The 54181-nt window shown below is 61.5% G+C and carries 50 protein-coding genes; 25 read left to right on the top strand and 25 right to left on the bottom strand.

What is annotated here, in order from left to right; translation table 11 throughout:
* Together BM438_RS21155 and BM438_RS21150 are read left to right on the top strand one after the other, a co-directional pair.
* Nucleotides 1–522 (top strand): porin (locus tag BM438_RS21155; RefSeq protein ID WP_143131733.1); only part of this gene is annotated, 522 nt, incomplete at its 5' end.
* Nucleotides 523–771: 249 nt separating this feature from the next.
* Nucleotides 772–1806 carry an L-idonate 5-dehydrogenase gene (locus tag BM438_RS21150; RefSeq protein WP_093637159.1) on the top strand — a complete coding sequence of 345 codons (1035 nt, stop codon included), beginning with the start codon at nucleotides 772–774 and terminating at the stop codon, nucleotides 1804–1806.
* 125 nt (nucleotides 1807–1931) lie between these two features.
* On the opposite strand, the gene BM438_RS21145 is transcribed toward BM438_RS21150, so the two are convergent.
* Nucleotides 1932–2600 carry an RraA family protein gene (locus BM438_RS21145; protein ID WP_093637156.1) on the bottom strand — a complete coding sequence of 223 codons (669 nt, stop codon included), beginning with the start codon at nucleotides 2598–2600 and terminating at the stop codon, nucleotides 1932–1934.
* A gap of 273 nt (nucleotides 2601–2873) precedes the next feature.
* Here BM438_RS21145 and BM438_RS21140 point away from each other — a divergent pair, with 273 nt between their 5' ends.
* Complete coding sequence (locus BM438_RS21140; protein ID WP_054033567.1) at nucleotides 2874–3257, top strand: hypothetical protein; 384 nt, start codon at nucleotides 2874–2876, stop codon at nucleotides 3255–3257.
* A gap of 45 nt (nucleotides 3258–3302) precedes the next feature.
* On the opposite strand, the gene BM438_RS21135 is transcribed toward BM438_RS21140, so the two are convergent.
* Nucleotides 3303–4238 carry a LysR family transcriptional regulator gene (locus BM438_RS21135; protein WP_093637153.1) on the bottom strand — a complete coding sequence of 312 codons (936 nt, stop codon included), beginning with the start codon at nucleotides 4236–4238 and terminating at the stop codon, nucleotides 3303–3305.
* A gap of 116 nt (nucleotides 4239–4354) precedes the next feature.
* Between BM438_RS21135 and BM438_RS21130 the strand changes: the two genes are divergently transcribed.
* Both BM438_RS21130 and BM438_RS21125 read left to right on the top strand, forming a co-directional pair.
* On the top strand, nucleotides 4355–5212 hold the full coding sequence (locus BM438_RS21130) for an oxidoreductase (protein ID WP_093637150.1): 858 nt from the start codon (nucleotides 4355–4357) through the stop codon (nucleotides 5210–5212).
* A 181-nt stretch (nucleotides 5213–5393) separates the two neighbouring features.
* Entirely contained in the window at nucleotides 5394–7082 is a 1689-nt protein-coding gene (locus BM438_RS21125) for a hypothetical protein (protein ID WP_093637147.1), read from the top strand.
* Between the two features lie 80 nt (nucleotides 7083–7162).
* Here the strand turns inward: BM438_RS21125 and BM438_RS21120 are convergent, their stop codons facing one another.
* Complete coding sequence (locus tag BM438_RS21120) at nucleotides 7163–8185, bottom strand: aldo/keto reductase (protein WP_093637144.1); 1023 nt, start codon at nucleotides 8183–8185, stop codon at nucleotides 7163–7165.
* Between the two features lie 111 nt (nucleotides 8186–8296).
* On the opposite strand from BM438_RS21120, the gene BM438_RS21115 reads away from it, so the two are divergent.
* Nucleotides 8297–9208 carry a LysR family transcriptional regulator gene (locus BM438_RS21115; protein ID WP_093637141.1) on the top strand — a complete coding sequence of 304 codons (912 nt, stop codon included), beginning with the start codon at nucleotides 8297–8299 and terminating at the stop codon, nucleotides 9206–9208.
* An 84-nt stretch (nucleotides 9209–9292) separates the two neighbouring features.
* On the opposite strand, the gene BM438_RS21110 is transcribed toward BM438_RS21115, so the two are convergent.
* Nucleotides 9293–9625: a DUF2322 family protein gene (locus tag BM438_RS21110; RefSeq protein WP_093637138.1), complete on the bottom strand. Its 333-nt coding sequence runs from the start codon at nucleotides 9623–9625 to the stop codon at nucleotides 9293–9295.
* A 219-nt stretch (nucleotides 9626–9844) separates the two neighbouring features.
* Between BM438_RS21110 and BM438_RS21105 the strand changes: the two genes are divergently transcribed.
* Nucleotides 9845–10306, top strand: coding sequence for a TerB family tellurite resistance protein (locus tag BM438_RS21105; RefSeq protein ID WP_093637135.1), 462 nt, complete (start codon nucleotides 9845–9847; stop codon nucleotides 10304–10306).
* Here the strand turns inward: BM438_RS21105 and BM438_RS21100 are convergent.
* Nucleotides 10279–11160 carry a LysR family transcriptional regulator gene (locus tag BM438_RS21100; protein WP_093637132.1) on the bottom strand — a complete coding sequence of 294 codons (882 nt, stop codon included), beginning with the start codon at nucleotides 11158–11160 and terminating at the stop codon, nucleotides 10279–10281. The two genes, BM438_RS21105 and BM438_RS21100, sit on opposite strands and share 28 nt — an antisense overlap.
* Nucleotides 11161–11281: 121 nt before the next feature.
* On the opposite strand from BM438_RS21100, the gene BM438_RS21095 reads away from it, so the two are divergent.
* From BM438_RS21095 to BM438_RS21080, 4 genes are all read left to right on the top strand, one after another.
* The gene (locus tag BM438_RS21095) at nucleotides 11282–12031 is read left to right on the top strand and encodes a TerC family protein (RefSeq protein ID WP_093637129.1); all 750 of its coding nucleotides are present in this window, start codon (nucleotides 11282–11284) and stop codon (nucleotides 12029–12031) included.
* Nucleotides 12032–12072: 41 nt separating this feature from the next.
* Entirely contained in the window at nucleotides 12073–12396 is a 324-nt protein-coding gene (locus BM438_RS21090; protein WP_093637126.1) for a TFIIB-type zinc ribbon-containing protein, read from the top strand.
* 358 nt (nucleotides 12397–12754) lie between these two features.
* Complete coding sequence (locus BM438_RS21085) at nucleotides 12755–13696, top strand: YVTN family beta-propeller repeat protein (RefSeq protein WP_244179415.1); 942 nt, start codon at nucleotides 12755–12757, stop codon at nucleotides 13694–13696.
* 48 nt (nucleotides 13697–13744) lie between these two features.
* Nucleotides 13745–14749, top strand: a complete 1005-nt coding sequence (locus tag BM438_RS21080; protein WP_093637119.1) for a sterol desaturase family protein — start codon at nucleotides 13745–13747, stop codon at nucleotides 14747–14749.
* A 25-nt stretch (nucleotides 14750–14774) separates the two neighbouring features.
* On the opposite strand, the gene BM438_RS21075 is transcribed toward BM438_RS21080, so the two are convergent.
* Nucleotides 14775–15620 (bottom strand): DUF2182 domain-containing protein, encoded by an 846-nt coding sequence (locus tag BM438_RS21075; RefSeq protein ID WP_093637116.1) that lies wholly within the window; start codon nucleotides 15618–15620, stop codon nucleotides 14775–14777.
* A gap of 8 nt (nucleotides 15621–15628) precedes the next feature.
* Nucleotides 15629–16402: a DUF899 domain-containing protein gene (locus BM438_RS21070; RefSeq protein WP_093637113.1), complete on the bottom strand. Its 774-nt coding sequence runs from the start codon at nucleotides 16400–16402 to the stop codon at nucleotides 15629–15631.
* A 130-nt stretch (nucleotides 16403–16532) separates the two neighbouring features.
* Between BM438_RS21070 and BM438_RS21065 the strand changes: the two genes are divergently transcribed.
* Both BM438_RS21065 and BM438_RS21060 read left to right on the top strand, forming a co-directional pair.
* A complete protein-coding gene (locus BM438_RS21065; protein WP_093637110.1) occupies nucleotides 16533–17750 on the top strand; it encodes a helix-turn-helix domain-containing protein in 1218 nt (405 codons plus the stop codon).
* A 13-nt stretch (nucleotides 17751–17763) separates the two neighbouring features.
* Nucleotides 17764–18432: a Vgb family protein gene (locus BM438_RS21060; protein ID WP_093637107.1), complete on the top strand. Its 669-nt coding sequence runs from the start codon at nucleotides 17764–17766 to the stop codon at nucleotides 18430–18432.
* Between the two features lies 1 nt (nucleotide 18433).
* Here the strand turns inward: BM438_RS21060 and BM438_RS21055 are convergent, their stop codons facing one another.
* Nucleotides 18434–19333, bottom strand: a complete 900-nt coding sequence (locus BM438_RS21055; protein ID WP_093637104.1) for a LysR family transcriptional regulator — start codon at nucleotides 19331–19333, stop codon at nucleotides 18434–18436.
* A gap of 108 nt (nucleotides 19334–19441) precedes the next feature.
* On the opposite strand from BM438_RS21055, the gene BM438_RS21050 reads away from it, so the two are divergent.
* Together BM438_RS21050 and BM438_RS21045 are read left to right on the top strand one after the other, a co-directional pair.
* Nucleotides 19442–20425, top strand: a complete 984-nt coding sequence (locus tag BM438_RS21050) for an aldo/keto reductase (RefSeq protein WP_093637102.1) — start codon at nucleotides 19442–19444, stop codon at nucleotides 20423–20425.
* A gap of 264 nt (nucleotides 20426–20689) precedes the next feature.
* Nucleotides 20690–22036 (top strand): 2-hydroxycarboxylate transporter family protein, encoded by a 1347-nt coding sequence (locus BM438_RS21045; RefSeq protein ID WP_093637099.1) that lies wholly within the window; start codon nucleotides 20690–20692, stop codon nucleotides 22034–22036.
* A gap of 78 nt (nucleotides 22037–22114) precedes the next feature.
* On the opposite strand, the gene BM438_RS21040 is transcribed toward BM438_RS21045, so the two are convergent.
* Entirely contained in the window at nucleotides 22115–22504 is a 390-nt protein-coding gene (locus BM438_RS21040; protein ID WP_093637096.1) for a hypothetical protein, read from the bottom strand.
* A 495-nt stretch (nucleotides 22505–22999) separates the two neighbouring features.
* On the opposite strand from BM438_RS21040, the gene oxlT reads away from it, so the two are divergent.
* From oxlT to BM438_RS21020, 4 genes are all read left to right on the top strand, one after another.
* Nucleotides 23000–24331 (top strand): oxalate/formate MFS antiporter, encoded by a 1332-nt coding sequence (oxlT, locus tag BM438_RS21035; RefSeq protein ID WP_093637093.1) that lies wholly within the window; start codon nucleotides 23000–23002, stop codon nucleotides 24329–24331.
* A 63-nt stretch (nucleotides 24332–24394) separates the two neighbouring features.
* Nucleotides 24395–26137, top strand: coding sequence for an oxalyl-CoA decarboxylase (oxc, locus tag BM438_RS21030; RefSeq protein WP_093637090.1), 1743 nt, complete (start codon nucleotides 24395–24397; stop codon nucleotides 26135–26137).
* Between the two features lie 25 nt (nucleotides 26138–26162).
* On the top strand, nucleotides 26163–27413 hold the full coding sequence (gene frc / locus BM438_RS21025) for a formyl-CoA transferase (RefSeq protein ID WP_093637087.1): 1251 nt from the start codon (nucleotides 26163–26165) through the stop codon (nucleotides 27411–27413).
* Between the two features lie 113 nt (nucleotides 27414–27526).
* On the top strand, nucleotides 27527–27958 hold the full coding sequence (locus BM438_RS21020; protein ID WP_093637084.1) for a PAS domain-containing protein: 432 nt from the start codon (nucleotides 27527–27529) through the stop codon (nucleotides 27956–27958).
* 3 nt (nucleotides 27959–27961) lie between these two features.
* Here the strand turns inward: BM438_RS21020 and BM438_RS21015 are convergent, their stop codons facing one another.
* Nucleotides 27962–28576, bottom strand: a complete 615-nt coding sequence (locus tag BM438_RS21015; protein ID WP_093637204.1) for a TetR/AcrR family transcriptional regulator — start codon at nucleotides 28574–28576, stop codon at nucleotides 27962–27964.
* Between the two features lie 83 nt (nucleotides 28577–28659).
* Here BM438_RS21015 and BM438_RS21010 point away from each other — a divergent pair, with 83 nt between their 5' ends.
* Nucleotides 28660–29793 (top strand): MBL fold metallo-hydrolase, encoded by a 1134-nt coding sequence (locus BM438_RS21010; protein ID WP_093637081.1) that lies wholly within the window; start codon nucleotides 28660–28662, stop codon nucleotides 29791–29793.
* Nucleotides 29794–29832: 39 nt separating this feature from the next.
* Here the strand turns inward: BM438_RS21010 and metE are convergent, their stop codons facing one another.
* The gene (metE, locus tag BM438_RS21005) at nucleotides 29833–32112 is read right to left on the bottom strand and encodes a 5-methyltetrahydropteroyltriglutamate--homocysteine S-methyltransferase (protein ID WP_093637078.1); all 2280 of its coding nucleotides are present in this window, start codon (nucleotides 32110–32112) and stop codon (nucleotides 29833–29835) included.
* Between the two features lie 106 nt (nucleotides 32113–32218).
* On the opposite strand from metE, the gene BM438_RS21000 reads away from it, so the two are divergent.
* Nucleotides 32219–33127, top strand: a complete 909-nt coding sequence (locus BM438_RS21000; protein ID WP_093637075.1) for a LysR family transcriptional regulator — start codon at nucleotides 32219–32221, stop codon at nucleotides 33125–33127.
* A gap of 107 nt (nucleotides 33128–33234) precedes the next feature.
* Here BM438_RS21000 and bfr read toward each other — a convergent pair whose 3' ends face one another.
* From bfr to gcvA (BM438_RS20985), 3 genes are all read right to left on the bottom strand, one after another.
* The gene (bfr, locus tag BM438_RS20995) at nucleotides 33235–33711 is read right to left on the bottom strand and encodes a bacterioferritin (protein ID WP_054033607.1); all 477 of its coding nucleotides are present in this window, start codon (nucleotides 33709–33711) and stop codon (nucleotides 33235–33237) included.
* Nucleotides 33712–33895: 184 nt separating this feature from the next.
* Nucleotides 33896–35095, bottom strand: coding sequence for an aminotransferase class V-fold PLP-dependent enzyme (locus tag BM438_RS20990; RefSeq protein ID WP_093637072.1), 1200 nt, complete (start codon nucleotides 35093–35095; stop codon nucleotides 33896–33898).
* A gap of 182 nt (nucleotides 35096–35277) precedes the next feature.
* The gene (gcvA, locus tag BM438_RS20985) at nucleotides 35278–36198 is read right to left on the bottom strand and encodes a transcriptional regulator GcvA (RefSeq protein ID WP_093637069.1); all 921 of its coding nucleotides are present in this window, start codon (nucleotides 36196–36198) and stop codon (nucleotides 35278–35280) included.
* Nucleotides 36199–36481: 283 nt separating this feature from the next.
* Between gcvA (BM438_RS20985) and BM438_RS20980 the strand changes: the two genes are divergently transcribed.
* Complete coding sequence (locus tag BM438_RS20980) at nucleotides 36482–37204, top strand: response regulator (protein ID WP_093637067.1); 723 nt, start codon at nucleotides 36482–36484, stop codon at nucleotides 37202–37204.
* Nucleotides 37205–37362: 158 nt separating this feature from the next.
* Nucleotides 37363–38670 (top strand): TAXI family TRAP transporter solute-binding subunit, encoded by a 1308-nt coding sequence (locus BM438_RS20975; protein ID WP_244179413.1) that lies wholly within the window; start codon nucleotides 37363–37365, stop codon nucleotides 38668–38670.
* On the opposite strand, the gene BM438_RS20970 is transcribed toward BM438_RS20975, so the two are convergent.
* Complete coding sequence (locus BM438_RS20970) at nucleotides 38651–39802, bottom strand: peptidyl-alpha-hydroxyglycine alpha-amidating lyase family protein (RefSeq protein WP_093637061.1); 1152 nt, start codon at nucleotides 39800–39802, stop codon at nucleotides 38651–38653. The genes BM438_RS20975 and BM438_RS20970 overlap by 20 nt on opposite strands.
* Nucleotides 39803–40057: 255 nt before the next feature.
* Here BM438_RS20970 and BM438_RS20965 point away from each other — a divergent pair, with 255 nt between their 5' ends.
* A complete protein-coding gene (locus BM438_RS20965; RefSeq protein ID WP_093637058.1) occupies nucleotides 40058–40570 on the top strand; it encodes a DUF3455 domain-containing protein in 513 nt (170 codons plus the stop codon).
* A 24-nt stretch (nucleotides 40571–40594) separates the two neighbouring features.
* Here the strand turns inward: BM438_RS20965 and BM438_RS20960 are convergent, their stop codons facing one another.
* The 8 genes from BM438_RS20960 to BM438_RS20925 form a co-directional block, all read right to left on the bottom strand.
* Nucleotides 40595–41011: a hypothetical protein gene (locus tag BM438_RS20960; protein WP_143131732.1), complete on the bottom strand. Its 417-nt coding sequence runs from the start codon at nucleotides 41009–41011 to the stop codon at nucleotides 40595–40597.
* Between the two features lie 672 nt (nucleotides 41012–41683).
* Complete coding sequence (locus BM438_RS20955) at nucleotides 41684–42649, bottom strand: D-2-hydroxyacid dehydrogenase (RefSeq protein ID WP_093637052.1); 966 nt, start codon at nucleotides 42647–42649, stop codon at nucleotides 41684–41686.
* An 18-nt stretch (nucleotides 42650–42667) separates the two neighbouring features.
* Nucleotides 42668–44623 (bottom strand): transketolase, encoded by a 1956-nt coding sequence (gene tkt / locus BM438_RS20950; protein ID WP_244179414.1) that lies wholly within the window; start codon nucleotides 44621–44623, stop codon nucleotides 42668–42670.
* A gap of 235 nt (nucleotides 44624–44858) precedes the next feature.
* The gene (locus BM438_RS20945; RefSeq protein ID WP_093637047.1) at nucleotides 44859–46718 is read right to left on the bottom strand and encodes a TRAP transporter large permease; all 1860 of its coding nucleotides are present in this window, start codon (nucleotides 46716–46718) and stop codon (nucleotides 44859–44861) included.
* A gap of 4 nt (nucleotides 46719–46722) precedes the next feature.
* The gene (locus BM438_RS20940; protein ID WP_054034227.1) at nucleotides 46723–47766 is read right to left on the bottom strand and encodes a TRAP transporter substrate-binding protein; all 1044 of its coding nucleotides are present in this window, start codon (nucleotides 47764–47766) and stop codon (nucleotides 46723–46725) included.
* 155 nt (nucleotides 47767–47921) lie between these two features.
* The gene (locus BM438_RS20935; RefSeq protein ID WP_054033623.1) at nucleotides 47922–48686 is read right to left on the bottom strand and encodes an SDR family NAD(P)-dependent oxidoreductase; all 765 of its coding nucleotides are present in this window, start codon (nucleotides 48684–48686) and stop codon (nucleotides 47922–47924) included.
* A gap of 96 nt (nucleotides 48687–48782) precedes the next feature.
* Entirely contained in the window at nucleotides 48783–49781 is a 999-nt protein-coding gene (locus BM438_RS20930) for a transketolase family protein (RefSeq protein WP_200620653.1), read from the bottom strand.
* The gene (locus BM438_RS20925; protein WP_093637042.1) at nucleotides 49778–50623 is read right to left on the bottom strand and encodes a transketolase; all 846 of its coding nucleotides are present in this window, start codon (nucleotides 50621–50623) and stop codon (nucleotides 49778–49780) included. The genes BM438_RS20930 and BM438_RS20925 overlap by 4 nt, the downstream gene beginning before the upstream one ends.
* Before the next feature lie 111 nt (nucleotides 50624–50734).
* Here BM438_RS20925 and gcvA (BM438_RS20920) point away from each other — a divergent pair, with 111 nt between their 5' ends.
* Nucleotides 50735–51652 carry a transcriptional regulator GcvA gene (gene gcvA / locus BM438_RS20920; RefSeq protein ID WP_234487546.1) on the top strand — a complete coding sequence of 306 codons (918 nt, stop codon included), beginning with the start codon at nucleotides 50735–50737 and terminating at the stop codon, nucleotides 51650–51652.
* Between the two features lie 65 nt (nucleotides 51653–51717).
* On the opposite strand, the gene BM438_RS20915 is transcribed toward gcvA (BM438_RS20920), so the two are convergent.
* Nucleotides 51718–52029, bottom strand: a complete 312-nt coding sequence (locus tag BM438_RS20915; RefSeq protein ID WP_054033629.1) for a hypothetical protein — start codon at nucleotides 52027–52029, stop codon at nucleotides 51718–51720.
* A 144-nt stretch (nucleotides 52030–52173) separates the two neighbouring features.
* Nucleotides 52174–53865 carry a purple acid phosphatase family protein gene (locus BM438_RS20910; RefSeq protein WP_093637040.1) on the bottom strand — a complete coding sequence of 564 codons (1692 nt, stop codon included), beginning with the start codon at nucleotides 53863–53865 and terminating at the stop codon, nucleotides 52174–52176.
* Nucleotides 53866–54181: the final 316 nt, after the last annotated feature.

Genomic DNA, 54181 nt, shown 5'->3' with positions numbered 1-54181 from the left:
GTCAGCCTTTCTTACGACCACGGCCCCTTGAGCGTTGGCGCGGCCTATCAGATCGTCAACGATATTGGCGGCCTGACGCCTGCGACCAGCACCTATGGCAGCACGTACTTCGGCGTGACGATTCCAGACAGCTCGCAAAAGATCTTCACCGCGGGCGCAACGTATAAGTTCGGCGCGGCGAAGGTGTTCGGCTCGTACATCTACAGCCACGTCTATCCGGCTGACTATCGCAACGATTCCTTCTCCACCGCGGTCCAGTACTTCATCACGCCGTCGCTCGTGCTCGATCTGCCGTTCTACATCGACTTCGTCCATCACGCAGGCCAGAGCGGCACGCGTATCACGACCGGTCCGACGTTCGACTATTTCCTCAGCAAGCGCACCGACGTCTATGTCGGCGTGGACTACAACCACCTGACCGGCGCATGGACGACCCTCGCCGCCGCCTCCGGTTCGAATCAGCCGTTCTACGGCTTCAACTCGCTGTTCGAAGCCACGATCGGTCTGCGTCACAAGTTCTAAGGTTTGCAGCATGGCACGTCTGTTCGGTGTCGCCCGACGCCGGCAGACTTCTCCAACGGCCGAACGACATCGGGACGCGAAGTCTTGTCCCGATCGTCGACAATGTGATCGAGAACATGCCCAAGGCGCTCGAATAAGCATCCATAAGCGTCGACTATCGGCCCAGACAACTTTGATCTTTGTCGACTGGGCCTCGAGGCGGTACCGTATAGCGTGCTGATCCCGCATTCACCGTTATAGGCCCTCACCATGCATGCACTTGTCATTCACGCCCCGCTCGATCTGCGCATCGAGGACGTTCCCACGCCTGAACCGGAAGCCAACCAGTTGCTCGTACGGGTTCGGGCCGGCGGTATCTGCGGTTCGGATCTTCACTACTTCAACCATGGTGGTTTCGGCACGATTCGCATCAAGGAGCCCATGGTGCTCGGTCATGAAGTCTCGGGTGCCGTCGCGCGCGTGGGATCTGGTGTGACGGATATGCCGGTCGGCACCCGGATCTCCATCAGCCCGAGCCGGCCGTGTGGCCTGTGTCAATACTGTCAGCAAGGGCTGCAGAACCACTGCCTGGATATGCGCTACTACGGCAGCGCGATGCGCACGCCGCACGTGCAGGGCGCATTCCGCCAGGAGATCGTGATCGACCGCTCGCAGGCGCACGTTGTGGCTGACTCGTTGAGCGATGCGGAAGCCGCGATGGCCGAACCGCTTTCGGTCGCCCTTCACGCCGTTCGGCGCGCGGGTCCGTTGCTCGGTAAGCGTGTGCTTGTCACAGGATGTGGGCCGATCGGCGCGTTGATCGTGGCGGCCGCACGCAGAGCCGGTGCGGCGACGATCGTGGCAACTGACGTGAATACGCTGCCGCTCGACAGCGCGAAAAAGGTCGGTGCCGACCTCGCGTTCAACATCGCGGAGACGCCGGACGCGCTCCAGCCGTTCGCCGTCGACAAGGGTAGCTTCGACGTTCTGTTCGAAGCAAGCGGCAACGCAGCGGCATTGCGCGGTGCGTTCGACGTGCTCAAACCGCGTGGCGTGATCGTGCAGGTCGGCCTCGGTGGCGACATCTCGTTGCCGATCAATGTGATCGTCGCCAAGGAATTCGATCTGCGCGGCGCGTTCCGCTTTCACGAAGAGTTCGCCGTTGCCGTCGAACTGCTGAACAAGGGGTTGATCGACGTGAAGCCTTTGATCTCGGGTATTTTCCCGTATCAGGATTCGGTCAAGGCGTTCCAGACAGCGGGTGATCGCTCAAAATCGATGAAGGTGCTGGTGAGCTTCGATTGATTGATCTCGCATGTATGGCGACGATGGCGCGGCAAGCCGCGTTCTCGTCGCCATACATAAAGCGCCCACAAAAAAGCCGACGTCGCAATACAGACGTCGGCTTTTTCCTTCCCGTTGCGCGATGCTCAGTTATTGCATCGTGCTTCGAGCGCATCGATAAACGCGCGGTTCCAGCGGCCTTCCTTCATTGCTCGCATCGTCTCAGCTTCTGCTTCCAGAACGGCCAGCGCTTTTTCGATGACAAGCTCGGCATCCTCCTGTGGAATGGCCAGCAAGCCATCCTGATCGCCGACAACGATATCGCCCGGATTGACCACCATTCCGCCGGCCGATACCGGCACATTGATTTCACCCGGACCGTCTTTATACGGCCCCCGGTGCGTGACCCCACGGGCGTAAACCGGAAAATCGCGATCGCGGATCTCCGCGACATCGCGGATCGCGCCGTCGATGACCAAGCCGACAACGCCTATGTTTGCTGCGTAGAACGACAAAATGCCGCCGACCACGGCGTTGTTGAGATCGCCACCCGCGTCCACGACCAGGACATCACCTGGACGGCAAAACTCCAGGGCGCGCAGGTAAGTCAGGTTATCCCCGCCACGCGAGCGCACGGTGACCGCGGTGCCGGCCATCGTCTTCTTGCCAGGCCGCTGATACGGGTGCAGACCCACGCTACCGATGTTGCGATGCATGTTGTCGCTGAGCGCTGAGACGGGAATATCGCGCAATGCGCTAAGGATGGTATCGGCAGCCTGAGCCGCCGACGGGTTCTTCCTGATGGCTTTGTACATGGTCGATCTTCGCTTCCGGATGTAAGGGGGAGCGGCTCATGCAGATCAGGAACGAGTAGGCACGACACCGCTGCAACACGGATATAACGGTATATCGCCCCCACAAATCGCGCCAAGACGGGTTCGTTCTTGCGCGATAGGAAACGCTTATGAACCGCAATTGCCGGGCGGCGTGGCGCTGAGATACGTGGAGGTCGGCTCTCGACGATCAGCTATAGGCAGCGAAAGCAGACATTGGTTAACATCGCTCATCGCCCCCTGGATTTCACACCGATGCCCTCTTCCATCCGCAACTCGCTCGTCTGGATCTTCGACGCATTCGAGCGCGACGCCACCTATATTCGCAAACGGATGTTCGGCAGCGATGCTGCCTATATCGACGGCCTGCTGTGCCTGATTGCCGCCGATCGCGACAAGCCGTGGAATGGCTTGCTGGTGTGCACCTCGCAGGACCGCCACGCCGCGCTCATTGAAGAAGTACCCGCTTTGCGGCCGCATCCGGTGCTTGGAAAATGGCTTTATGTGCCGCAAGACGATCCGGCATTTGAAACCACGGTCGAGACGATGACCGCGCTCGTGCTCGCACGCGACCCGCGCATAGGTGTCGAACCGAAGCCGCGCAAACGGAGCGGCAAATCCACGTTGCCGAAGACGTAAAGCATCGCTGTCAGCCGCCTCGCCGACTCATCGACCCCGACACGCTCAACGCGCCGCACGAAGCTCAGACGGCTCGAGATAGAAATTCCGGTTCCCCGCGAGGCGCTCGACCATAAAGTCGATGAACGCCCTCACGCGCAGCGGTTGCTCGGTTCGATGGCGATAGTAGACGTAGATGGCCTCACGCTGCGTGACATGCCTGACGAGCAGCGGAACAAGTTCGCCACGTTTGATAGGCAAGGTCGCCGAAAAGCCGCCGAGTTGACCGATTGCGAGTCCCGCCAGCACGGCTTGGGTCTCCGCCTCCGTGTCATTGACGCATAAGCTGGCTGCGACGTCGCGATAGACGATCTCGTCATCGATCAGAAATTCCCACGGAGACTGCTTGCCGGTATTCGCCCGCCGATAGCCGGTGCAACGGTGCCCATCGAGCTCGTCGATGGTCCGCGGCGCGCCATAACGCTCGATATAGGCAGGCGACGCACAGACAATCAGTTGGATCGGCAGCAACCGTCTCGCGATCGTGCCGCCCGACGGCGGCGAACCGCCGCGAAAGCCCACGTCGGCGCGATCGCTGATGAGGTCGGTGAAATGATCGTCGAACTGCACATCCAGTTGCACATTCGGGTGCAATTCGGCGAATTCGAGGAAATACGGCCATAGCACGGTGCGCGAGAACGCGCTTGGCGCGCTCACCCGCAGCGGCCCGGCGATCGCGTCTTTCGATCGCCGAGCGTCGTCGAGCGCCGAGGACAGTATGGCCAACGCAGGTCTCACGCTGTCGAGGAGCCCCTGCCCCTCCTCGGTCAGGCTCAACTTGCGTGTGGTTCGGTGGAAAAGCCGGACCCCCAGCTCCTTTTCCAGCTGCATGACCGCGTGGCTCGCGGCCTGCGGCGAGATGCCCTGATCCACGGCGGCCTTGCGCAGGCTTCCCAGCGCCGCGGCCCGGACGAATATCGTGATCGCGCGTACTTCGTTCATGGCCGCCCGGATTAGCAAATAAAAGTTGATTATCAGTCTACCAACCACCGTCTAGTTTGTGCCAATCGACACGCCTACTATTCGTTCACTCTCACCCGAATCGTAGGAGAAACATCATGGCTAACAACACGAACAACGGCTTCAAGCGCGTCTGGTTCATCACCGGCGCGACGCGCGGCCTGGGCGCCCTGATCGCCGAGGCCGCTCTCGCTGACGGCAATGCGGTCGTTGCTACTGGCCGCAATATCGCAGCGATCACCGAGCGCTTCGGTCACTCGGCGGCCCTCCTTCCCGTCGCGCTGGACGTGACCGACGAAGCCCAGGCGAAGGCCGCGGTTCAAGCCGCAGTTGAACGGTTCGGCCGGATCGACGTTCTGGTCAACAACGCGGGCTTCGGCTTGCTTGGCGCCATCGAGGAATCGAGCGATGCCGATGTGCGCCGCATGTACGACACGAACGTATTCGGCTTGCTGAATATCACACGCGCCGTTCTGCCGGTGATGCGCGCGCAGCGGGCCGGTCACGTCATCAATATGTCGTCGATCGGCGGTTATCGGGCAGCCGCCGGCTTCGGCGCCTATTCTTCGACCAAGTTCGCCGTTGAAGGCTTGACTGAAGCATTGCGCGCCGAACTGAAGCCGCTCGGTATTCACGCAACGGTCGTGGAGCCTGGTTACTTCCGTACGGACTTCCTCGACGCGACATCGCTTGTGGTTGCCGGGAACGTGATTGCCGACTATGACGAGACGTCAGGAGAGGTTCGCCGGCGTGCTACCCACATGAATCACAACCAGCCGGGCAACCCGGAGAAGCTCGCAGCCGCCATGGTCGAATTGGTCGACGCACAAACACCGCCGCTGCGCCTGCCGCTTGGCACCGACACGCTGAAGGCAATCGCTGAGAAGAATGCGTATGTTACGCAGGAAACCGAAACATGGAAGGCATTGTCGGCATCGACTGACTTTTCTGAATAAATGCTGACACCATCCGCTTCCCGTTTGCATTGTGTAATGGGAAGCGGATAGGCCGATACGCAATGGGGGTTTGCACCGAAGTCGCCGCCACTAATCCTTCATCATGCGTTGATACGGTAACCGGGTTGTACGTGCTAGTCCGTCTGAAAAGAACTTCTACTTCCCCACCCGGAACCAACAGATGAAAACGACTCCCGTCTGCAACGCGACACGCCGCCTGTCATTTCCCCGACCGGCTTCCACGGTAGCACTCGTGCTATGCGCCGCCGCCCTCAACGCCCATGCCGAACAGTCCGATTTCCGCGGCGAAAGTCGCTTCGAGCCAGGCTTACTGGTTGTAAGTCGAAGCGTGTACGACAACCTGTCGAGCAACGTTCAGGTTGGCGCGATCCTACCGCCGAATTGCGGAGCCACTCAGGGCGGTTGTAGCGCGGCAACTGGCGCGCCGAACGACGGTACCTATCCGTTTGTTTGGAACAACGATGGTTACGACGCCAGCTTCGGCATCACGTCGCGGATCTTTCTCGATCAGCTCACGCCGTCAGGCGAGTGGGTCAGCTCGCTCGAAGTGCCCAACAGTTTGCAGAAAACGCCGCGACGCGACCAACTCGTCACCAGCTTCAGTTCCAAATCGGAACTCGGCCTGCACCTTTCGCTCGACGGCCAGTACCTGACCTTTATGGGGTATGTCGCGCCGGTGAATACGGTGGATGTCTCCAATTCGAAGACGCCAGGTGTAGTCGATCCCACTAATCCGGTGGGGCAGAATTACTATCGGGCAGTCGCTCGCGTCGACCGTGATGGGCACTTCCGCATCACCGAGACGAATGCATATAGCGGCAACAACGGCCGTTCGGCGATTCTGAATAACCGCGATGGCGAGGATTTCTTCTACACAGCCGGCAACGCGGGTAACGGTGCGAACCCTCAACCGGCCGGAGTGGTCATCGGCGCCGGCGCACAATTCATCGACGCCACGAAAAAGCATGAGGCGCAGCAGGACCCGGGCGCGCCGACACCGCTCGCCAGCTTTTCGGTCACTGAACTTGGCGGCTCGGCAGACAAGATCGGCAAGGACGATAACTTCCGTGGCATGACCGTATTCAACAACGTCCTCTACTTTACGAAGGGTAGCGGCAGCAACGGCGTGAACACAGTGTATTTTGTGGACACCACGGGGAAAGCCTGCCCGTCTGGCACAGGTGTGCCGGCTACGAATGCGGCACTGCCCAGCAAGGCGCTTGCTTACGATTCCGCAACGGTCCAAACCAACGGACTGCCAAACAATATGTGCGTGCTGGCCGGTTTCCCTTCGACGCCCAACAAGACCGCGACTACGCTCTCCTTTCCGTTCGGCCTCTGGTTCGCCAACGCGACGACGCTCTATGTCGCGGACGAGGGCGATGGCTACACGGGCGGCCCCGATCTGTACACGCACGCGGCCGCGCAGACTGGCGCGGGTTTGCAGAAGTGGGTGTATAACGCTGGCGCGAAAAAGTGGACGCTCGCCTACACCCTGCAAGCGGGTCTGAACCTGGGGCAGCAATACACGGTTTCCGGATATCCGACCGGCTCCAATGCGGCAACTGGATTGCCGTGGGCACCGGCGACGGATGGGCTGCGCAACCTGACCGGTCGCGTCGAAAATGACGGCACAGTCACGCTCTGGGCAATGACGTCGACCATCAGCGGCAATGGCGATGTGGGCGCCGATCCGAACAAGCTGGTCGCCATTCGCGATCTGCTCGCGAATACGACTGCGACCGGTGCTGCTCGCGAGAAATTCGTCGCGTTGCGAAGCGCGGGCTTTGGCGAGGTATTGCGTGGCGTCTCGTTCACGCCGGGTACTGATCCGGACCACCGTTTCTGACGCGCTGAGAACAGGGTGAGCCACGCCGCGGCGCATTCAAGCGTGCGTGTCTCACCCGGTTTGCACGACCCATCACCGCATCAGGCAGCGTGGCCCTTACTTCCCTGTTCGCTGTCGAGATGCGCCATCTGCGCCGCTGCGTAACGTTCACCTGCGGCGGCCCCATGCGGCACTGCCTGCGCGATCGCGGCCAGATCCTCAGCGCTGAGCGTCACGTCAACCGCACCGAGTGCTTCGGCGAGACGATCGCGCCGACGCGCGCCAACCAGCGGCACGATATCGCTGCCCTGTGCCGCAACCCACGCAATCGCGATCTGCGCAACCGAGACGCCTTTTGCATCGGCCACCTTGCGCAACGCATCCACCAGCGCGAGATTGTGATCGACGTTGTCCCCCTGAAATCGCGGACTCATGGCGCGGAAATCGCCTTTCCCCGCGGCGTCCTTGCTCCAGTGGCCGCTGATCAACCCGCGGGATAGCACGCCGTACGCCGTTACGCCGATTCCTAGTTCGCGGCAGGTCGGCAGGATTTCGTCTTCAATGCCACGGGAAATCAGCGAGTACTCGATCTGCAGGTCGCTAACCGGGTGCACTGCTGCCGCACGGCGAATGGTCGTGGCGCCTACTTCGGACAAGCCGACGTGCCGCACATAGCCGGCTTTGATCATGTCGGCAATCGCCCCCACCGTGTCTTCGATCGGCACGTTGGGATCGAGCCGCGCAGGGCGGTAGATGTCGATATGATCGACGCCCAGGCGCTGCAGCGAATAGGCAAGAAAATTTTTGACCGCCGCGGGACGCGCATCGTAGAGCGACCAGCCACCTGCGGGGTCGCGCATGGCGCCGAATTTCACGCTGATGATCGCCGAATCGCGGCGTGACGACGGCGCACTTTTCAGGGCCTCGCCGATCAGGATTTCGTTGTGGCCCGAGCCGTAGAAATCGCCGGTATCGAGCAAGGTGATGCCGGCTTCTAGCGCCGCGTGGATCGTTGCAATGCTTTCAGCGCGGTCAGACGGGCCGTACATGCCCGACATCCCCATGCAGCCAAGACCGATGGCGGAGCTTTGCGGACCCGTCTTACCCAGTTGAAGTTGCTTCATGATGTCCTCAGTAGGTGCGCCGCAAGAAAGGCGCTTGCGCTGAAGTATCGGTCGATTTCCAGCGTGCGATAATCCACCCCAATCCGGATGACCCGTGCGGAAAAGCGAACAATGCAGGAACCCGACCTGTCCGATTTGAAAGCATTCGTCGCCGTCACACGGGCACGCGGGTTCCGCCATGCCGCACTGACGGGCAGCGTGTCAGCCTCATCGCTTAGCGAAGCGGTTCGACGGCTCGAACAACAGCTTGGCGTCAGACTGCTCAACCGCACGACGCGCAGCGTTACACCAACGGAAGCCGGGCAGCGTCTTTTTGAACGGCTCGCGCCGGCCTTCGGGGAAATCACCATCGCGCTGGACGCGGTGAACCTCTTTCGCGAGAGTCCGACTGGAACCTTGAGATTAAACGTTCCGTCGATCGCGGCAAGAGAAATTCTGCCTGCTCTCCTCTCGCGTTTCCTCGCCGCTCATCCGGGTATCACGGTGGACGTCGGCACCAACGACACCTTCATCGATATCCTCGCGGCGGGCTTCGATGCCGGCATCCGCTACGACGAACGCCTCGAGCGCGACATGATCGCTGTGCCGATCGGCCCGCGCGTTCAACATTTCGTCGCGGCGGCCGCGCCGTCCTACCTCGCGGCCCGCGGCACACCTCAACATCCGGGTGAACTGCTGAACCACGCGTGTATCGGACATCGCTTCGACAGCGGCGTGCTCGCGACGTGGGAATTCAAGCGAGGCGACGAGGTCGTGCGGATCGAGCCAAACGGACCGATGATCGCCTCAATAATCGAACTGGAGCGAGGCGCGGCCATCGCAGGATTGGGAATCGTCTACTCGTTCGATGAATTTCTACGGCCGGCCATAGAGCAAGGTGCGCTCGTACCGATGCTCGACGAGTGGTGTCAAACCTTCACTGGACCGTTTCTGTACTACCCGAGCCGGACGCATATGCCGGCTCCGCTCCGGGCGTTCGTTGACTTTATTCTTGCCGGTGAAGAGTCAGGTAGTCATCCGTAGGCAGGGCGTCACGATGAACCGATATGGGTTACGGCGCGGACCGGTGTCACGCGATCCACGCCGTGCCATGCAACAGCAGCGCGCTCAGCCCGCTGCGACGACGTCGATGCGCAACGCTTCCCCACCGGCCACAATCGCGAGCAGATGGTCGACGTTCGGGTGTGCACCCGGACGGTTGCGCGCGTCGGCCGTATGCTCGGCGAACACTGCGAGGCCGTGTTCGGCCGCCTTGGCGTCCAGCGTGCCGAAGGCCTGCTGCAGATAGTTGTACACCGCGAGCGACCCCTGCTTACCAGGCTTGTTCTCGATGCTGGCCACCACGGCGCCCTTGCCGTCGAGCAGATCGATACGTTCGATAGCGTCGATGGCCGGCAGCTGGGCGAGGTTGTCCTTGAACACGTTGCTCGGTTGAATCACTGAAAACACTCCTTCTATTCGGAAAAATGCGGCGAGCCGTATCTTATCCGATAGGGTGTTTTGCATCGTGCTGAACGAGGAGATCTCATGCAGTTCATTGCGGAAGCTTCGGTTTTTCCGAACCTTAGCTCCCGGATTAGCAGATTTATCCGTTCCCCAACCTGACGCAGACTGAGGTTCACCACCACTGCGGACATCGTCCGCGCCAGGAGCCCAAACATGCGTACCTATCCGCGCAACAGTCCTCAAGCCGCCGCACGTATCGTCGCGTTGGCACTCACTTCCGACGGACACGTCAGCAGTTCGGAAGAGCTCGCCCTCGAAAGCCTGGATATAGCGGGCCAACTCGGTCTCGCACCAGAGCAATTCGCGCAGATTGTGCAAACGCTTTGCGAGGATCAATCGGTCGCGAACACGCCGTTCGCGCCGCCAGTCGGCCAGATCGGCGCGGCCTTGCTCACCACCTTGTTAGATGAGATCGACGACCCCGCGCTGCGTCGCAAGGTAATGCGCCTGTGTATCGCCGTCGCGATCGCGGACAACTATCTGGCGGATGGTGAAATTGCCTTGCTGGCTGCTGTGTTCAACGCATGGGGGCCTAAGCCAAACCAGATGGCAAGCCGGCACATCCCGTTGCCGGACACGCCGTACACTCACGCACGCCCGGCAGCGACCACCTGAGAAGCGAGCGCATGATGTTGTCCGCGTCGCGAGCGGATTGCGTGGATTTCTTCGACCACGCCTTCCGCTCGACCGAGCCAGCGCAGTCCGCGCAGCAGCGCCACATCCCCCGCGCCCAGTTCCGCGAGCGGAAACACGCCGAGGCCACGCGCGGCGAACACCGCCATCAGCGCGCTGTCTTCGAACTCTCCAACGATCCGCGGCCGGATTCCTTCGGTTTCGAACCATCGGTCTATCCGCGCACGCAACGCGCCGTGCCCGGTGGGCAGAAGCACGGGCAGCTCGGCCAGGCACTGCGGAAAACCGGCACGGGCGGCCTTGCGGATGATCTCCGCGGGGCCATACCAGTCGACCGGCGAACCGACGAGGCGCTGGCTCACGACGCGCAGATCCGCATTGTGCAGCGCAGGCTGGCACGCCAGCACGAGATCGAGCCGATGGAGCGCGAGCTCCGACAGCAACTGCGCATGTTCGCCCTCGTGGCAGAGCAGCCTGAGCGACGGCGTTTCAAGCACTGGCGCGAGCAGCGCGTGCGCGGCCAGCTTTGAGATGCCGTCGGAAAGACCCACTGCAAGCCGGGCAACACGCTCGCCGCCCGCCTCGCGCATCTCGTCGAGCAGCGCTTCGCCGATTTGAAAAATCTGTTCCGCGCGATTGAAAGCCGTCTCGCCGGCTTCAGTCATCGTAACGCCGCGCCCTGCCGGTTTGAGCAACTGGCGCCCGATCGATTTCTCCAGTTCGCGCACCTGTGCGCTGATCGTCTGAACCGCCATGTCGAGACGTTCGGCCGCACGCGCGAAGCCGCCCTCTTTCACGACGATCCAGAAATAGTAGAGATGGCGATAGTTAAGCATGTTGGCGATACTTCGAAAAAATCGATATATCGCTCAGATTATCACTGATTTATCCGAACCATGAAGACGGCGATGATGACGGCATACCGACGTTGCCTGTCACCCTTTGCTTACGGACCCCATGGACTCTTTACTCACACTCGCTGCCGACCCCGCCGCATGGGCTGCGCTTCTCACGCTGGTCGTGATGGAAATCGTGCTCGGCATCGACAACCTGATCTTCATCTCGATCCTCAGCAACAAGCTGCCGGAAGCGCAGCGCGCTCGCGTTCAGCGCATGGGCATCATGCTTGCGCTCGTGCTACGGCTCGCCCTGCTCGGCACCGTCGCGTGGATTGCGCAACTGACCGCGCCTGCCGTGACGCTGTTCGGCCACGCGTTTTCATGGCGCGATCTGATCCTGCTCGGCGGCGGCCTGTTCCTCGTCTGGAAGGCAACGAGCGAAATTCGCCACCACGTCGTTCATGCGGAAGAAGTACGCGACAAGGCCAGCACGACCGTGCAGTTGACCGCGATGGCTGCGATTGGACAGATCCTTGTGCTCGATATCGTGTTCTCGGTCGACAGCATCATCACTGCCGTCGGGATGACCGAGCACATGCCGATCATGTTCGTTGCCGTGATTGCGGCAGTCACCGTGATGCTGTTCGCCGCCAACCCGCTGTCGCGCTTCATTGACCGTAATCCGACCATCGTCATGCTCGCGCTCGGTTTCCTGCTCGTGATCGGCATGACGCTCATCGCGGAAGGTTTTGGTTCACACGTGCCGAAAGCTTACATCTACGCGGCTATGGCGTTCTCCGCGTTTGTCGAGGCACTCAACATGCTCGTGCGCCGGGCGAATTCGAAGCGCATGGTTAGCGCGGAGTAACGAGCGCTAGATGAATTTTTTTACTCTTGAGGAGCAACGAAATGAAATGTCCCGTTTGCAAGACCACTGACCTGCTGATGACCGAGCGACGCTCAATCGAAATCGACTACTGCCCGGTATGCAGGGGCGTCTGGCTCGATCGCGGCGAACTCGACAAGCTGATTGCGCAGGACGCCGGCGGCGATGACGCGCAGGCTAACGCTACCGCACGCACGAGCCGCGACAGCTATCCGGATCGGGATCGAGATCGGGAACGGCATCGCGACCACGCGTACGACAACAACCGCACGTATGACAATCACCGAACGGATTATCGGGGACACAAGAAGAAGCGCTCGCTTTTCGACATGTTCGATTTCGATTGAAGGTGTCCGCGAATACGAGAACCAGGCAGCAGTTATCAAATCGAAGGCGCGCGCTGTCATCAGCCGCGCCTTTTTCATTTTCCCCTCTGACGTTGCCTCAGCCAGCGTCGAACCCTTCATACAAATAACAATGTGCCGCGTGTCATCGACAGAGCGAAGTGGCGCGTTAAGCCGTTAACGGTGTAGGTGTGGCGCGCGTTAGCCACGATCCACGCCACGCGCGCTGAATCCCCTGCGCCCGCCGCCATGATGTTCCCCCAAATTGTTTTCCTGCCCGTCTATCGTTCAGATGCCACTTTCTATCGTTTCGATTACAAAGACCTGCGCGCTTGCCGCGCTAACGTATTGCACGCTAACCATGGCGATGCCGGCGCAGGCAGCCGACAACGTGATCGTGCTCGACTCCGGCGAAGCCCAACTGACGCTGATCGATCCTGCTACGCATAAGGTGATCGGCACGGAGCCGACCGGTAAGGAACCGCACCATCTGATGATCACGCCCGACGGGCACTCGCTTATCGTCGCGGATTCGATCTCGAACGACCTGATGTTTCTCGATCCACACACAGGCAAGGTGCAGCGCAAGGTCGACGATATTGAAGATCCCTATCAGCTCGGTTTCTCGCCCGATCACAAATGGTTCGTGACAGCCGGTCTGCGACTGGATCGCGTCGACGTGTACCACTACGACGGCCAGAACATGACGCTCGCCAAACGTGTCCCGCTCTCGAAGACGCCGAGCCACATGACGTTCTCATCCGATAGCAAGACGGTATTCGTCACACTGCAAGACACCGGCGAAGTGGCCGCGATCGATCTGGCGACGCAGACGGTGCTGTGGAAACTGCATGTGGGCAACACACCCGCCGGCCTCTGGATGACGCCGGGCGACCGCTATCTGTTGATCGGCATGACGGGCGAAGACGATGTGGCCGTGGTCGACTGGCACAAACAACAAGTCGTGAAAAGAATTCAGACCGGGCGCGGCGCGCACAACTTCCGCAACCTCGACGACGGCCAGCACGTAGCGCTCACGAACCGCGTGGAAAGCACAATCAGCATTCTCGATTACAACACGCTGACGAAAAGCGCCGACATCACCGGACTCATGCCCGGCCCTGACGACATGGAACTGTCTTCGGATCGCCGCTACCTGTGGGTCACATTCCGTTTTTCGCGGCATGTCGGCATCATTGATCTGACGACATATAAACTTATCGACACGATCGCGGTCGGACGTTCACCGCATGGTTTGTATTTCGCCAATCGTGCGCCCGTGTATGCACCCAATCCGGACTGAACAGGCTTTCGTTTTGATGACAGCACCCGCAATTTCAAGAGGTTTTTGATGATCCACGAAATCCTCGCGCTACTCGACAACGGCATCTCGACGTTGCAGACACTCCTGTATGTCGACGTGGTGCAGCCGTTTTTCTATCGCTTCGGCCTGATGGGATACGACGAGGACACCTACGATGCGCTCTATTGGGTGATCGTCGGCGTGCTGGAAATCCTGGTCACGTATATCGCCTTGCGGCCGCTGGAAGCACTGCGGCCCGTCGAGGCGTGGTCCGATCGAAAAGCGCTGCGCGCCGATGTGATCTACACGTGGATCGCCAAACTCGGCATCATCAATATCGCGTTCTTCTTCATGCTGCAGCCGCTGTTCAATCACTGGCAGAGCTTGATGGCGATCTACAACGTGCCGAACATCGACATCGACGGACTGTGGCCGGGCGTCACCGATCAACCGGTCGTGTCGTTCCTTATCTACCTGATCGTGCTCGATTTCTTCGGCTACTGGTATCACCGCTGGCAGCATCGCTTCGGCGTGTGGTGGGAACTGCATGCGGTGCACCACAGCCAGCAGCAGATGTCGTTGTGGGCCGACGACCGCAATCACTTTCTCGACGACATCATTCAGGCGGCGTTCTTCGCAGCGGTTTCGCTGTTCATCGGTGTGCAGCCGACGCAGTTCGTCGTGCTGGTCGCGGTTGGCAACTTCATGCAGAGCGTGCAGCACGTGAACGCGCGTTTGCCGTATGGATGGCTGCTCGAACGCACGATCGTGAGCCCGATTTTCCATCGGCGTCATCATGCAATTGGCTACGGCCATGAAGGCACGCGCTACGGCTGTAACTTCGGCGTGCTGTTTCCGTGGTGGGACATGATGTTCAGGACCGCGTCGTGGGACCGTACTGTCGAGCCGACCGGCATCCGTGACCAGTTGCCCGTGCCGCACGGCGCAGCGCGTTCCTATGGCGACGGATTGATCGCACAGCAATGGCGCGCCTTTGGCCGCATCGCGATGCGGCTGCGGGGACAACGCAATTACGGCGGCGTGACGGACTGATTGTCATCGGCATGCGGCGGGTGACTCATCCCAAGCCTATGGCTCGTGCGATCAGCAACACGCCTGCGCCGACGATACCAACTCCAATCAAGCGCGCCGCCCGCTCGCCACGCGGCGCAAGACGTTCAACGGTGATGGCCGCCGTCACAGCGGCCATCACACGCAAATCCATGACCCCGGCAACGAGCAGGACCGTCGTCAGGCCGGCGCAGCAGTAGCTGCACTGCAAGCCCAAGTGCAGGCCGTGGCGCCATGCCGTGGCGGCGTCCGCTGACAATGTGGGCAACATGAGGCAGCGACCAGGTGTCGTGCGGCAGCAGGCAAGGCGCCGGGCCTTCCACGCCGTGAACTGCAGCGCCCCTGCGATCAGCACAATCACACCCATTGCGAACGGAACGGCGCGCGCCAGCGCCGGCTGTTGCATTTCGAGCGCCGCCAGCGCGGCACCGAGCGGAAATGCGGCCATGCCGAACGCGGTCCACACGAAGAAATACCCCGCGCCCACCACCAGCGTCAGCCAGCCCAAACCCGTTACGCCTGCCCCGCCGACGGCCTCGCGATAGCGCAACAGCATGGGGACGAGAGATGGCAGCATCATCGCGACCATCATCACCACCCACATGCAGAGGAACGACGCCGCGAGGCCAGACCACGTTTGTCCGCACATTGGCATCCATGCCGCCGACATCGTCCAGCCGCCGGGCATCGGCATCTCGCCCATCGCCGACATGGACGCGGCGCCGGCAATCGTCACCGCCGTGCTGACGGTGAAGAGTAACGCCGAGACACCGAAGAAAGCCCGCTGCGAAGCGCGCGCTTCGATCGAGTGCCCCGGCATCTCCCGCCCTCCGGTTGCGCTAACGTGTTCCATCGCCCGGCTCAGCGCGTCGTCTCGTACTCGTCGTGACGCTTCCACCAGACGCCTGTCTCGTTACGCCCCTTGGGCGCGCGGTCGAGCCACTGATACATACCCCAGATGCCGTCCACACCTCGCGCATAGGTGGAATACGTGTGATAGACGACACCGTCCTCGAGTACGAACGCACTCAGACCCGGCCTGTCGCGCGTGTACGTCGCCGCGTCGGTTCCGCATGTGGCCGCGAACTGGGCGACGGGCTCCGGGACGACCTGCGTTTCGTCCATCGCGTGGCCGCCACGCTCGTAGTTGTATTCGATGCTTCCTTCGCGCTGCTGCGCCTCCGTGAACGCGATGTTGAAGTCGAAGTTAAAGTCGCTGCCAGCCGAGGAAGCCCACGGGAACGTCCAGCCCATCCGGCGCTGATACGCCTGCAGCTTCTCCAACGGCGCCCGCGATACCGCCGACAACGTGACGTCGTGATTCGCCAGATGAACGGCGATGCCATCGAACCCATCGGCGATCGATGAGCACGACGGGCATCCCGCCTTGTAGTCGGGTCCGAACATGAAGTGGTACACGAGAAGTTGCGAGCGTCCTTTGAAGAGGTCCGCCAACGAGGCGCGTCCCGCGGCAGTTTCGAATGTGTACGCCTTGTCGATTCGCACCCAGGGCAGTGCCTGCCGTTGCTGCACCAGCGCGTCGCTCTGCCGCGTAAGCGCCTTCTCCGCCTTGAGCAGTTCGATCCGCGCCGCCAGCCACTCGTCACGCGTCCCGGTTTGATGTGTCGTGGTCATGCTTCCCTCCTTGGGAGTCCTTCGTCGATCGTTCAGTTGTCGATACGACGAACTGGTTGGTGGTCGTGCTAGATTAGCCACGGGCACCCGAACGGTGGGAGTGACAAGTGTGGCGGGATTCGAGTAGACCATGGACTCACTAGTGACGGCCGCGGCGCGTGCGCTCGCGGCGGGCGACCCGCTCGGCGCACTGAATCGCGTCGCCTTGCGTGACGATGCAGCCGCGCTCGCGCTGCGAGGCATCGCGATGGCGCAGCTCGGCGATCTCGTTCGGGCAAAAGCGCTGGTGCGAAGCGCGGCGCGCGCCTTCGGCCCGAAAGCGCCGGTGGCCCGCGCGCGGTGCGTGGTCGCCGAGGCCGAAATCGCGCTCGCCTCGCGCGATCTGGGCTGGCCCGCAAAAGCGCTCGACGCCGCGCGGGCAACGCTCGAAGCCCACGGCGACCGGCTGAACGCCGCGCATGCGCGGTATCTCGAAGTCCGGCGCCTCCTTCTGATCGGACGCCTCGACGAGGCCGAGCGCCTGCTCGCCCACCTCGATCCCACGCCCTTCCCGCCCGCGCTGCGCGCCGCCCACGAGCTGGTCGTCGCGGGGATCGCGATGCGCCGCCTGCAGACGAAAACAGCGCGCGCCGCGCTCGCGAAAGCCGAGCAGGCCGCACGTCACGCAGGTATCCCGTCGCTGACGGCAGAGGTCGAGAGCGCACGCCTTCTGCTGGACACGCCCGCGGCTCGTCTGATTGCACATGGCGAAGAGCGTCTGCTCGTGCTCGAGGAAGTTGAGGCGTTACTCGCGTCGAAGGCGCTCGTGGTGGACGCGTGCCGTTACGTCATACGTGAAGCAAACATCGTGGTTCCGCTTGCGAGGCGTCCCGTGTTGTTCGCGCTAGCCCGCGCACTGGCTGAAGCATGGCCCGAAGACGTATCGAGGGACACCCTCATCGCGCGCGCATTCCGGACCAAGCATGCCGATGAATCGCATCGCGCGCGGCTGCGCGTCGAAGTCGGACGGCTTCGCGCATTGCTTGGGCCGCTGGCCGGCGTGAGCGCGACGAAACGCGGTTTTGCACTGGTGCCGCACGGCGCACGCGAGGTCGTCGTGCTTGCACGGCCGGTCGAAGAGCCGCATGCGATGGTGCTCGCCTTCCTCGCCGACGGTGAGTCGTGGTCGAGCTCGGCGCTCGCGATTGCGCTGGACGCCAGTCAGCGCACCATGCAGCGGGCACTCGATTCGCTGGCGGCAGCCGGCAAGGTGCAGTCGTTCGGCCGCGGGCGAGCAAGACGCTGGATGACGCCACCCATGCCCGGATTCACGACCACTTTGTTACTCCCCGCTCCCCCTACCGAGTGATTAGGATCGAAACATGAACAAATCAACCGCCAAAATCATCCGTGAATATGGGCCCTTTCCGGGCGTCAACCAGGTGGGGGGCGTCACGTACGACGGTCAGCGTGTCTGGATTGCCGCCGGAGACAAGCTGAACGCCTTCGATCCGGTGAGCGGAGAAACGCTGCGCTCGTTCGACGTCGCCGCGCAGGCTGGCACGGCCTTCGACGGCCAGCACCTGTTCCAGATCGCCGACGATCGCATCCAGAAGATCGATCCGGATACCGGTCACGTGCTCGCCACCATTCCTGCGCCTGGCGGCGGTGGCAACTCGGGGCTCGCGTGGGCCGAAGGAACGCTCTGGGTGGGGCGGTATCAGGACCGGAAGATCCACCAGGTCGATCCCCAAACCGGCGCGATTCTGCGCACGATCGAATCCAACCGCTTCGTCACCGGCGTCACCTGGAGCAACGGAGAACTCTGGCACGGCACCTGGGAAGACGACGCGAGCGAGTTGAGGCGCGTCGACCCTGGTACTGGAGAGGTGCTGGAGAGCCTGGAGATGCCGCCTGGCCTCACCGTGTCGGGGCTGGAAGCCAACGGCGGCGATCTGTTCTTCTGCGGCGGCGGAAACAGCGGCAAGGTGCGAGCCGTACGCCGCCCCGCGCGAAACGCCGAGGTCCCGGTCGAGTCGGCGAGCGAGTAATTTACCGCTTGCTTACCCAGTCGCGCACCGCTTGCGCGAACAATCTCAGTGCGATCGGCGGATGGCGGTTCGCGGGGTAATAGAGGCACAAACCGGGGAAAGTCGGACTCCATTCAGGCAGCAAATGGATGAGGCGCCCCGACGCCAGATGCTCCGACACATGATATTCCGGAACCCAGGCAATGCCGATACCGGCGAGGGCGGCCTCGATCACCAGATTGAGATTGCCGAGCGTCATCGGCCCAGCAACATCGATATTCGCGCTTTTGCCCCGATGTTCGAGATCCCACCGGGGAAGTACGCCGCTATCAAAGCGGAAGCGGATGCACCGGTGCTGCATCAAGTCGTGCGGCGCTTTCGGCGGTACGTGATGCGCAAGATAGTCCGGCGAAGCTACCGCTGCGAAACGCATGTCGCCCCCGAAGCGGACGGCGATCATATCGCGCGGCACGTCGTCATAGACGCGTATGCCGGCGTCGAAGCCATCGGCCACGATATCCACAAGCCGTGTGTCCACGACGAACTCGACGTGAATGTCGGGATATGCCGCGAGGAAGTCAGGAAGAACATGCCGGATCAGCGGTCTCACTGACGCCTCCGACGCACTGATCCGGATCGATCCCGACGGCCGGTCGTGTTCCGACGCGACCTGATTCACCGCCTCTTCCAGATCCGCGATGGCGGGCCGCACCCGCCGCAGGAGCTGCTCACCCGCCTCGGTGAGCGCAACGGATCTTGTTGTGCGGTTAAGCAGCCGCACCGCCAACCGAGCCTCCAGACCCCGCATTGAATGACTCAGCGCCGAGGGCGAGACCCCCAGCGTACGCGCCGCCGCGCGGAAGCTTCGCTGGTCGGCAATGGCGACGAATGCAGTTAGTTCGGACAGACCGGCGCGCGCCATAGATGAATTTTCCTCAATGCCCTGTGCAATTCTAGCCAGATTGTTGAGCCAATCACAACAGCATAAGATCGTTGGCGTCAACCGACATCGCACGGAAGGAGCAAGAACATGCAACATCGCAAGCTTGGAAACAGCGGTCTCGACGTATCGGCGCTTGGCCTCGGCTGCATGGGTTTGAGCTATGGCTATGGCCCCGCGACCGAAAAGTCCGAAGGCATCAAACTGATCCGGTCCGCTTTCGAAAAGGGTGTGACGTTCTTCGATACCGCTGAAGCCTACGGACCGTTTTTTAACGAGGAACTCGTCGGCGAGGCGCTAGCGCCGTTTCGCGATCAGGTGGTGATCGCCACCAAGTTCGGTTTCAAGGACGGCGACGTGAGCCAAGGCCTGGACAGTCGACCCGAGCGCATTCGTGCGGTCGTCGAGGCTTCGTTGAAGCGCCTGAACACCGATCGCATCGACCTCTTCTACCAGCATCGCGTCGACCCGAACGTGCCGATCGAAGACGTCGCCGGGGCCGTCAAGGATCTGATCCAGCAGGGCAAGGTCAAGCACTTCGGTCTCTCCGAAGCCGGCGCGAATTCGATTCGTCGTGCCCATGCCGTGCAACCCGTGGCGGCACTGCAAAGCGAGTACTCGATGTGGTGGCGCGAGCCGGAAGAAACGGTGCTCCCCACGCTGGAGGAACTGGGCATCGGCTTCGTGCCGTTCAGCCCGCTCGGCAAGGGTTTCCTCACTGGCGCCATCGACGCGAGCACCGCGTTCGACAAAACCGATTTCCGCAGTATCGTGCCGCGCTTCTCGGAGGAGAACCGCAAGGCCAATGCGGGTCTCGTCGAAGTGCTGGGCCGGATCGCGGACGGCAAAGGTGCTACCCGCGCCCAGATCGCTCTCGCCTGGTTGCTGGCGCAGAAGCCGTGGATCGTACCGATTCCGGGTACGACCAAGCTTCATCGACTGACAGAGAACATCGGCGCGGCCGCAGTCGAACTGTCGGCTGACGATCTGTCGGCCATCGAAGCAGCCTTGCATGAGGTCAAGGTGGTCGGCGACCGGTATCCGGCCCATCTGCAGCAACGCGTCGATCGCTAATGCGCCTGGCGCGCCTGATCTCTACCTGACAGCGGGTTGGGCACAACGCGTGGTAGGGGTATGCACGGTACCCCGTGCCGTGCACACGATGCTACGCTTGGAGTTCTTTGCGCACGATACTAACTAAACGTAGATTTCAGCCAAACATCGCACAACTCGTCTAGCCGCCACGGAATACATGACGTGTGTCTTTGGCACTCCACAAAGTCGATAGCGAACTGAAAAAGCGGCGCAAGCAACCGAATATCCGTTCAGGAGACTTCGATGAAGACAGCGGCTTCCACCCCTCTACCGCCGGATCAGGCGAAGAAGCAGGCCTTCTGGCCCCAAGGATGGTGGAGGCTGATGGAAATCCGCATCGGCATCATTCCGCTGCCGATCTACATCATTGCCGGCGCGCTCATCGCAGTGCTTGTCTATATCGACAAGCTGCCGAATGAGATCTCGCTCGTGATCGTCATGTTTGCGTTCTTCGGTTTCACGCTGGCCGAAATCGGTAAGCGCATTCCGGGCATTCGCGCCATCGGCGCCGCTGCCATCTTTGCGACCTTTATCCCGTCCGCGCTGGTGTACTACAAGTTGCTGCCTGTGCAGATCGTGAAGGTCACGATCGAGTTCACCAAGTCCACCAATTTTCTCTACCTGTTTATTGCGTCCATTATTGTGGGCAGCATCCTGAGCATGGACCGGCAGGTCCTGATCAAGGGCTTCCTCAAGATCTTCGTGCCGCTCGGTATCGGAACGATCGTGGCCGGCGCCGTCGGGACAGCCGTCGGCACCGCGCTGGGACTTGGCGCCTATCACACGTTCTTTTTTATCGTCGTACCGATCATGGCTGGCGGAGTCGGCGAAGGGGCCATTCCGCTGACCGTCGGATACGCCGGAATCCTGCATCAGGATCCAGGTGTGCTGTTTGCGACCGTTCTGCCTCCTGTCATGCTCGGCAGCCTGGCGGCGATCATTTTCGCCGGCACGTTGAACTTCGTCGGCAAGCGATACCCTCGTTTCACCGGCGAAGGGCGTTTGCAGCCAGGCGAGCACGACGAGATGGACCCTGCCCAGCAAGAAATCTCGGGGCATATGGATGTGACCCATATCGCCGCGGCGGGGATCACCGCACTGACGCTCTACGTTGTAGGCATCTTGTGCCAGCGGCTGTTCGGCCTGCCGGCGCCGGTCGCGATGCTTTTTATCGCGGTGGTCGTGAAGCTCACGCAAGCGGTGTCTCCCCAGTTGCAGCAGGGCGCTTACATCGTGTACAAGTTTTTCTCCACCGCGGTCACCTACCCGCTGCTGTTCGCCATTGGCGTGTCGCTGACGCCATGGGACAAGTTGATGGCTTCCTTCACCCTGCCGACCCTCATCACCATCGTGTCAACCGTCGCCACCCTGATGGCGGTCGGCGCTCTGGTGGGGTACTGGATGAAGATGTATCCGATCGACGCGGCCATCGTGAACGCCTGCCACAGCGGCCAGGGCGGCACGGGCGACGTCGCCATCCTGACTGCCGCCAATCGCATGACGCTGATGCCGTTCGCGCAGATCGCGACGCGGATCGGCGGTGCGATTACGGTGACGACCGTGCTAATTGTGCTGTCGCGGGTTACCTAGGCAGTATCTCTCCACTGCGAGTGGCACCATGCAAGTCACAGGTGCCGCGGTCGCAACATGGACACACGCGCGCCGCGTCTAGACACCCGCGAGCGCCGGCAGCTCCATCTCATACGACACGCGCTCGCGCCAGCTGCTCATCTGCGGCTGATGTACCACGCGGGTCGGATGCTGCGCGCTTTCGACGTGAATCGATACGCGCGCCGGATAGCGCGCCTTTTTCCGCTCGAGAATGGCCCGGCTCAGAAACCCGACGCTATACGCTTTCAGCAAGTGCGGATGATGAGCTTCGATGTACGCGGCAATCTGCGCCTCCTCGTCGTCGATCGTGGCTAGCAACGCCAGCGTGCGCGCATCCCAACGGAAGCGCAGGCCGAGTTCATCGAAAGCACTGTTATAGGCGCACAGTTGCGCCTCTACTTCAGCATCGTGCGCGTTGTCGCGGGCGTCGAACTGGGACGGGTTCATGGTCGTCTCCTTCAGGCAGGTTGGCATGACGAAGAATAGGAGCGCGCATAGATAAACAACAGTTAAAGTTTTTTCGAAAAACTATAACGTTTTGCTTATATATAGATTCCTCTGCCGATCCGTAAACGCACCGGAAAGCATCCGTTTGTTCTTGCTGTGCACCACATCCCTGCTCAGTCGACGCAGAGCCTCGTTGCTCATGACCCGCAATCAGAACCGGCATACCCATCCATTCGGTATGCCTAATGCTAACCATAAAATGTTTTAACTTTTACTTATCGCTGTTCGCGCGCAGCATCCTTCAGACGCGCTCCACGCGAAACGCCTTTTACCCAGTTGTTGTGAGATCGACGGGCAACGGTTTTCGTCAGTGCAATTCCCTCTGGCCGACCAATGGCGCTTGATTGCCAACAGACAAACCGGCGATGAAGCGATTCGATCACGTAGGTCCAACGCGCCGCTCGAGCGCGACGGAATATACAGGAGACGAAGGACATGGGACATACCAACGTATCCGGGACAGGCAGTACGCCGTTCCGGCAAAACCGCTGGGTGCAGCTAGCAATCGGCATCGTATGCATGGGGCTGGTCGCGAATCTTCAATACGCCTGGACGCTGTTCGTCGTCCCGATGGACAACGCCCATCACTGGGGCCAGGCAGCCATTCAGACCGCCTTCACGGTCTTCATCGTCACTGAAACCTGGCTCGTGCCTATCGAAGGCTGGCTCGTCGACAAGTTCGGGCCGCGCCCGGTTGTGATCGGCGGTTCGGTGTGCGCGGCGCTCGGCTGGATCATCGACGCGCATGCGAGCAGTCTCGTCGAACTCTACATCGCGGCCGTGATCGCCGGCATCGGAGCGGGTTGCGTGTATGGCACCTGCGTCGGCACGGCGCTCAAATGGTTTCCGGACAAGCGCGGTCTCGCTGCCGGCTTGACCGCGGCAGGTTTCGGCGCGGGCGCGGCCGTCACCGTGATCCCCATCGCCAACATGATCCAGCGCTCGGGTTACGAGCACACGTTCATGTTCTTCGGCATTTTCCAGGGCGTCTGCATTCTGCTGCTCGCCACCATGCTGGTACGGCCGAAACCTCCTGCATTCGCGGTGGCAGCCAAACGCGTGGTCGCCAGCAAGATCGACTACACGCCCGGCGAGATGATCCGTTCGCCGCTCTTCTGGGTCCTGTATCTGATGTTCGTATTCGTCGCAGCCGGCGGCATTATTGCCACCGCCCAGCTCGGGCCGATTGCGAAGGAATTCGGCTTCGCCAAGCTGCCGGTGAACCTGATGGGCATCACGCTGCCGCTGCTCACGATGACGCTCTCGATCGACAACCTGTGCAACGGCTTTACGCGTCCGTTGTGCGGGTTTCTGTCGGATCGCATCGGCCGTGAAAACACGATGTTCATGATCTTTCTCGGTGAAGGCGTCGCGCTGCTCGGGCTCATGCAGTTCGGCCACAACCCGTACGCCTTCATGTTCTTCGCCGCCGCCGTGTTCCTGTGCTGGGGCGAGATCTTCTCGATCTTCCCGGCGACCTGCGCGGACACGTTCGGCAGCAAATACGCCGCGGCCAATGCCGGCACGCTTTATACCGCGAAGGGCACCGCGTCGATGCTGGTGCCGCTCGCCTCGGTGCTGTCGGCCAGCGGCGGGTGGAGCACCGTGTTCATTTCGGCAGCGGTGGTGTCGATCGCGGCAGCAGTATCCGCGAAATTCATCCTCGCCCCCATGAGAAAACGCTGGATCGAAAACTCAGGCGCGCCGGCTGGCGTAGTGATCGCCGAAGCGCGCCTGCGGCCGTCGCCAGGCGGCTCACCTGAATGAACAACAACGTGAACTCGCCACTCACGACAAATCCATAACGTCCCGCGACCAAGGAGCAGCATCATGGCAGAAGCCGACCGGCAAACAGTAGAAGAGACTTCGACACAACAAGCGGCCGAGACGACCGACGGGTTTCATCTCGTCATCGACGCGCTGAAACTGAACGACATCAGCACCATCTTTGGACTGGTCGGCATCCCGATTACCGACCTCGCGCGGCTTGCACAAGCGGAAGGGATGCGTTTCATCGGTTTTCGTCACGAGCAGCACGCGGGCAATGCAGCGGCGATTAGCGGTTTCATGACGCAAAAGCCGGGTATCTGCCTGACCGTGTCGGCGCCCGGCTTTCTGAACGGCCTGACCGCGCTCGCCAACGCGACCACCAACTGCTTCCCGATGATCCTGATCAGCGGTTCGAGCGAGCGTGAAATCGTCGATCTGCAGCAGGGCGATTACGAAGAAATGGATCAGTTGAATGCGGCCAAGCCGTATGCGAAGGCCGCGTATCGCGTGCTGCATGCCGAAGACATCGGCATCGGCGTGGCGCGAGCGATTCGCGCCGCGGTGTCAGGGCGTCCGGGCGGCGTGTATCTGGACTTGCCGGCCAAGCTGCTCGCGCAAACGCTGGACGCCGTCAAGGCGCAGCAATCGCTGGTCAAAGTGGTCGATGCCGCGCCGCGTCAGTTGCCGGCGCCGGAATCGGTCAAGCGTGCAATCGATGTGCTGAAGAGCGCCAAGCGTCCGCTGATCCTGCTCGGCAAGGGGGCGGCTTACGCGCAGGCTGACGCGGAGATCCGCGCGTTCGTCGAGCAAAGCGGCATTCCGTATCTGCCGATGTCGATGGCCAAGGGCCTGTTGCCCGATACGCACGAGCAATCGGCGTCGGCGGCACGTTCGTTCGTGCTGCAGGAAGCCGACGTGGTCGTGCTGATCGGCGCGCGTCTGAACTGGCTGCTCTCGCACGGCAAGGGCAAGACGTGGGGCGCGGAGCCGAAGAAGTTCGTCCAGGTCGATATTTCGCCGACCGAGATCGACAGCAACGTCGCGATCGCCGCGCCGGTGATCGGCGATATCGGCTCGTGCGTGGCGGCATTGCGTGCCGGTCTGGATGCGGGATTCGCAAAGCCGAGCGCTGAGTGGACCGGCGCGATCGCCGAGCGCAAGAGCAAGAACCTCGCAAAGATGGCCGCCACGCTCGACAAGAACCCGTCGCCGATGAATTTCCACAGCGCATTGCGTGCAATCCGCGACGTGCTGAAGACACGCCCGGACATCAACGTCGTCAACGAAGGTGCGAACACGCTCGACTACGCGCGCAGCATCATCGACATGTACGAGCCGCGCAAGCGCTTCGATTCCGGCACGTGGGGAATCATGGGCATCGGCATGGGCTTCGCGATCGGCGCGGCGGTGACGAGCGGCAAACCGGTTGTCGCGATCGAAGGCGACAGCGCGTTCGGCTTCAGCGGCATGGAACTCGAAACCATCTGCCGCTACGACCTGCCGGTTTGCACCATCGTCTTCAACAACAACGGCGTGTATCGCGGCACCGACGTGAACCCGACCGGCGGCAAGGACGTCGCACCGACCGTGTTCGTGAAGGGCGCGCGCTACGACAAGATGATCGAGGCATTCGGCGGTGTCGGCTACAACGCGACGACACCGGAAGAACTGACGAAGGCGCTGCTCGAAGCGATCGCGTCCGGCAAGCCGACCTTGATCAACGCCGTCATCGACGAAGCGGCGGGCACCGAAAGCGGCCGCCTGACCAATCTGAATCCGCAAAGCGCGGCAATGAAAAAGTGATCCAGCGTAACCACGGAGATATCAAATGACCAAACCACTCGAAGGCATCAAGATCATCGACTTCACCCACGTTCAGGCCGGTCCTGCGTGCACCCAGTTGCTCGCCTGGTTCGGCGCCGACGTGATCAAGGTTGAGAGACCGGGTTCGGGCGACGTGACGCGCAACCAGTTGCGCGACATCCCCGACGCCGACGCGCTTTACTTCACGATGCTCAACAGCAACAAGAAGTCGCTCACGTTGGACACGAAAAAGCCCGAGGGCAAGGAAGTACTGGAAAAGCTGATTCGCGAATCCGACGTGCTGGTCGAAAATTTTGGGCCGGGCGCGCTGGACCGGATGGGCTTTTCATGGGAACGCCTGAACGAACTCAATCCGAAGATGATCGTCGCTTCGGTGAAGGGCTTCAGCGACGGCCATCACTACGACGACCTGAAGGTCTACGAAAACGTCGCGCAATGCGCGGGCGGCGCGGCCTCCACCACTGGCTTCTGGGACGGCCCGCCGACCATCAGCGCCGCGGCGCTCGGCGACAGCAACACCGGCATGCACCTGGCGATCGGCATTCTGACCGCACTGATTGGACGCGATAAAACCGGCAAGGGCCAGAAGGTCGCGGTGTCGATGCAGGACAGCGTGCTGAACCTGTGCCGCGTGAAGCTGCGCGACCAGCAACGGCTGGAACGCGTGGGCTATCTCGAGGAATATCCGCAGTATCCGCACGGCGAATTCAGCGACGTGGTGCCGCGCGGCGGCAATGCGGGCGGTGGCGGTCAGCCGGGCTGGGTGCTCAAGTGCAAGGGCTGGGAAACGGATCCGAACGCGTACATCTACTTCACGATTCAGGGCCATGCATGGGAGCCGATCTGCAAGGCGCTCGGCAAACCCGAGTGGATCGACGATCCGGCCTACAAGACCGCTGAAGCACGTCAACCGCATATCTTCGAGATCTTCGGCACCATCGAAGCCTGGCTTGCCGACAAGACCAAGTTCGAAGCGGTCGACATTCTGCGCAAGTTCGATATTCCGTGCGCGCCGGTGCTGACAATGAAAGAACTGGCCAACGATCCGTCATTGCGCGCGAGCGGCACGATCGTCGAAGTGCCGCACAAGAAACGCGGCACATATCTGACGGTCGGCAGTCCGATCAAGTTCTCGGACATGAAGCCGGAAGTGACTGCGTCGCCGCTGCTCGGTGAACACACGGATGAAGTGCTGGCGAGCCTCGGCTACAGCCGGCAGGACATCTTCAACCTGCACGAAATCAAAGCGGTTTAATAGTGTTACTTACGCTACGGGCCTGGGCGTAGGCTCGGGCCTGTGAATACGGCGCCCCTCAGCGGGCGCCGTATTCAATTCAAGGATCTGCGGTTTTACTTCCGGGGAGCGCCATGCAAAGCGCTATCGACTTCGAGCAACTCGTCAACGTAATCGGCGACGCGATCATCATTTCCGATGCCGCCGGCAGCATCACGTTATGGAACCCCGGCGCTGAGCGCATGTTCGGCTTTACGCAGGACGAGGCACTGGGAAAGTCGCTGGACCTGATCATTCCGGAACGTTTGCGCGGCCGCCATTGGGACGGTTATCACAAGACCATGGCAACGGGCGAAACCCGTTATGGCAACGACGTGCTGCGTGTTCCTGCCGTCCATAAGGACGGGCGGTCGCTGTCGATTGCCTTTACGGTCGCATTGCTGCATTCGCCGCAGAACGAGCTCACCGGCATCGTCGCCGTGATCCGCGACGAGACCAGCCGCTTCCAGGAGGATCGCCAACTACGCAAGCGTCTCGCGGAACTGGAAGCATCCGCTGGCGCGTGAGCGTCAGGCGTAGCGCGCAAGAAACATATCGGCCGCAGATTCCGCGACGTGCCTTTGCTCATCCGCGCTGAGGGGTGGCTGCCCCATCGTCACCTGCGGCCAGAACGCGAACGCTTTCACGAGAGCCTGCAACTGCTGTGAGGCGAACATCGGGTTCGACGTCTTGAGGCGGCCATCAGCAGCGGCTGCGCGAATCCACACTGTCAGGTCTTCTTCGCGCTCGCCCATGCGAGCGACCATGTCGCGCGCGCGTTCCTGCGAATGAATGCCCGCCGCGATCGCAACGCGTGCCAGCGACAGAAACGCCTCGTTATTCAGAAGGGCCAGCTTTTTAAACAGAAGCTGGAGCAACTGCGCACGCAACGGATGCGCGGCCGAATAAGCCGTCACCTCGCCCGTGTCGCTCGACTCCCACAACTGCCCCAGGATCGCCGCAAACAGCGCTTCCTTGCTCGGAAAATGGTTGTAGACCGTCCGCTTCGAGACGCCCGCGCGTGCGGCGATTCGGTCCATGCTGGTCGCGTCAAAGCCGGCCGCGAGAAATTCTTCGATTGCCGCCCCAATGACGGCGGCGCGCTTGCGGTCGGTCAGGCGGAGGGTGGGTTCACTGGTGCTCATCATTAAATTTTACACCGGGCAGTTTACTTTTCTCGAAAATAAACTACACTGAGCAGTCTACTTTCCGCTTCGAGGCTGCCCGCATGACATCGTTTACCGGTTCTATTCGCCGCGCCTTGGGGCTGACGGCTGCGCAACGGGGGCGTGAATCGTTCGATATGTCGGCTCAGCACGACGGCGAGCGCTTTCGTAACGTCAAACCGCGTCCTGTCGAAGGACTCGGCAAGACCTTGAGCATCGTCTGGAATATTTTGCTCAACAAGCCGGCCGGCACGACGCCGGCGGGCGCCCTGCCCGTCGATGCGCTGACGCGCGAACAACTCCAGGCCGCACCGGACCGGAGCCTGTATCGCCTCGGGCATTCCACCATGCTGATCAAGCTGCGGGGTCAGTTCTGGTTGACCGACCCGGTCTTCGCTGAACGTGCATCGCCGTTCCGGCGCTTCGGTCCGAAGCGCTTTCACGCGCCGCCCATTGCCCTCGAAGACTTGCCGCCGTTGCGCGGCGTAATTCTGTCGCACGACCACTACGACCATCTGGACCGCGAGACCGTGCTGGCACTCGCTGCGAAGACAGGCGTATTCCTGACGCCGCTGGGCGTCGGCGACCGTCTGATCGAGTGGGGTATTGAGGCGTCGAAGGTCCGCCAGTTCGACTGGTGGCAGGGCGCCGAAATCGACGGCCTGGCGTTCACGGCAACCCCGGCGCAGCATTTCTCCGGCCGCAGTCTGTTCGACGGCAACAGCACCTTGTGGGCTTCGTGGGTCATCGTCGATGACGCGCTGCGCGTGTTCTTCAGCGGCGACACGGGCTACTTCGACGGATTCAAGGCCATTGGCGAACGGCTGGGTCCCTTCGACGTGACGCTGCTCGAAACCGGCGCCTACGACGCGCAATGGCCGTACGTCCACATGCAGCCCGACGAGACCGTCCAGGCCCACGTCGATTTGCGTGGCCGCTGGCTGGTGCCGGTTCACAACGGCACGTTCGATCTGGCGATGCATCGCTGGCAGGAACCGTACGAGCGCGTGATCGGACTCACCGCCGCGCGCGGCATTCCGCTGTCGACGCCCCGCATGGGTGAGCGGCTGGACCTGGCCTCGCCGCACCGCGGCGAGAAGTGGTGGCGCGAAGTCGCCGAGACCGAGAGTGCGCGAGAGTCGAGGACACCGCTGCGCCGGTTCTTCTGCCGCCAGACCCGGCAAGCGAATTCGTGAGGTCGACGACCTCGCGCAGCGTCGTCTCAGTCGGTTTGATTAGATGCCCGCGCGCAACGTTTTCGCTGCCGCAACCATGTTCTTCAATGCAGGAATGACTTCTTCCCACGCACGCGTCTTCAGGCCGCAGTCGGGGTTCACCCACAAGCGCTCAGCCGGAATCCGTTCAGCCGCCTTGCGCATCAGATTCACGATGTGCTCCTGGCTAGGGATATTCGGCGAGTGGATGTCGTAGACGCCCGGGCCGATTTCGTTCGGATAATTGAAGTGGTCGAAGGCGTCCAGCAATTCCATGTCCGAGCGCGACGTCTCGATCGTGATGACGTCAGCGTCCATATCGGCGATCGAAGCGATGATGTCGTTGAACTCCGAGTAACACATGTGCGTGTGGATCTGCGTCTCGTCCTGCACGCCATTTGCCGTGATGCGGAAGGATTCCACCGCCCACTGCAAGTAGTTGTTCCACTGCGACTTGCGCAACGGCAGACCTTCACGCAGCGCCGCTTCGTCAATCTGAATCACGCGTACACCTGCCTTCTCCAGGTCCAGCACTTCCTCGCGGATCGCCAGCGCCAGTTGATAGCAGGAAACCGAACGCGGCTGATCGTCACGCACGAACGACCAGTTCAGGATCGTGACCGGGCCGGTCAACATGCCCTTCATCGGCTTGGCGGTCTGCGATTGCGCATACGTGATCCACTCGACCGTCATCGCCTTGGGACGGCTGATGTCGCCGAACAGAATGGGCGGCTTCACGCACCGCGAGCCATACGACTGCACCCAGCCGAACTGGCTGAACGCGTAACCATCGAGTTGTTCGCCGAAGTATTCGACCATGTCGTTGCGCTCCGCTTCGCCATGCACGAGCACGTCGAGACCCAGCGCTTCCTGTTCCTGCACGCTGCGCGCAATTTCGTGCTGCATCACCGTCTTGTAGCCGGCTTCGTCCAGTTCACCACGCTTGAACTGGCTGCGCGCCTGGCGAATTTCGGCGGTTTGCGGGAATGAGCCGATGGTGGTGGTCGGGTAAGCCGGCAGGTTCAACAGCGCGGACTGCCGGGCGGCGCGTTGCGGATAGGCGCTGGCGCGACGTCCCAACGCGGCATCGATCTTCGCGATCGCGGCCTTGACCGCCGGGTTGTGCACGCGGGGCGACGTGCGACGGCTCTGAATGGCGGCCTGATTGTCGGCGAGCGCGGCCTGCACCGACTCGCGTCCGTCGTTCAGCGCCTTTGCGATGATCTTCAGTTCATCGAGTTTTTGCAGGGCAAAGGCGAGCCACGAACGGATTTCGTGATCGAGCTTCTGTTCGCTGTTCAGGTCAACCGGAACATGCAGCAATGAACACGACGGCGCGATCCACAATCGAGCTTGCAAGGTCCGATGAATCGGCGTCAGCCATTCCAGCACCGCGCTCAGGTCGGTCTTCCAGATGTTGCGGCCATTGATGACGCCAAGCGACAGAATCTTGTCGGCGGGCAAGCGTGCGACGACCTGCTCGATCTCTCCACGGCCGTTGATCGCATCGACATGCAGACCTTGAACCGGCAATCCACAAGCAAGCGCGAGGTTATCGCGCAGCTCACCGAAATAGGTTGCCAGCAGCAGCTTCACGCGGGTGGTCTTCAACGCGTCGTACGCCGTGGCAAACGCGTGTTGCCATGCCGGCTTGAGCTCGGTGACCAGCGCCGGTTCATCGATCTGCACCCACTTCACGTTTTGCGCCGCCAGTTGCTCGAGCAGAGCCGCGTACACGGGCAACAGGCGCGGCAGCAGCGCGAGCTTGTCCGAATCGTCCTTCGCCTTGCCGAGCCATAGATACGTCACCGGCCCGATGATGACCGGCTTGGCTTTGACGCCAAGCGCGCGAGCCTGGGCGAGTTGATCGAGGAGGTGCGAAGCATCGAGCGCAAACTCGGTCGACGCGCTGAATTCCGGCACGATGTAGTGGTAGTTCGTATCGAACCACTTGGTCATCTCGCCTGCCTGCACGCCGCAGCTGCAGGCGGAATCATGCGCGGAGCGGCCACGTGCAACGCGAAAGTAATTGTCGAGCGCGTCACCCTCGAAACCCCAGACCCGTTCCGGGATATTGCCCAGCATGAAGCTCGTGTCGAGCACCTGGTCATAGAACGAGAAATCGCCAACCGGAACCTGATCGAGGCCGGACTGGTTCTCCCAGTGGCGCTGACGCAGTTGCGCGCCCAGGCTTTTCAGTTCGTCGCGCGACGACTGGCCTTTCCAATACTGCTCCTGAGCGAACTTCAGCTCACGCTTTGCGCCGATGCGGGGGAAACCCAGATTGTGTGTCGTAACCATGGTGATGAGCTGCTCCGAAAATGAACGGCTCGATCATAGGATGGATGACTCATGAAATATAATGGCATTATTTCATCGATCAATTAGTTTTCTTCATGGACTCGCCATGCTTGAACGAACCCATCTGACGATCATTCGGGAAGTGGACCGGCAAGGCTCCCTGACCGCGGCGGCCAACGTGCTGTGCCTGACGCAATCGGCACTGAGTCACACCGTCAAGAAGATGGAGCAACACCTGGGCACCGCCGTGTGGGATCGCGAGGGCCGAAACCTGCGTCTGACCCAGGCAGGGCAATATCTGCTGGCGCTTGCCAACCGCGTGCTGCCGCAAATGGAACACGCGGAAGAACGGATGAAGCAATACGCCCAGGGGCAGCGCGGCACGCTGCGTATTGGAATGGAATGCCACCCCTGCTATCAGTGGCTGCTCAAGGTGGTCTCGCCGTATCTCGCGCGCTGGCCGGACGTGGATGTCGACGTCAAACAGAAATTCCAGTTTGGCGGCATTGGCGCTCTGTTCGGTTACGACATCGACATTCTGGTTACGCCGGATCCGTTGCGAAAACCCGGTCTACGCTTCGAGCCGGTGTTCGATTACGAGCAGGTGCTGGTAGTCGGCCCCGGACACCGACTCGCGCAGTTGTCCTTTGTTCCGCCGGAGGAACTGGCGGATGAAGTCCTCATTACGTATCCGGTGGAAATCGATCGGCTGGATATCTATAACCAGTTTCTGATGCCGGCGAACGTCATGCCGAAGCGCCACAAGGTCATTGAAACCACCGACATCATGTTGCAGATGGTGGCGAGTGGACGGGGCGTCGCCGCGCTGCCGCGCTGGCTGGTGGAAGAGTACGCCGGCAAGGTCGCCATCAGTCCGGTCAGACTGGGCAAGCGAGGCATTGCCAAGCAGATTTTTCTCGGCGTGCGCGAGACAGACGCGGCGATCGATTATCTGAAAGCGTTCGTCGAACTCGCGCGCGAATCGGACTGGAACGCGCCAGAAAAAACCGGCTGAACGCTGAGCGTATCTGGAGAATTCGATGCGTTGACGGGCGACCGGAGTGCGTGACGACGTAGTGCTGATCGTCGGTTCACTTCGCCGCCCGGGGGGTCTCGACGGATTTACTCCGGTGACTCCATTGCCGATTGCTGATAGTTCTGAATCCCCACCTTGTCGATCAGCTCCAGATTGGTTTCGAGCCAGTCGATATGTTCCTCGGTGTCGTCGAGAATATGGGTAAGGATCGCGCGTGAGACGTAATCGCTAACCGTCTCGCAGTAGGCGATGGCTTCCTTGCACGTTGCCTGCGACATCCGCTCGAGCTTGAGGTCGCACTCAAGAATTTCCTGCGTCTCCTCGCCGATCAGCAATTTGTGGAGGTCCTGCAAATTCGGCAAACCGTCCAGCACGAAGATGCGCTCGATCAGCAGATCGGCGTGCTTCATCTCGCCGATTGATTCGTCGTACTCGTGTTTGCCGAGACCTTTCAGACCCCAATGACCATACATTCTGGCATGCAGAAAGTACTGGTTGATTGCGGTCAGCTCATTCTTCAATTGCGCGTTCAGGTATTCGAGTACCTTGGCATCTCCTTGCATACCGCCTCCTCTATTCGCTACGCCACGCCGCTCAGGCAACGCACTTCGCGTGATGCTGTTTGGTGCATGGCATCACGCGGCTCATGTGCGGCACCCGTTAGCGCAGCATAGTGCATGGCAGGCTCGACCGTACGAATGAGAATTGGTATCCCCTCAGATCCAAGCAAACCAAACGCGCAAAGGGTCACTGGATTGCCAACTTGCGGATTCCATCCAGCAGTCTGCCAATTTCCGCCTCAGTAGTCAGATAGCTGACCGACGCGCGCGCGATCTGTTTAAGTCCTCTGGATTCCATATCAAGAGGCGTGTACGGGACACCGTTGCTGCCGATCGTGACACCCTGATCCGCCAGACTGCGCTGCACCGACGCTGCCTCCAGACCTGCTATGTTGAACGCCACCAGCCCGGATTGCTCGCGGCCCTGGTCCAGCACCGTCACACCGGGAATCTCCGCGATTTGGCCGCGCAACGCGCGTGCCACGCTGTCGATCCGCGCGCGAATATTTTCAACGCCGATCTCCAACGCCTCTTCCAATGCGTTAGCCAGGCCGCAATGCAGCGCTGGCGCGGCTTCCGCCGCCTCGAAACGCACCGCGTCGTCGCGCAAGACGGGCTCTCCGTCTGCACCCAGCGGCGCGGATCGTATGTCGACGAAAGCCGGCGTCAAGCGAGGCAGAAAATCCTCCCGCACATACAACAGGCCTGTGCCTCTCGGACCACGCAGCGCCTTGCGGCACGGAGCGGTGAGGACATCGCAACCCACCTTGGCGACGTCGATGGGGAGTTGTCCAATCGCCTGGGCGGCATCGACGAAGTAGGGGATGCCGTGGCGGCGTGCGACCTGCCCGATCGCCGCAGCCGGATTGATCAGCCCGCCGTTCGCCGGCAACCAGGTCAGCGCAATCAGGCGCACACGGTCGTCAAGCATGGCCTCCAGCGCCTGCGGATCCACGGCGCCGCTGGAATCGGACGGAATGACTTCGATCGACGCCCCTGCGCGCTGGGCCGACAGGCGCATGGCAGCCAGATTCCCGCCCCACTCGTGACGCCCGACCAGGATCCGTTCGCCGGATTGCCACGGTCCTAGCGCGGCGAATGCGCGCCCCCACCCTGCCGAGTTGCCGCTTGTCAGGGCGATCTCCGCCGGACGGGCGTTCAGCAGTCGCGCAACAAGCAAGCGAGCGCGCTCAGACTGCTCACGCCCGGCGATGCCGGCTTCCATCGGACCCATCGTGGCTTCGAGCCAAAGGTGGGCGCGCATCGCCTCCAGCGTGGCGGACGACGGCAGCGAGGCTCCCGCGTGATTGAAATGCGTGGTGCTTTGAGCACCGGGCGTAAGGGCGCGCAACGCATCGACGGCAGAAGGCGAAAGAGGAGAAGGCATGGTCGGTCCAATAACGCGCGGTGGGTTCACGCTTGAGTCAGGGAGATAGCGGCTTATGTCCGAGGATCGGCGCGGGCATCGAAGAGGTCATATCACGCGTGTCCGATCGTAAGGGACTCCCGATCCTATTTGCTAGACCAGCAAGTGGCAAATCAGTTTTTCCACTCGATGCATGAGCGAAACTAATGCGTGCGGTCCAACGAGTCTTGCGCCGCTGCCTGCGTGATCCACGCGCGGAATGCGGACGCCGGGTCGCCCAACGTCCCCTTGGGCATCACGAGCCACCAACCAATGCGAGGGTCGTCGAGCACCGCGTCGGGCAACACCTCGACCAGTGCCTTGCTCGCCAGTTGCTGGGCAATCAGCCGGTGACGGCCCATGGCGATGCCCTGCCCGGCGAGGGCCGCTTCAACGACGATATTGTAGTCATGCAGTTGCACGCGCTGCGCCCGGGTCAGGTCCAGCCCGAAACGATGCGCCCAGACTTCCCACTCGAACGCATGTTTCGAATACGACGCCAGCAGTGGAAAGCGCAGCAGGTCCTGCGGCTTGCGCGGACGGCTCTTTCCGTCGACGAGGGACGGGATGCAAACCAGTGACAGACGCTCCGGCATGAGCTGCTGCGAACGCACGCCCGGCCAGCCGCCGCGGCCGTAACGGATCGCCACGTCGACCTCGCCGCCGGACACGTCGGCAAGCGCGATCTCCGGACGCAATTGCAAGTCGATACCGGGATGGGCGGCCGAGAATGCATGCAGGCGCGGCGCCAGCCAGCGCGTCGCAAACGACGCCAACAACCCGACCGTCAACGTGACGCGCTCGTCGGCGTGGGCGCGAACCTCGCTGGTGCCGGCCCGCAGGAGTTCGAATGCCGCGTGCACCTTTTCGTAGTACGCCCTTCCCTCCGGCGTGAGTTCGATGGCGCGCGTGCGTCGTTCGAACAACGCGACGCCCAGGTCCGCTTCCAGCTTCTGGATCTGGTGGCTGATGGCACTTTGGGTCACGAAGAGTTCCTGAGCCGCATGGCTGAAACTCAGACGCCTCGCGGCTGCTTCAAAGGCACGTAACGACAGCAAAGGCGGTAATGGGCGAGTCGGATGCATCGGGCATGGACGATAGGCGCGAGGAGTTTGCCATGCTACGCCACCTTGCCAGGGAAGACGCGGGCCTGGCGTTCTCGATGGGCTCCACGACGCTTAAAAAAAGCCGGCATTCAGCGACGGATTCCCACAGGTTGCTCCGTTAAAGCAGCTGAAGCACAACGTTCGCGGAGTCACGAGCAGCCTGACGACACTGAAAGCTGGTGCGGCAAACCAGCAGTCGTGACGTGGCGGCCAACGTTATTGCACCCCCTGCTTGCCGGCCTATGCGTTCGATTTCCCTACTATGACAACTCAAATTCTGGTCGTTGACGACGATGTCGAACTACTCGGGTCGCTGGCCGACTTTCTCGGACGAGAAGGCATGGCGGTCTCCGTATTGCACGAGGTGAAGTCGCTCGGGGAACACATCGAACGGAATCCACCTGATCTGATCGTCCTCGACCAGATCATGCACGGTGTGAATGGCCTCGCCGCGCTGAGCACGCTACGCGCCGCGGGCAACACCGTCCCCGTGATTCTGGCCTCGGGACCCGACGACATGGACCGGATCGTGGGGCTCGAAATGGGCGCGGACGACTGCATCGGCAAACCCTTCAATCCGCGCGAACTCCTTGCCCGCATGCGTGCCGTATTGCGACGACGAACCCTGTCTGCCTCGACCGCCGCGCGGGAAAAACACGAAGTCCTCGGATTCGGCCCGTTCACGCTGGACCTTCAGTTGCGCACGCTCAAGACGGAGAGCAACCGGCTCACGCTATCGGCGGGAGAATTCGCGCTGCTTAAGATCTTCGTCAGTCACCCCATGCGCACGCTTACCCGTGAGCGCCTGCTTGAATTGCTGCACGGCCCGGAGGACGATCATACCGACCGCGGGGTCGATGTCCAGGTCTGGCGGTTGCGCAGGCTTCTCGAAGCGGACCCTTCCGCGCCGAGGTTCATCCAGACCGTCCGCAGTCATGGTTATGTATTTGTGCCGGACGGCGCGCAACCGTCCTCGACGCACTGAGTCTTCACGCGCTACGGCAATCGCAAGCTCGAGTGCGGATATGGACAAGGCGTGCACGGCACTGCATTATCCATGCTGGCTGTCAGACACCACCCGCGCGCGAGAGGCGAACAATGCCCAGGCACAACCCAGCGCTTCATCGCAACGAAAAACGCCCTATGACACCGGGTCGCCGGCGGCTTCTCATCGCCGGCGTGATCGCGCTGATCGCCGCGCTTGGTTGGGGGCTTTGGGTCATACTCGAGCCCGCCTTCCGGCACACCATCGTCATCACAACCGGTGCAGACAACGGGATCTATCGCGGCTTTGCAGATCGTTATGCACCCATCCTGAAGCGTGACGGCATCAAGCTCGATATCCGCAGTTCGTCGGGGTCGAGTGAAAACTATCAGCGGCTGAGTGACCCCAACAGCGAATACGAGGTGGGCTTCATCCAGTCCGGCACCACCAGCCCGAAAGAAACCGATCACCTGCAGACGATCGCCGCCGTCTCCTATGAACCGATCTGGGTGTTCTACCGTGGTGACTCCACCATCACCCGGCTGGCACAACTACGTGGCAAGAGAGTTTCAATCGGTGTTCCTGGCAGTGGCCTGCTGAACGTCTCGCAGGTATTGCTCGGGTACAGCGGCGTCACACGCGACAACACAAAGCTGCTCGAGATGGACGCGGTCAAATCCTATCAAGCCCTCGAAAACGGTCAGCTGGATGCAGCATTCTTTATCGGCAGGCCTGATGCGCCCATGCAGACCACACTGCTGAACAGCGATCTCAAGCTGATGAGTTTTGTACAGGCCGATGCGCTGATACAGAAATTCCCATCGCTATCCAAGGTTATTTTTCCACGCGCCGCGACCAGCATCGTCAACGATCTGCCGCAAGCGGACGTTACGCTGCTCGCCGCCACCGCCTTGCTCGTCGCCAAAGACACGCTACACCCTGCACTCGTCTACCTGTTGCTGGACGCTGCTAAAACCGTCCACGGCGGCGAAGATTACTTCACGCCGCTTGGCGTGTTTCCCAATCTGAATACCGCGGACTTTCCTGTTGCCGAAGAGAGCGAGCGCTACTTCAAAACGGGCCGCCCCTTCCTGCAACGCTACCTGCCATTCTGGCTGGCCAGCTTTATCGAACGACGTCTGCTGATCCTGCTCCCCTTCATGGCTTTATTGCTCGGCCTGCTGCAGGCGTTGCCGCGCATGGCGGAGGCGCGCATAAAGAAACGCCTGGTTGTCTGGTATCGCGAGATCAAGGCGCTCGAAGACGAAATATGGAAAACCAGCCATCCAACGCCGGACCAGATTGCACAATGGCAGGACGAGATCGAGCACATCGATGCCAATGCCAATCAGATCCGGATGCCGCAGCGTTATTTCCAGGACGTGTATGCGCTCAAGCAGGCGATTGCCGTAGTACGGAACAGAATTTCACGCGTTGCGGACCAAGCTACGTCGGACGCAGCATGAGCTTCTGAACTCGCCAGTTCAACAGCTCGGCGACAAACAGCACGTTCTCGGACGGACAGGCCATCTGGTGAATCCAGCCGAACTGCTTCAGTTGCTTGCCGGATTGACCCAGCATGCCGAGCAGCTTTCCTTCGAGCGTCAGTTTGTAGATGCGCCCCGGAAACGCATCGGAACAGTAAAGCACCTGATTCGGGCCGGGAGAAATGCAGATCGCCCACGGTGAGCCCGGTGCAAAAGTGCCGGCGGCTATCGTCGCTTCATCGGGAACGCTGCCGATCGCGGGTTGAGCGCCAGGCGGGACCGGTACGTCGATGGTGAACTGCCGCTGGAAATTACCCTCGCCGTCGAAAACCTGAATGCGACGGTTGCTGCGATCGGCAATATACACGAGGCCTTTGGCATCGACAGCGATACTGTGCGGCGTATGAAACTGACCCGGACCCGTCCCGCGTTCGCCCCACGATTTGAGCCAGTTGCCGTCCTTGTCGACTTTCGCCACACGGGAGTTGATATACCCGTCGCTGATATAGGTGTTGTCAGCGCTGTCCCAGGCGACGTCGGTGACTTGCCTGAAGCGCCCCGGCTCCGACGGCAAAGGCGGATTCGGATGCTTGAGCGGGCCCGTTTCCTCGTCTGCCGCTTCCTGCTTACGACCGAAAACCATGGCGACGCGTCCGTCCGGCGTGAACTTGATCACCATGTCGGAACCCTTGTCGGTCACCCAGATGTTGTCGTGCCGGTCGACCTTGACCGTGTGTGCGAACGACCAGGCATACAGGTTGTGGCCAATTTCGCGGACGAACCGACCGTCCGGCGCGAACTCTAGAAGCTGAGCCGCGGCGGCGCCGTAAGCCGGTCCGATCGAATTGCCGCGCGAGAGCACAAAAATATGCCCCTTCGAGTTAAAGCTCACGCCCGAACACTCGCCGAAATAAACGTCACGTGGGAGATGCAGCAGATTGGGAACCGACTCGTAAGCGATGGTCGGGACAGAATCCGCGTAGGCGAGACTGGGGAAGAGAGTAAGCGCTGCGGCGCTTTCGGCCGCCAGGGTGAGAAAGCGGCGGCGGCTGAAGGCAGCGCTCTGAGAGTCGCTGCAGCATAGACAAGAGTACGGGTGTTGATCGTTCATCGGCTTGCCTCCTTTTCGCTTGCTGTGCGGGACAGCAGCGTTGTCGGTTTTCGCGCCGATGCATCCGGCATGTCCGAACAACAGGCGCGGTAGGTCTTGCACGGCGAGGATACACCGAGTAGCCGCGGGTGACTGGAGTCAGCTGATTGGTGTCAGGTTAGCCGTGGAGATCACGCGTACCATCCGTACTATTCAGTTCACCGGTACTCAACGACCGCAACCGCCATGCGCCGTGTTTCATTCAAGGGGATATCCATGCTCAGAAAAGTTTCACAAGCAGGCTTCGCAACCATCGCCGTATCCCTGCTGGCCGCGTGTGCAACGCCGCCAGCAAATCCCCCGAGCACATCCATCGATCCACCTCAAGCCGAGCGCGTGATGACGCTCACCGCGTCAGGTGTACAGAACTATTCGTGTGAATTCGACGCGCAGCATCAGCTGGGATGGGTGTTCAAGAGCCCACTGGCAACGCTCTACGATGCGAGCGGCCAAGCTACGGTCCGGCACGGCGCGGGTCCGTCCTGGGAAATGGAAGATGGCAGCCGGATCGTCGGCCACGTGCTGGCACAGCGACCCAGCGAAACACGGGCGAGCATTCCCCAACTATTGCTCGAAACGCATAGCACGGCCGGCAGTGGCCCACTGTCAGCAGTGCGGTATGTGCAGCGCTTGCATACCGTCGGCGGGCTAGCGCCGACAGCACCGTGTTCAACAGAACATCAAGCCGGAAGCTCGCCCTATCTCGCGGACTACGTGTTCTACCGGTAGCCGCTCAAGCTTCGCGTCGCGCGCTTACTTCAAGTCGGACTGATTCGGCGGCGGCAGTGACGGATCGAGCTTCGCGGACTCTCTCACCAGCTGGTCAGTCATTGCGGCCGCAACCGGGTTCGAGCCAGTACGATACGAGTCGTCATGACTGGCTTGGGCCTGGACTTGGGCCGGCGGCGGCAAACCCGGATCGAGTTTCGCGGACTCCTTGACCAACTGATCCGTGATCGCGGCCGCGACCGGATTCGGGCCATGGCGACGCAGACTGTCACGCGTGCCATCGGTTCGCAACACGGGGTTGGTCTTCGACTCGGCATAAGCACGAACGGCGACCGATTCGCGTGGCCGCGTGTTCGCCTGCGGCAATGGCACGACGTCGTCCACTGGCGAGCCGGACACGGTCACCACAGTCCCGTTTGTTGACTGCTTGGGGTCGGTCACTGTGTTGCCGGAAAGAGGCGCCGCACCGATCACACTTCCCGCCGTCACATGGGTGTCACCCAATGGGGGCGAAGTCGCGGCCAATTCCGTCGAACCGCTTGTCGCAGCGTCGGGGTCGACTGTCGAGCGATGGCTTTTTTGTAGCAGTAGAAAAGCACCGAACACCAACTCGAGGAGAAGCACTCCGACAATAAATGATGTACGTACATTCCTCATATTAACCAACGATTCGTTCAATCGAGACGATTGGATTGATGATGGCCGTTGGCTCGAAGAGCATGCCGAACGGCAAGTTCGCAGCGTGAACCTGCGATGGATTGATGTGGGGATAATTTGCGCGACCCGCACACGTTGATTGCCCGGTGGCAATGGTCCGGTGATTCACTCCACCGAACGGCACGGGACATCTCTCTTATGCTAATGCGAAAAAATAACCTGTGGTGACCCGCCACGAAGTCGGGGCAAGATCGTCAGAAACGCGCGGGCATTCTCTACACCCGCGGCCATGGGGGACTACAGGTCGATTTGATGGACCATACGGTTGGCGAGAGGTAATTTTCTCGTCCGGAGTAGTCAGATTTTTGTCGGCAACGAACTAGTTCTGTTTGCGATCGATGCGCACGCGATTTGTCGGACGATCCGCACGCAGCGTGACGCCGCGTGCGCTGTCAATCAATATGCCCCTTGCACCAGATTGGTCGGCACACCGTTGACGAAGTTTTCAATGTTGTCCATTAATTGATCGGCAAGACACTGTTGCGCCTCGTCCGACGCCCACGCAACATGCGGCGTCAGAATGACGTTCGGGCGAGCCGCCGCGCGCATCAGCGGATTGTCCTCAGGAGGCGGTTCGCTTGTGGTCACATCGAACCCTGCACCGCTGATCAAACCTTCGTCAAGCGCCTGCACCAATGCACCTTCATCGACCAGGCCGCCGCGCGCCGTGTTGATGATCAAGGGCTTTCTTTTCATCGCGCGGAACTCAGGCATGGCCAGCATGTTTCGCGTGTTCGGTGTGAGCGGACTGTGCACAGTGATGATGTCGCTGGTCGCGAGCACTTCGTCCCACGGCGTGTAAAGCGGACCCAGACCGTCACGTCCCTTGTGCGCGGCGAACATCGGTTGCATGCCGAAGGCTTTGCCAAGTTCCGCGACACGCTGACCGAGCACGCCTTCACCGATGATGCCAAGACGCGCGCCGGCCAGATCGTGAATCGCGTGCGTGAAGAAACAGAATTGCCCCGACTTCTGCCACTCGCCGGCGAGCACGTCTTCGCGATACGCGATCAGATTGCGCCGCAGCGCGAGTATCAGTGCGAAGGTGTGCTCGGGCACCGTGTTGATTGCATAGCCGCGAATATTGCACACGGCGATGCCGAGCCGCTGGCAAGCCGCTTTATCGACGCAATCGGTGCCCGTGGCCGCGATGGCGACAAGCTTCAGATCGGGCAATTGAGCGAGCACGTCCTGCGTCAGCGCCACCTTGTTGATGATCGCGATCGACACGCCGGCGAGCCGCTGCAACACCTGCTCAGACGACGTGTTTTCATACTCGATCAACTGATGATCGAAGCGCGGTTCGCGCAACATGATTTGCGGCGCAAGTGTGGCGCGGTCGAGAAAGGCGATCTTATGCATGCTCATGTCCTTGTTGATTTACAGATGCCGCTTTGCTTCGGCCACGACATGCTGCGTGGTGATACCGAAGTGCTCGTATAACGTCTCCGCGGAAGCCGAAGCACCGAAGCCCGTCATCCCGACAAAACCACCGCGCTCGCCCAGATAGCGGTCCCAGCCGAAACGCAGTGCCGCCTCGATACCGACGCGCACCGTGTTCGGACCCAAAACCGCGGCGCGATAGTCGGCGTCCTGTTCATCGAAAAGTTCCCAGCACGGCATCGACACCACGGCGGTCGCAATGCCCTCTTCCTGTAACTGAAGGCGTGCCTGCAACGCCAGCGCGACCTCGGAGCCGGTGGCCAACAACGTGACGATACGCGCACCGCCCTCCGCTTCGGCCAGCACATAAGCACCGCGTCGCGACAACGACTCGGCGCTATATTCGCGGCGCACCAGCGGCAACGCCTGCCTTGCAAAAATCAACGTGCTCGGCCCGTGCCGATGTTCGAGGGCGAGCGCCCAGCACTCGGCGGCCTCCACCGCATCTGCGGGACGCAGCACGCGCATATTCGGCATGGCGCGTAACGAAGCAAGTATCTCCACAGGTTGATGCGTCGGCCCGTTTTTGCCGACGCCGATCGAGTCGTGGCTGAACACGTAGTGCACCGGCAGACCCATCAGCGCGGCCATGCGCATCGCCGGGCGCTGATAGTCGGAGAACGCCAGATACGTGACGCTGGTCGCGACGATGCCGCCGTGCGCAGCCATGCCGTTGGCCATCGCACCCATCAAATGCTCGCGCACACCGCAGTGGACGTATGCGCCGCTGTGATCGTCCGCGGTGAAGGCGTGCAACTGGCGTTTGTGGCCCGTAGGCGCTTCGAGATCGGCGCAACCCACCATGCGTTCAGGCAGCAGCGGCGCGAACAGATCGCTGATCTCGCCGGACACGGTGATGCCAGGCTGCGGCTCGTCGCGTTCCACCGCACGCTTGCGGTAAGCGTCGAGCACGTCACGCCAGCCTTCCGGCAAACCGCCCGCCATAACCCGTTCGAACTCGGCGCACTGCGCGTCCGGCAACGCGGCGAGACGTGCATGCCACGCGTTGTATTCCTCGCTGCTGCGACGGCCCGCTTCGCGCCACGCGCCGAGGACATCGGCGGGCACGTCGAACGGTGCGTGCGGCCAGCCGAGTTGTGCGCGCGCCGCGTCGGCATCCGCCTGGAACAGCTTGCCGCTATGGCCGCCGCGCTGTCCTTGCAAGCGTGCGATACCGCGGCCGATAACCGTCTTGCACGCGATCATCGAGGGCCGCGGATCGGCGCGCGCAATCGTCAACGCCGCACTGACCGCTTCGAGATCGTGGCCGTCGACTTCAATCACCTGCCAACCGGCGACACGAAATCGCGCGCAGACGTCCTCGCTGATGGAGAGTGAAGTGCTGCCGTCGTCGGTGATCTGGTTGTCATCCCAGCAGAGGATCAGTTTGCCGAGCCGCAGATGCCCGGCCAGCGAGATCATTTCCTGACCGATGCCCTCCTGAAGACAGCCGTCGCCGACGAATGCATACGTGTAGTGATCGACGAGCTCGCGGCCGAAATTCGCCGCGAGATACGCTTCGGCGATGGCCATGCCGAACGCGTTGGCAATGCCTTGCCCCAATGGACCAGTGGTCGCCTCGATACCATGCGCCGGCTCATACTCGGGGTGCCCCGCGCAATGCGAACCGAGTTCGCGGAAGGTCTTGAGCTGGTCGAGCCCGATCGCCGCATAGCCGGTCAGATACAGCAGCGAATACAGCAGCAACGAACCGTGGCCGTTGGATAGCACGAAGCGATCGCGGTCGGGCCAGGTTGGATCAGCGGGATTAAATTTCAGGTGCCGGGTGAACAACGCCGTCGCGATTTCGGCCATGCCGAGCGGCACCCCCTGATGGCCTTCACCGGCCCGCAGAATTGAATCGATGGAGAGGAAGCGGATCGCGTCGGCCATTGGCAATTGCGCCCCTTGCTGACTAGATTGCGTTTGCGTCGCTGCGGCCGATAGCGAAGTCGATGGCGTAAGCGAAGCAATCGGTGCAGCAGACTGAGCTTCAGTGGTGGACATGGCAAAAGGCTCCTCTACGCCGCCCCGACACGCAGGGCGGTGGCAATCAAAACGAAACAGATCGGATCAGGCGGAAGAACGTCGTATGAGGCGGCACCGCGCAGCCTCATACGTCAGCGGATCAATGCAGGAAACCTGTCGAAATCCACGGCACCGCAGCGACGATGATCAACCCGACCATCAACGCAGCGATATAACCAAGAATCGGCTTCATGCCTTCGTCGGGATGAATGCGGCTCACCGCGCAAGCCGAGTAATAACCCACGCCGAACGGCGGTGCGAACAGGCCCACGCCCATCGAGAGGATCACTACCATCGCGTAGTGCACGTCGTGAATGCCCATCTGCCGCGCGATCGGGAACATCAGCGGGCCGAACAGCACGATCGCCGGAATGCCTTCGAGCACGCTGCCGAGAATCACGAACACGCAGATGGATGCAGCCATGAACATCGCTGCGCCGCCAGGCAGTGCGCCGAGCGTTTGCGCAAGCTGTCCTGAGAAGCCCGATTGCGTCAACGCCCACGCCATGCTCGTCGCCGCGCCGATGATCAGCAGAATCGCGCCGGACAACGTTGCGGTGTCGATCAGCATCGGCTTGAGCCGCTTCCACTCGAAACGGCGATAGATCAGCAAGCCCGCCAGCACCGCATACGCAATGCCGATGGTCGAGACTTCGGTCGCCGTTGCAATACCTTCGACCACCGCGGCGCGGATCACGAACGGCAAGGCAATCGCAGGAAACGCGATGACGAACTTGCGCAGAATCTCGACGCCCGTCGCACGCTTGACGCCCGACATGTCTTCGCGCCGATAACGCCACTGCACCACGATGCACAAGGTGATCGCCAGCACGATGCCCGGCAGCATGCCGCCCGTGAAGAGCGCCGAGATCGACACGCCAGTCACGGAACCGAGCGTGATCAACACGAGGCTCGGCGGAATCGTCTCGGTCTGCGCGCCGGTAGCGGCCAGCAGCGCGACCAGATCGCCCGGCTTCGCACCACGCGCTTTCATCTCGGGAAACAGCACGGGCGCGACTGCCGCCATGTCCGCGGCTTTTGAGCCCGATATGCCCGACACCAGATACATCGCGCCGACCAGCACATAGGACAGTCCGCCGCGCACGTGACCCAGCAAGCTCGCGAGAAACGCGATCATCGCCGCGGCCATGCCGGTCATCTCGATCAACTGGCCGAGAAACACAAAGAGCGGCACCGAAAGCAGGATCAGATGCGACATGCCCTCGTCCATCCGGCCGACTACCACCGGCATCGGCGTATTCGTGGTCAGCGCAAGATAGCCGAAGGTCGCGAGTCCGAACGAGAAGGCAATCGGCACGCCGCTCAACACACCGAGCGCGACCAGACCGACAAAGAAGATCAGCAGGTTGATATTGCCGAGATCGCGCAGCAACGGACCGAGTGCAATGAAGATGCCGGCCAGCGCGCCGACCGTTGCGATTGCGGCGAGCGTCAGGCGCCAGTTGCCCATGCGGGCGAGCCGTACCACGGCCACCAGCAGCATCAGCGCCGAACCAACCGGCAAGGCAGCCGCGCGCCACGAGTTCGACAATTCGAGTGCCGGCGTGGTGATGAACGATTCGTCCTGCGCGAAGCTGATCGCCGGGCCGATCACCATCGCGAGGAACGCGATCGGCGCCGCGATCGCGACCACGTCGAGAAAGGCGCGCACACCTGGCGGCGCCATGCCGACCAGCGCCGTCATCCGCATATGCTCGCCGCGCCGCAACGCGATCACGGCGCCAAGCATGGCGAGCCACAGGAACAGCATCGACGCGAGTTCATCGGACCACACGAGCGGCGCGTGCAGCAGATAGCGGCTCGTCACGCCAGCCAGCAGCACGACAATTTCCGCCAACACCAGCAACGCAGCGGGAATCTCCACCAGATGACCGAGAGTGGAGTCGAGCGCACAGGCGAACCGATGCTGCCGCTCGTGCGAATAGGAGATTGAGATCATCGCATTACCCCAGTTTTCCGACGGACTTCTCCATCAGTCCCCACGCCTCGTCGCCGTACTTGGCTTTCCAGTCGTGATAAAAACTCGTCTTGGCCAGCGCGCCACGGAACGCGTCCCGGTCGACATCGATAAACGTAATGCCCTTCTTTTTCAGGTCGTCGCGCAAGGAGAGGCTGAGCCTGGCGATATCCGCGCGTTGCAGCATCGCGGCGCTTTCGAATTCACGTGTGACGATCGCGCGAATGTCCGCAGGCAGGCGCTCCCACGCGGCGCGATTACCGAGAATCCAGTAACCGTCCCACACGTGCGACGTGAGGCTGATGTACTTCTGCACTTCATAGAGCTTGGCCGTCGCGATGATCGGCAGCGGGTTTTCCTGACCTTCCACCACGCCGGTTTGCAAGGCCGAATAAAGCTCGTTGAAATTGATCGGCGCGGGGCCGGCGTCGAGCGCCTTGAACAGCGAGGTCAGCATCGGTGCTTGCGGCACGCGAATCTTGAAGCCTTTCAGATCAGCCGGTGCGCGCAATGCCCGCGTCGATGAACTGATCTGCCGGAAGCCGTTGTCCCACACCTTGCTCACCGACACGAGGCCCGACTTGCCGATCTGCGCGCGGATGTAGTTGCCGAGATCGCCGTCCATCGCCTTCCAGACCGCGTCGTAGTCCTTGAACGCGAAGCCGGTGTTGACGATGCCTGCGGCGGGCGTCAGCGTCGCCAGAATCGACGACGCCTGGTTGAAGAACTCGACGCCGCCATTGCGCACCTGCGACAGCAGATCGGTGTCGGAGCCAAGCTGATTCTGCGGAAAGAGTTTGATATCGAGGCGGCCCTTGGTCGCTTCGCGAATACGATTGATCGCCTCTTGCGCGCGGATGTTAACCGGATGTGTCGGGTCCTGGCCGGTGGCGAGTTTGTACGAAAACTCGGGGGCCGCCATCGCGCTTCGCGAGATGCTCCATAACGGCGCGGCGGCGGATAAGGTTGCACCGGCCTTCAGAAAGGTGCGGCGGCTAATGCCCTGCGGGGCGTTCGAACGGGTTGTCATGGTGTCTTCCTCCAATGCTGGATCGCGCGTCGTTATGGTTTTGGAATCTGAACCGCGGCGGCTGCACGTGTTGCTCGCCGCGGTCGTCTGTTCTCTACTACGTGGTCCCCATCGCCGCCGGCCCCCCGCCTGACGGCCCGTCCTGCCGTTAGGCGTCAGCCGTGAATCAGCATGCCGCCGTTCACATCGATCACCGCGCCGGTGATATACGACGACAGGTTCGACGCGAGGAACAGGAAAGCGCCGGCCACATCGTCGGGTACGCCCAGACGATTGAGCGGAATGCCCGCGAGAATTTCACCGCGTTTGTCGTCGCTGATCTTGCCTGCGTTGATGTCGGTCTGAATCAGCCCCGGCGTCACGCAGTTCACGCGGATGCCGTCGTTGCCGAGTTCGCGCGCCATCGCTTTGGCAAGGCCCAGCACGCCGGCCTTCGCCGCCGAGTAATGCGGGCCGCCGAGAATGCCGCCGCCGCGCTGCGCCGATACCGACGACATGCAGCCGATCGAGCCGCTCTTCTGCTTCTTCATCTGCGGGACGACCGCTTGCGACAGATACAACACGCCGCGCAGATTGACGTCGAGAATACGGTCCCAGCTTTCCGGATCGATCTCGAGCAGCTTGGCAGCCTGCGTAATGCCGGCATTGTTGATCAGGATATCGATCGAACCAAAATCGGCGACGGTGCGTTCGACAGCAGCCTGGCAGGCGCCACGGTCGGTCACATTGCAAACGTAGCCGCGATGTTCGGGCCCAATCGACGCAGCGGCTTCGACCGCGGCATTTTCGTCGAGATCGAAAATGGCGATGCGTGCGCCGTGCGCCGCGAACATGCGGGCGGTCGCCATACCGATGCCGCGCGGCGACGCGCCGCCGGAAATGACGGCGACCTTGCCGTCGAGTAGACGTGACTCTGACATGATGCGGATCTCCTGAATATGAAGCTTATGGTTTGCTGAATTGTTTGCTATTGGTAAGTGCGCGTATTTGCGGCACTTACCCGCCTTGATGAACCTTTACCGCAGCCAGCCTTTGATCGTGTCGCACATCGCCTCGGTCGAAATGCCGTAGCGGTCGTGCAAGGTCGGCAGCGCACCAGCGTCGAGAAACGCGTCGGGCAAACCGATCTGACGGAACGGCGGTGTGACGCCATTGGTCAGCAGCACGGCGGCCACCGCTTCGCCCAGACCGCCGATCACCGTATGGTTCTCCGCCACCACGACAAGTCGGCCGGAGCGGCGCGCTTCGCGCAGCAGCGTGGCGGTGTCGAGTGGCTTGATGGTCGGCACGTGCAGCACGCCTACGTCGATGCGATCGGCAGCCAGCGCCTTCGCCGTTTCCAGCGCGCGCATCGTCATGATCCCGGACGAAATGATCAGCACCTCGGCGCCGTCGCGCAGCAGCTTCGCTTTGCCGAGTTCGAACTGGTAGTCGTATTCGTCGAGCACGACCGGCACGTTGCCGCGCAACAGCCGCGCATACACGGGCCCGCGATGGTCGGCGATGGCCGGCACCATCTGCTCGATTTCGATGGCGTCGCACGGATCGATCACCGTGAGGTTCGGCATCGCGCGGAACAGGGCGAGATCTTCTGCCGCCTGGTGGCTCGGGCCGTAGCCGGTCGTGAGGCCCGGCAACGCGCAGACGATCTTGACGTCGAGGTTGTCCTCGGCAATCGCCTGATGGATGAAGTCGTAGGCACGGCGCGCGGCGAACACGGCGTAGGTGGTGACGAACGGCTGCGCGCCTTCGTGCGCCATGCCGGCCGCGGCGCCCATCAGCAGCTGTTCGGCCATGCCCATCTGGTAGTAGCGCTCCGGATATTCCTTTGCGAACAGATGCAGGTCGGTGTACTTGCCGAGATCGGCGGTCATGCCGACCACTTCGGGCCGGTTGCGCGCCAGTTCGACCAGGGCGTGGCCGAACGGGGCCGAGCGGGTGATCTGCCCTTCACCGGCGATCGAGGCGATCATCGCCGACGTTTTCAGACGGGGTTTCGGTACGGCGGCGCTCATACGGTTCTCCCGGCTTCCAGTGCCTGCAGCGCGAGTTGCCACTCGTGGGCATCGACGCGGATAAAGTGATTTTTCTCGCGCGCTTCGAGGAACGGCACGCCACACCCCATCCGCGTATCGCAGACGATGATTCGCGGTTGCGCTTCCGGATGCGCGTGTGCCGCATCGAACGCGGCGACGACGGCCGCGAGATCGTTGCCGTCCACGCGTTGCACGAACCAGCCGAACGCCTGGAGTTTGTCGACCAGCGGCTCGAACGCCATGACGCTCGACGACGGGCCGTCGGCCTGCTGGTTGTTGACGTCGACCATTGCGATCAGGTTGTCGAGCTTCCAGTGGGCGGCCGACATCAACCCTTCCCAGATCGCGCCTTCATCGAGTTCGCCGTCGGAGAACAACGTGTAGACGCGGGCATCCGAGCCTTTGCGCTTCAGGCCCAGGCAGCGGCCCACCGCGATCGTCAGTCCCTGCCCGAGCGAGCCGCCTGACATCTCCATGCCGGGCGTATAGCTCGCCATACCGGACATCGGCAGACGGCTGTCGTCGCTGCCGTAGGTTTCCAGTTCTTCGTCGGCGATGATGCGGGCTTCGATCAGCGCGGCGTACAGCGCGATGGCGTAGTGACCGTTCGATAGCAGAAAGCGGTCGCGGCCTTCCCATTCGGGATCATCGGCGCGAAAGCGCATGGCGCGGAAGTAGGCAACGGCGAGGACATCGGCAATATCGAGCGCCTGGCCGATATAACCCTGCCCCTGCACTTCGCCCATGCGCAGCGCGTTGCGGCGAATCTGATAGGCGTGCTCCGCGAGTTGGGCGTACGGCGCGGTTTCGCTAGTGGTCACTGTTTGTCTCCTTGGGGATCGCTTCGCAGGGGCCGCTGTGATGCCGATCCCAGTGACTCAAGCGTAATCTCGCGCTCACACGCGCTCAAACGAATTAAGATGGACCAATGGATGAATTCAATTCACCTTGATGCTGCCATGCACAATCGCGTCACCTTCAAGTCGATACAGGCATTCGAGGCCGCCGCGCGGCTCTCTTCGTTTGCGCTCGCAGCAGACGAACTGTTTGTCACGCCCTCAGCCGTGAGCCATCAGATCAAGCTGCTGGAAGAGCAATTGAGCATTCGTCTGTTTCATCGGCTGCACCGCACGGTGATCCTGACGGACTACGGGCGGCAATACGCTGAGGAAATCACCGCGGCCTTCGCGCGAATCGACTCAGCCACGCGCGAGATCGGGCGCGCCGCCAAGAGCGACATCCTCACGATCCACTGCACGCCCAGTTTTGCGACTCAATGGCTAATGCCGCGCATCGCGCGTTTCAGCGCGGCGCATCCGGATATCGACGTGCGCTTGAATGCCTCTTCAGAGGCGGTTGATCTGATCTCGGAAGCGGTAGATATCGACATCCGCTACGGCCCGAGAAAGTTGCAGCCGGCCGGCACGATGGTGCTCGAGTTGCCGCCCGAGACGATCGTGCCGTTGTGCTCGCCCGCGCTGATGACCGGAGAACATCCGCTGCGCAGCGTCGCGGATTTACCGCACCATGCGCTGATTCATAGCGAGGGGTGTCTGGTCGGATGGAGAGACTGGATGCGTCTATATCGCAAGACGCGGCTCGATATTGGACGCGGTCCGCGTTTCGATCGATCGTTCATGGCGATCAGCGCGGCGGTGGACGGCTTGGGCGTCTGCCTCGAAAGCCTGCTTCTGGCGCAGCGTGAACTGGAAACGGGGCGACTAGTGGCGCCGTTCGGTCTGGAAGGACTTCCGGTAAATGGCTATACGCTGAACCTGTTGAAATCTCGCGCCGAATTGCCGAAGCTGCATAGCTTTCAGGATTGGCTGTTTGCGGAACTTCAGAAGTGATGCGCGTGCGGCACTGGTCCGGTCATGCGCAATGCGCTGCCGGAGACAGTGCCGACTACCGGCCTTTAAGATTTGCCTTTGAGGGTGAACGGTGCAAGCAGTGACCGTACATCGACCTGCTGCCCCTGGAGCAGAAGCAGCCTCGCGTGAAGCACCGTATTCTCGAGAACGAGCTTGGCGGTGCTCAGCAGATACAGCGCGTGGATATCGGAGATCGACATGTTGCCTGCTTCGACCTGGTGGTGACGCTCGACCAGCGAACTCATGACGAGCCGCCTGAGTTCCTGTTCTCCGAATGGAAGGTCCGCGTAGTCGATCGGGTCGTCGGCCTCTACTTCCCGCAGCAGTTCCACCAGCGTTTCAGTGCTCACGTCCATGTGCAGGCTCCACGTTGTCGTTCAAGACCAGCATAGCCAAACAGAGTCACCAGCACTGACAGCCTACCGTTTCTATTTAAGGGAGTCTAGTCTGCAGGTGACACTGCCCGGCTTCAAATCACGACACGTGAAATCGCGTTGAACTTACCCTCGACGCTTCTTCTTCAACTCGATCGTTTCGAACAACTCGTAGTTCTGCGTCGGCGTCTGGTCCGCACCCGGCGCGTGGTAGTAGTTCATCGTGATCGTGGTATCGCCACCCGGATGACCCGGATCATGGTCGAACACCGCGATGCCGTAGCCCGTGCCCGTATCCCGTTGCGCCGACCACACCGCATCTTCAACGGCATCCGCGGCGGCACGCACAAACGTACCCGCAGTCGTTCCGGCAACCGGACGATTCGGCCGCGTGAAAATACGCGCCTGCGGCAAGCCGGTACCGAGATCCACCCCATACACGTCGAGCGGCGCACTCGTGCCGCCACCGCCGAGAATCAGGTGAATCGTGCCGTGACTCGTATCGAACGTCGATGCGCCCGACGATACTGCCGACATCACCGGCCGCGGCTGCAGCGTATCGACTACGCGCCCTGTGGCGATATCGGTGCCCTTGTTGTGATTGCAGCCGCGCACGGGATAGCTGCGCTCGTAATCATGGTCATGCCCGCACAGCACCAGATCGACGCCATAGCGGTCGAACAGCGGCAGCCACGCCTCGCGGATGCCCTTGTCGGAGCCATTGCCGGTCTTCGATGAACTCAGCGCGTCCTGATGCATCTGCACGACGATCCAGTCGACTTCGCCGTCTTCCGCCGCCCGGCGCAATGTCCTCTCGAGCCAGCGGGTCTGCTCGCCCTCGCTATAGCCGCGCACATAGAGCGACGTGCCCGGCTGAATCGGCGGATTGCCGGTGCTCGCCACCGGCACCAGGGGAGCCGGGCCGCCCACGAACGCAGCCGCGTCCTGATAGACCACGTCATCCGCATCGAGCGAAATGAAGAGCACCGAACTCACGCGGAAGCTGTACCAGCGACCCTGGAAGCGCGTGTGATTCTCCGGCAGCGTGTAGCGCGAGAGATACGAGGCGAGGCCCTGTTCGCCATTGTGGAATTCGAGCTCGTGATTGCCCGGACAGGGCATCCACGGACGGTTCGACGCCGAAGTCTGGCAGTTGTTGCCAAAATCGCGCCACACGTCGGGCTGGCTCATCGGGTTCAGATTGGCGTAGCAGAGATCGCCGTTGAGCAGGTGGAACAGCGGCTGAAATCGCTCGACGGCCTGAACCGCAAAACGGCTTTGCGGCGACGACAGGACCCAGCCAGTGTTGGGCGTCGCGAGATCACCGTAGCTGGTCCAGCGAAATGGCGCGCGGCCGCGCGGCGCCGTGCGGAAGCTCGCGGTGAAGGGCTGAGCCGCGTTGCTGTCGTTGTCGGCGCTCACCTCGTACTCGTAGCTCGTGTCCGCCTTCAGGCCACGCAGACGCGCGTGATAGGTGAACACGACCTCGCCGTTGATGCCATCGGTATAGGTGCTTTGCACGCCGTGCACCGTTACTCTTGCCCCGCCCCCGCCGCTTAAGCGCACCAGCGGATTGACCGCCGGTGCCGGCGACGCCCATGACACGGTCACCTCGCTCGTCGGATCGTTGCCCCAGGTCAGGTGGACCTGCTCCGGCGTACCGTCGGGCGCGCCGTTCGCGGCCCGCGCCGCCGACGCGAGCGTGCCCGCAGCCGTCGCGAGGCTCGATGCGCCTGCAAACTTCAGAAAGCCACGGCGCGAGACGATGCTAGCGCCCTGATCGGTCGGCAAATCCTTGTCGATTTTCTTGTTTGTCATGTCGAGTTTTTGTATGGGGGTGGAAGGTCGGCAACGCGGACGGCGAGCGCACGGCGCGATATGCGCCGCGAATGCCGTGCCGGACCAGGGTGCGACAGAAGTGACAGGGCATCCTAGTCGCGAAGCTATGACAGGCAGATGAAATGGCTGGACGTGGGCGGTGCCGTGCCGGCTCTTTCGGGAGAAACTACACCGCGTCGGCGCGGTGCATCGCGCCACCCGATCGCCGTGACCGTTCAGTCGATAGACGGTGTAGAAGCCGCCGAATTAACCTCGTAAAAACCCTCATGGAGGCCCAAATCACCACATCGCGTTC

It is taken from the genome of Paraburkholderia aspalathi (assembly GCF_900116445.1).
Classification (GTDB): Bacteria; Pseudomonadota; Gammaproteobacteria; order Burkholderiales; family Burkholderiaceae; genus Paraburkholderia; species Paraburkholderia aspalathi.
The sequence above is the reverse complement of the archived record's forward strand: the minus strand, read 5'-3'. Positions and strand labels throughout refer to the sequence as shown.

Excerpts from the sequence above, each read along its gene's own strand:
- BM438_RS21150 (WP_093637159.1), top strand. The coding sequence starts at position 772 with ATGCATGCACTTGTCATTCACGCCCCGCTCGATCTGCGCATCGAGGAC.
- BM438_RS21145 (WP_093637156.1), bottom strand. The coding sequence starts at position 2,600 with ATGTACAAAGCCATCAGGAAGAACCCGTCGGCGGCTCAGGCTGCCGAT.
- BM438_RS21140 (WP_054033567.1), top strand. The coding sequence starts at position 2,874 with ATGCCCTCTTCCATCCGCAACTCGCTCGTCTGGATCTTCGACGCATTC.
- BM438_RS21135 (WP_093637153.1), bottom strand. The coding sequence starts at position 4,238 with ATGAACGAAGTACGCGCGATCACGATATTCGTCCGGGCCGCGGCGCTG.
- BM438_RS21130 (WP_093637150.1), top strand. The coding sequence starts at position 4,355 with ATGGCTAACAACACGAACAACGGCTTCAAGCGCGTCTGGTTCATCACC.
- BM438_RS21125 (WP_093637147.1), top strand. The coding sequence starts at position 5,394 with ATGAAAACGACTCCCGTCTGCAACGCGACACGCCGCCTGTCATTTCCC.
- BM438_RS21120 (WP_093637144.1), bottom strand. The coding sequence starts at position 8,185 with ATGAAGCAACTTCAACTGGGTAAGACGGGTCCGCAAAGCTCCGCCATC.
- BM438_RS21115 (WP_093637141.1), top strand. The coding sequence starts at position 8,297 with ATGCAGGAACCCGACCTGTCCGATTTGAAAGCATTCGTCGCCGTCACA.
- BM438_RS21105 (WP_093637135.1), top strand. The coding sequence starts at position 9,845 with ATGCGTACCTATCCGCGCAACAGTCCTCAAGCCGCCGCACGTATCGTC.
- BM438_RS21100 (WP_093637132.1), bottom strand. The coding sequence starts at position 11,160 with ATGCTTAACTATCGCCATCTCTACTATTTCTGGATCGTCGTGAAAGAG.
- BM438_RS21095 (WP_093637129.1), top strand. The coding sequence starts at position 11,282 with ATGGACTCTTTACTCACACTCGCTGCCGACCCCGCCGCATGGGCTGCG.
- BM438_RS21090 (WP_093637126.1), top strand. The coding sequence starts at position 12,073 with ATGAAATGTCCCGTTTGCAAGACCACTGACCTGCTGATGACCGAGCGA.
- BM438_RS21085 (WP_244179415.1), top strand. The coding sequence starts at position 12,755 with ATGGCGATGCCGGCGCAGGCAGCCGACAACGTGATCGTGCTCGACTCC.
- BM438_RS21080 (WP_093637119.1), top strand. The coding sequence starts at position 13,745 with ATGATCCACGAAATCCTCGCGCTACTCGACAACGGCATCTCGACGTTG.
- BM438_RS21075 (WP_093637116.1), bottom strand. The coding sequence starts at position 15,620 with ATGGAACACGTTAGCGCAACCGGAGGGCGGGAGATGCCGGGGCACTCG.
- BM438_RS21070 (WP_093637113.1), bottom strand. The coding sequence starts at position 16,402 with ATGACCACGACACATCAAACCGGGACGCGTGACGAGTGGCTGGCGGCG.
- BM438_RS21065 (WP_093637110.1), top strand. The coding sequence starts at position 16,533 with ATGGACTCACTAGTGACGGCCGCGGCGCGTGCGCTCGCGGCGGGCGAC.
- BM438_RS21060 (WP_093637107.1), top strand. The coding sequence starts at position 17,764 with ATGAACAAATCAACCGCCAAAATCATCCGTGAATATGGGCCCTTTCCG.
- BM438_RS21055 (WP_093637104.1), bottom strand. The coding sequence starts at position 19,333 with ATGGCGCGCGCCGGTCTGTCCGAACTAACTGCATTCGTCGCCATTGCC.
- BM438_RS21050 (WP_093637102.1), top strand. The coding sequence starts at position 19,442 with ATGCAACATCGCAAGCTTGGAAACAGCGGTCTCGACGTATCGGCGCTT.
- BM438_RS21045 (WP_093637099.1), top strand. The coding sequence starts at position 20,690 with ATGAAGACAGCGGCTTCCACCCCTCTACCGCCGGATCAGGCGAAGAAG.
- BM438_RS21040 (WP_093637096.1), bottom strand. The coding sequence starts at position 22,504 with ATGAACCCGTCCCAGTTCGACGCCCGCGACAACGCGCACGATGCTGAA.
- oxlT (WP_093637093.1), top strand. The coding sequence starts at position 23,000 with ATGGGACATACCAACGTATCCGGGACAGGCAGTACGCCGTTCCGGCAA.
- oxc (WP_093637090.1), top strand. The coding sequence starts at position 24,395 with ATGGCAGAAGCCGACCGGCAAACAGTAGAAGAGACTTCGACACAACAA.
- frc (WP_093637087.1), top strand. The coding sequence starts at position 26,163 with ATGACCAAACCACTCGAAGGCATCAAGATCATCGACTTCACCCACGTT.
- BM438_RS21020 (WP_093637084.1), top strand. The coding sequence starts at position 27,527 with ATGCAAAGCGCTATCGACTTCGAGCAACTCGTCAACGTAATCGGCGAC.
- BM438_RS21015 (WP_093637204.1), bottom strand. The coding sequence starts at position 28,576 with ATGAGCACCAGTGAACCCACCCTCCGCCTGACCGACCGCAAGCGCGCC.
- BM438_RS21010 (WP_093637081.1), top strand. The coding sequence starts at position 28,660 with ATGACATCGTTTACCGGTTCTATTCGCCGCGCCTTGGGGCTGACGGCT.
- metE (WP_093637078.1), bottom strand. The coding sequence starts at position 32,112 with ATGGTTACGACACACAATCTGGGTTTCCCCCGCATCGGCGCAAAGCGT.
- BM438_RS21000 (WP_093637075.1), top strand. The coding sequence starts at position 32,219 with ATGCTTGAACGAACCCATCTGACGATCATTCGGGAAGTGGACCGGCAA.
- bfr (WP_054033607.1), bottom strand. The coding sequence starts at position 33,711 with ATGCAAGGAGATGCCAAGGTACTCGAATACCTGAACGCGCAATTGAAG.
- BM438_RS20990 (WP_093637072.1), bottom strand. The coding sequence starts at position 35,095 with ATGCCTTCTCCTCTTTCGCCTTCTGCCGTCGATGCGTTGCGCGCCCTT.
- gcvA (WP_093637069.1), bottom strand. The coding sequence starts at position 36,198 with ATGCATCCGACTCGCCCATTACCGCCTTTGCTGTCGTTACGTGCCTTT.
- BM438_RS20980 (WP_093637067.1), top strand. The coding sequence starts at position 36,482 with ATGACAACTCAAATTCTGGTCGTTGACGACGATGTCGAACTACTCGGG.
- BM438_RS20975 (WP_244179413.1), top strand. The coding sequence starts at position 37,363 with ATGACACCGGGTCGCCGGCGGCTTCTCATCGCCGGCGTGATCGCGCTG.
- BM438_RS20970 (WP_093637061.1), bottom strand. The coding sequence starts at position 39,802 with ATGAACGATCAACACCCGTACTCTTGTCTATGCTGCAGCGACTCTCAG.
- BM438_RS20965 (WP_093637058.1), top strand. The coding sequence starts at position 40,058 with ATGCTCAGAAAAGTTTCACAAGCAGGCTTCGCAACCATCGCCGTATCC.
- BM438_RS20955 (WP_093637052.1), bottom strand. The coding sequence starts at position 42,649 with ATGCATAAGATCGCCTTTCTCGACCGCGCCACACTTGCGCCGCAAATC.
- tkt (WP_244179414.1), bottom strand. The coding sequence starts at position 44,623 with ATGGCCGACGCGATCCGCTTCCTCTCCATCGATTCAATTCTGCGGGCC.
- BM438_RS20945 (WP_093637047.1), bottom strand. The coding sequence starts at position 46,718 with ATGATCTCAATCTCCTATTCGCACGAGCGGCAGCATCGGTTCGCCTGT.
- BM438_RS20940 (WP_054034227.1), bottom strand. The coding sequence starts at position 47,766 with ATGACAACCCGTTCGAACGCCCCGCAGGGCATTAGCCGCCGCACCTTT.
- BM438_RS20935 (WP_054033623.1), bottom strand. The coding sequence starts at position 48,686 with ATGTCAGAGTCACGTCTACTCGACGGCAAGGTCGCCGTCATTTCCGGC.
- BM438_RS20930 (WP_200620653.1), bottom strand. The coding sequence starts at position 49,781 with ATGAGCGCCGCCGTACCGAAACCCCGTCTGAAAACGTCGGCGATGATC.
- gcvA (WP_234487546.1), top strand. The coding sequence starts at position 50,735 with ATGAATTCAATTCACCTTGATGCTGCCATGCACAATCGCGTCACCTTC.
- BM438_RS20915 (WP_054033629.1), bottom strand. The coding sequence starts at position 52,029 with ATGGACGTGAGCACTGAAACGCTGGTGGAACTGCTGCGGGAAGTAGAG.
- BM438_RS20910 (WP_093637040.1), bottom strand. The coding sequence starts at position 53,865 with ATGACAAACAAGAAAATCGACAAGGATTTGCCGACCGATCAGGGCGCT.